Source organism: Photorhabdus khanii NC19, assembly GCF_000517265.1.
In the GTDB taxonomy this organism is placed as follows: Bacteria; Pseudomonadota; Gammaproteobacteria; order Enterobacterales; family Enterobacteriaceae; genus Photorhabdus; species Photorhabdus khanii.
The window spans coordinates 1-57,671 of the sequence record NZ_AYSJ01000011.1 but is presented as its reverse complement, the minus strand read 5'-3'; the positions used below and the strand labels follow the sequence as shown (position 1 = coordinate 57,671).

46 protein-coding genes and 1 riboswitch (1 of these 47 running past the window's edge) are annotated in these 57,671 nt (G+C 43.7%); of the genes, 26 read left to right on the top strand and 20 right to left on the bottom strand.

The genetic code is table 11. The features are described from left to right. Both rpoB and rpoC read left to right on the top strand, forming a co-directional pair. Positions 1-3,555, top strand: the 3' portion of a protein-coding gene (rpoB, locus tag PTE_RS10065) for a DNA-directed RNA polymerase subunit beta (protein ID WP_036845869.1). Its footprint begins 474 nt before the window's first position; the window shows 3,555 of its 4,029 coding nt (coding positions 475-4,029); the start codon falls outside the window, past its left edge; it ends in the stop codon at positions 3,553-3,555. A gap of 130 nt (positions 3,556-3,685) precedes the next feature. Then, positions 3,686-7,906 carry a DNA-directed RNA polymerase subunit beta' gene (gene rpoC, locus PTE_RS10060; RefSeq protein WP_036845866.1) on the top strand — a complete coding sequence of 1,407 codons (4,221 nt, stop codon included), beginning with the start codon at positions 3,686-3,688 and terminating at the stop codon, positions 7,904-7,906. Between the two features lie 271 nt (positions 7,907-8,177). Here the strand turns inward: rpoC and PTE_RS10055 are convergent, their stop codons facing one another. Together PTE_RS10055 and PTE_RS10050 are read right to left on the bottom strand one after the other, a co-directional pair. Beyond that, positions 8,178-8,480 carry a helix-turn-helix domain-containing protein gene (locus tag PTE_RS10055; RefSeq protein WP_036845864.1) on the bottom strand — a complete coding sequence of 101 codons (303 nt, stop codon included), beginning with the start codon at positions 8,478-8,480 and terminating at the stop codon, positions 8,178-8,180. 7 nt (positions 8,481-8,487) lie between these two features. After that, entirely contained in the window at positions 8,488-8,838 is a 351-nt protein-coding gene (locus PTE_RS10050; protein ID WP_036845861.1) for a type II toxin-antitoxin system RelE/ParE family toxin, read from the bottom strand. Between the two features lie 482 nt (positions 8,839-9,320). Between PTE_RS10050 and PTE_RS10045 the strand changes: the two genes are divergently transcribed. The 7 genes from PTE_RS10045 (at position 9,321) to waaB (ending at position 15,559) form a co-directional block, all read left to right on the top strand. Then, positions 9,321-10,217, top strand: a complete 897-nt coding sequence (locus PTE_RS10045) for a hypothetical protein (RefSeq protein WP_036845858.1) — start codon at positions 9,321-9,323, stop codon at positions 10,215-10,217. A gap of 11 nt (positions 10,218-10,228) precedes the next feature. Further along, complete coding sequence (locus PTE_RS10040; protein ID WP_036845855.1) at positions 10,229-10,885, top strand: hypothetical protein; 657 nt, start codon at positions 10,229-10,231, stop codon at positions 10,883-10,885. After that, positions 10,885-12,045 carry an aminotransferase class V-fold PLP-dependent enzyme gene (locus PTE_RS10035; protein WP_036845852.1) on the top strand — a complete coding sequence of 387 codons (1,161 nt, stop codon included), beginning with the start codon at positions 10,885-10,887 and terminating at the stop codon, positions 12,043-12,045. The genes PTE_RS10040 and PTE_RS10035 overlap by 1 nt, the downstream gene beginning before the upstream one ends. 265 nt (positions 12,046-12,310) lie before the next feature. Next, positions 12,311-12,934 carry a nucleotidyl transferase family protein gene (locus tag PTE_RS10030; protein ID WP_036845849.1) on the top strand — a complete coding sequence of 208 codons (624 nt, stop codon included), beginning with the start codon at positions 12,311-12,313 and terminating at the stop codon, positions 12,932-12,934. 13 nt (positions 12,935-12,947) lie between these two features. Continuing rightward, positions 12,948-13,694, top strand: a complete 747-nt coding sequence (locus PTE_RS10025; RefSeq protein ID WP_036845846.1) for a hypothetical protein — start codon at positions 12,948-12,950, stop codon at positions 13,692-13,694. A gap of 1 nt (position 13,695) precedes the next feature. Beyond that, positions 13,696-14,475 carry a PIG-L family deacetylase gene (locus PTE_RS10020; protein WP_036845843.1) on the top strand — a complete coding sequence of 260 codons (780 nt, stop codon included), beginning with the start codon at positions 13,696-13,698 and terminating at the stop codon, positions 14,473-14,475. 10 nt (positions 14,476-14,485) lie between these two features. Next, the gene (waaB, locus tag PTE_RS10015) at positions 14,486-15,559 is read left to right on the top strand and encodes a lipopolysaccharide 1,6-galactosyltransferase (RefSeq protein ID WP_036845840.1); all 1,074 of its coding nucleotides are present in this window, start codon (positions 14,486-14,488) and stop codon (positions 15,557-15,559) included. A gap of 121 nt (positions 15,560-15,680) precedes the next feature. Here the strand turns inward: waaB and malM are convergent, their stop codons facing one another. The 3 genes from malM to malK form a co-directional block, all read right to left on the bottom strand. Then, positions 15,681-16,598: a maltose operon protein MalM gene (malM, locus tag PTE_RS10010; protein ID WP_036845837.1), complete on the bottom strand. Its 918-nt coding sequence runs from the start codon at positions 16,596-16,598 to the stop codon at positions 15,681-15,683. 121 nt (positions 16,599-16,719) lie between these two features. Further along, the gene (locus PTE_RS10005) at positions 16,720-18,012 is read right to left on the bottom strand and encodes a maltoporin (protein ID WP_036845834.1); all 1,293 of its coding nucleotides are present in this window, start codon (positions 18,010-18,012) and stop codon (positions 16,720-16,722) included. 36 nt (positions 18,013-18,048) lie between these two features. Beyond that, on the bottom strand, positions 18,049-19,158 hold the full coding sequence (malK, locus tag PTE_RS10000) for a maltose/maltodextrin ABC transporter ATP-binding protein MalK (protein WP_036845832.1): 1,110 nt from the start codon (positions 19,156-19,158) through the stop codon (positions 18,049-18,051). A gap of 382 nt (positions 19,159-19,540) precedes the next feature. Here malK and malE point away from each other — a divergent pair, with 382 nt between their 5' ends. From malE to malG, 3 genes are all read left to right on the top strand, one after another. Then, the gene (gene malE / locus PTE_RS09995; protein ID WP_036845829.1) at positions 19,541-20,740 is read left to right on the top strand and encodes a maltose/maltodextrin ABC transporter substrate-binding protein MalE; all 1,200 of its coding nucleotides are present in this window, start codon (positions 19,541-19,543) and stop codon (positions 20,738-20,740) included. Between the two features lie 123 nt (positions 20,741-20,863). Continuing rightward, positions 20,864-22,420 carry a maltose ABC transporter permease MalF gene (malF, locus tag PTE_RS09990; RefSeq protein ID WP_036845826.1) on the top strand — a complete coding sequence of 519 codons (1,557 nt, stop codon included), beginning with the start codon at positions 20,864-20,866 and terminating at the stop codon, positions 22,418-22,420. A 12-nt stretch (positions 22,421-22,432) separates the two neighbouring features. After that, positions 22,433-23,323: a maltose ABC transporter permease MalG gene (gene malG, locus PTE_RS09985; RefSeq protein ID WP_036845823.1), complete on the top strand. Its 891-nt coding sequence runs from the start codon at positions 22,433-22,435 to the stop codon at positions 23,321-23,323. Positions 23,324-23,389: 66 nt separating this feature from the next. Here malG and PTE_RS09980 read toward each other — a convergent pair whose 3' ends face one another. Beyond that, entirely contained in the window at positions 23,390-25,405 is a 2,016-nt protein-coding gene (locus PTE_RS09980) for an LTA synthase family protein (RefSeq protein WP_036845821.1), read from the bottom strand. Between the two features lie 1,042 nt (positions 25,406-26,447). Between PTE_RS09980 and PTE_RS09975 the strand changes: the two genes are divergently transcribed. Together PTE_RS09975 and PTE_RS09970 are read left to right on the top strand one after the other, a co-directional pair. After that, positions 26,448-26,702, top strand: a complete 255-nt coding sequence (locus tag PTE_RS09975; protein WP_036845819.1) for a type II toxin-antitoxin system Phd/YefM family antitoxin — start codon at positions 26,448-26,450, stop codon at positions 26,700-26,702. After that, the gene (locus PTE_RS09970) at positions 26,699-26,953 is read left to right on the top strand and encodes a Txe/YoeB family addiction module toxin (RefSeq protein ID WP_036845816.1); all 255 of its coding nucleotides are present in this window, start codon (positions 26,699-26,701) and stop codon (positions 26,951-26,953) included. Before PTE_RS09975 ends, PTE_RS09970 begins: the two co-directional genes overlap by 4 nt. 198 nt (positions 26,954-27,151) lie before the next feature. Here PTE_RS09970 and malQ read toward each other — a convergent pair whose 3' ends face one another. Together malQ and malP are read right to left on the bottom strand one after the other, a co-directional pair. Further along, complete coding sequence (gene malQ, locus PTE_RS09965; protein WP_036845813.1) at positions 27,152-29,239, bottom strand: 4-alpha-glucanotransferase; 2,088 nt, start codon at positions 29,237-29,239, stop codon at positions 27,152-27,154. Positions 29,240-29,248: 9 nt separating this feature from the next. Beyond that, on the bottom strand, positions 29,249-31,657 hold the full coding sequence (gene malP, locus PTE_RS09960) for a maltodextrin phosphorylase (RefSeq protein ID WP_036845810.1): 2,409 nt from the start codon (positions 31,655-31,657) through the stop codon (positions 29,249-29,251). A gap of 423 nt (positions 31,658-32,080) precedes the next feature. Between malP and malT the strand changes: the two genes are divergently transcribed. Next, positions 32,081-34,795 carry an HTH-type transcriptional regulator MalT gene (malT, locus tag PTE_RS09955; protein ID WP_036845807.1) on the top strand — a complete coding sequence of 905 codons (2,715 nt, stop codon included), beginning with the start codon at positions 32,081-32,083 and terminating at the stop codon, positions 34,793-34,795. Positions 34,796-34,858: 63 nt separating this feature from the next. Here malT and PTE_RS09950 read toward each other — a convergent pair whose 3' ends face one another. Further along, the gene (locus tag PTE_RS09950; RefSeq protein WP_036845804.1) at positions 34,859-36,055 is read right to left on the bottom strand and encodes a multidrug effflux MFS transporter; all 1,197 of its coding nucleotides are present in this window, start codon (positions 36,053-36,055) and stop codon (positions 34,859-34,861) included. A 728-nt stretch (positions 36,056-36,783) separates the two neighbouring features. Between PTE_RS09950 and PTE_RS09945 the strand changes: the two genes are divergently transcribed. From PTE_RS09945 to PTE_RS09925, 5 genes are read left to right on the top strand one after another with little or no spacing between them, the layout of a single operon-like run. Then, entirely contained in the window at positions 36,784-38,034 is a 1,251-nt protein-coding gene (locus PTE_RS09945) for a class-III pyridoxal-phosphate-dependent aminotransferase (RefSeq protein ID WP_036845801.1), read from the top strand. Further along, a complete protein-coding gene (locus tag PTE_RS09940) occupies positions 38,034-39,095 on the top strand; it encodes a zinc-dependent alcohol dehydrogenase (RefSeq protein ID WP_036845798.1) in 1,062 nt (353 codons plus the stop codon). Before PTE_RS09945 ends, PTE_RS09940 begins: the two co-directional genes overlap by 1 nt. A gap of 13 nt (positions 39,096-39,108) precedes the next feature. Then, positions 39,109-39,741 (top strand): HAD family hydrolase, encoded by a 633-nt coding sequence (locus PTE_RS09935; protein WP_036845795.1) that lies wholly within the window; start codon positions 39,109-39,111, stop codon positions 39,739-39,741. Positions 39,742-39,801: 60 nt separating this feature from the next. Then, positions 39,802-40,953 (top strand): MFS transporter, encoded by a 1,152-nt coding sequence (locus PTE_RS09930; protein WP_036845792.1) that lies wholly within the window; start codon positions 39,802-39,804, stop codon positions 40,951-40,953. A 14-nt stretch (positions 40,954-40,967) separates the two neighbouring features. Beyond that, the gene (locus tag PTE_RS09925; protein WP_036845789.1) at positions 40,968-41,549 is read left to right on the top strand and encodes a DUF1349 domain-containing protein; all 582 of its coding nucleotides are present in this window, start codon (positions 40,968-40,970) and stop codon (positions 41,547-41,549) included. 104 nt (positions 41,550-41,653) lie between these two features. Here the strand turns inward: PTE_RS09925 and PTE_RS09920 are convergent, their stop codons facing one another. The 9 genes from PTE_RS09920 to PTE_RS09880 form a co-directional block, all read right to left on the bottom strand. After that, positions 41,654-42,139: a carbohydrate binding domain-containing protein gene (locus PTE_RS09920; protein WP_036845787.1), complete on the bottom strand. Its 486-nt coding sequence runs from the start codon at positions 42,137-42,139 to the stop codon at positions 41,654-41,656. A 315-nt stretch (positions 42,140-42,454) separates the two neighbouring features. Next, on the bottom strand, positions 42,455-42,931 hold the full coding sequence (locus tag PTE_RS09915; RefSeq protein ID WP_036845784.1) for a carbohydrate binding domain-containing protein: 477 nt from the start codon (positions 42,929-42,931) through the stop codon (positions 42,455-42,457). Positions 42,932-43,499: 568 nt separating this feature from the next. After that, on the bottom strand, positions 43,500-44,639 hold the full coding sequence (gene thiH, locus PTE_RS09910; protein WP_110742868.1) for a 2-iminoacetate synthase ThiH: 1,140 nt from the start codon (positions 44,637-44,639) through the stop codon (positions 43,500-43,502). Beyond that, the gene (locus tag PTE_RS09905) at positions 44,639-45,406 is read right to left on the bottom strand and encodes a thiazole synthase (protein WP_036845781.1); all 768 of its coding nucleotides are present in this window, start codon (positions 45,404-45,406) and stop codon (positions 44,639-44,641) included. The genes thiH and PTE_RS09905 overlap by 1 nt, the downstream gene beginning before the upstream one ends. 1 nt (position 45,407) lies before the next feature. Next, entirely contained in the window at positions 45,408-45,608 is a 201-nt protein-coding gene (thiS, locus tag PTE_RS09900) for a sulfur carrier protein ThiS (RefSeq protein ID WP_036845778.1), read from the bottom strand. Then, positions 45,605-46,354 (bottom strand): HesA/MoeB/ThiF family protein, encoded by a 750-nt coding sequence (locus PTE_RS09895; protein ID WP_036845775.1) that lies wholly within the window; start codon positions 46,352-46,354, stop codon positions 45,605-45,607. Before PTE_RS09895 ends, thiS begins: the two co-directional genes overlap by 4 nt. 22 nt (positions 46,355-46,376) lie before the next feature. Beyond that, the gene (thiE, locus tag PTE_RS09890) at positions 46,377-47,015 is read right to left on the bottom strand and encodes a thiamine phosphate synthase (protein WP_036845772.1); all 639 of its coding nucleotides are present in this window, start codon (positions 47,013-47,015) and stop codon (positions 46,377-46,379) included. Further along, positions 47,008-48,936: a phosphomethylpyrimidine synthase ThiC gene (gene thiC / locus PTE_RS09885; protein ID WP_036845769.1), complete on the bottom strand. Its 1,929-nt coding sequence runs from the start codon at positions 48,934-48,936 to the stop codon at positions 47,008-47,010. The genes thiE and thiC overlap by 8 nt, the downstream gene beginning before the upstream one ends. 108 nt (positions 48,937-49,044) lie before the next feature. Next, positions 49,045-49,171, bottom strand: a riboswitch (TPP riboswitch). A gap of 55 nt (positions 49,172-49,226) precedes the next feature. Next, positions 49,227-49,889, bottom strand: coding sequence for an HAD family hydrolase (locus PTE_RS09880; RefSeq protein WP_036845765.1), 663 nt, complete (start codon positions 49,887-49,889; stop codon positions 49,227-49,229). Between the two features lie 157 nt (positions 49,890-50,046). Between PTE_RS09880 and nudC the strand changes: the two genes are divergently transcribed. The 6 genes from nudC (at position 50,047) to PTE_RS09850 (ending at position 54,494) form a co-directional block, all read left to right on the top strand. Then, the gene (gene nudC, locus PTE_RS09875; protein WP_036846534.1) at positions 50,047-50,814 is read left to right on the top strand and encodes an NAD(+) diphosphatase; all 768 of its coding nucleotides are present in this window, start codon (positions 50,047-50,049) and stop codon (positions 50,812-50,814) included. 108 nt (positions 50,815-50,922) lie between these two features. Next, positions 50,923-51,987, top strand: coding sequence for a uroporphyrinogen decarboxylase (hemE, locus tag PTE_RS09870; RefSeq protein WP_036845762.1), 1,065 nt, complete (start codon positions 50,923-50,925; stop codon positions 51,985-51,987). A 4-nt stretch (positions 51,988-51,991) separates the two neighbouring features. Continuing rightward, positions 51,992-52,660, top strand: coding sequence for a deoxyribonuclease V (gene nfi, locus PTE_RS09865; protein WP_036845759.1), 669 nt, complete (start codon positions 51,992-51,994; stop codon positions 52,658-52,660). Between the two features lie 77 nt (positions 52,661-52,737). Then, positions 52,738-53,328, top strand: coding sequence for a YjaG family protein (locus PTE_RS09860; protein ID WP_036845756.1), 591 nt, complete (start codon positions 52,738-52,740; stop codon positions 53,326-53,328). 186 nt (positions 53,329-53,514) lie between these two features. Next, the gene (gene hupA, locus PTE_RS09855) at positions 53,515-53,787 is read left to right on the top strand and encodes a nucleoid-associated protein HU-alpha (RefSeq protein WP_036845753.1); all 273 of its coding nucleotides are present in this window, start codon (positions 53,515-53,517) and stop codon (positions 53,785-53,787) included. Positions 53,788-53,852: 65 nt separating this feature from the next. After that, complete coding sequence (locus PTE_RS09850; RefSeq protein ID WP_036845750.1) at positions 53,853-54,494, top strand: DUF1481 domain-containing protein; 642 nt, start codon at positions 53,853-53,855, stop codon at positions 54,492-54,494. An 18-nt stretch (positions 54,495-54,512) separates the two neighbouring features. On the opposite strand, the gene purD is transcribed toward PTE_RS09850, so the two are convergent. Both purD and purH read right to left on the bottom strand, forming a co-directional pair. Continuing rightward, positions 54,513-55,796: a phosphoribosylamine--glycine ligase gene (gene purD / locus PTE_RS09845; protein WP_036845747.1), complete on the bottom strand. Its 1,284-nt coding sequence runs from the start codon at positions 55,794-55,796 to the stop codon at positions 54,513-54,515. Between the two features lie 21 nt (positions 55,797-55,817). After that, the gene (gene purH, locus PTE_RS09840) at positions 55,818-57,407 is read right to left on the bottom strand and encodes a bifunctional phosphoribosylaminoimidazolecarboxamide formyltransferase/IMP cyclohydrolase (protein ID WP_036845745.1); all 1,590 of its coding nucleotides are present in this window, start codon (positions 57,405-57,407) and stop codon (positions 55,818-55,820) included. Between the last annotated feature and the right edge of the window lie 264 nt (positions 57,408-57,671).

Sequence of the window (57,671 nt, the reverse complement as noted above, 5' to 3'; positions counted from 1 at the left end):
AGCGATAAGGGTAAAACTCACTCATCCGGTAAAGTGCTGTATAACGCACGTATTATCCCTTACCGTGGTTCTTGGTTAGATTTCGAATTCGATCCAAAAGATAACCTGTTTGTGCGTATTGACCGTCGCCGTAAATTGCCGGCAACCATTATTCTGCGCGCAATGGATTACAGCACTGAAAACATTCTGAACCTGTTCTTCAGTAAGACTGTTTTCGAAATTCGTGACAACAAACTCCAGATGACACTGGTGCCAGAGCGTCTGCGTGGTGAAACGGCTTCTTTTGATATTGAAGCAAACGGCAAAGTTTATGTTGAAAAAGGCCGTCGTATTACCGCACGTCATATCCGTCAGTTAGAAAAAGACGAAGTGAACCGTATTGAGGTTCCGGTTGAATACATCGCGGGTAAAGTTGTTGCAAGAGATTACATTGATGTCAATACGGGTGAAATTATCTGTGCGGCTAACATGGAACTCTCTTTGGATCTGTTGGCACGTTTGAGCCAGGCTGGTCATAAATCTATCGAAACCCTGTTTACCAACGATTTGGATCACGGTGCATATATCTCCGAGACTCTTCGTGTTGATCCAACCAACGATCGTTTAGGTGCATTGGTTGAAATCTATCGCATGATGCGTCCTGGTGAGCCGCCAACGCGTGAAGCAGCAGAAAATCTGTTTGAAAATCTGTTCTTCTCAGAAGATCGTTACGATCTTTCTGCGGTTGGTCGTATGAAATTCAACCGTTCACTGAGCCGAGAAGAAGTTGAAGGCTCCGGTATTCTGAGTAAAAATGACATCACTGATGTCATGAAGAAGCTCATTGACATCCGTAACGGTAAAGGTGAAGTTGACGATATTGACCACTTAGGTAACCGTCGTATCCGTTCCGTGGGTGAAATGGCAGAAAACCAGTTCCGTGTTGGTCTGGTACGTGTTGAGCGTGCGGTTAAAGAGCGTCTGTCTCTGGGTGATCTGGATACTCTGATGCCTCAGGATATGATCAACGCTAAGCCAATTTCCGCCGCAGTGAAAGAATTCTTTGGTTCCAGCCAGCTGTCTCAGTTTATGGACCAAAACAACCCACTTTCTGAAATCACTCACAAACGCCGTATTTCTGCGTTAGGCCCAGGTGGTTTAACTCGTGAGCGCGCGGGCTTTGAAGTGCGTGACGTACATCCAACTCACTATGGTCGTGTATGTCCAATCGAAACCCCGGAAGGTCCGAACATCGGTCTGATTAACTCATTGTCTGTTTATGCGCAGACTAACGAGTATGGTTTCCTTGAAACCCCATACCGTCTGGTTCGTGATGGTGTTGTCACTGATGAAATTCATTACTTGTCTGCGATTGAAGAAGGTAACTTCGTTATCGCACAGGCAAACACCGTATTGGACGATGAAGGTCACTTCGTTGAAGATCTGATAACCTGCCGTAATTATGGCGAATCCAGCTTATTCAACCGTGAACAGGTTGAATATATGGACGTTTCCACTCAACAGGTGGTTTCCGTCGGTGCTTCCCTGATCCCATTCCTGGAACACGATGACGCAAACCGTGCATTGATGGGTGCAAACATGCAACGTCAGGCTGTTCCTACACTGCGTGCTGACAAGCCGCTGGTAGGTACAGGTATGGAACGTGCTGTTGCGGTTGACTCAGGTGTCACTTCCGTTGCTAAACGCGGTGGCGTGGTTCAGTACGTTGATGCATCCCGTATCGTTATCAAAGTAAACGAAGACGAAATGTATCCGGGTGAAGCAGGTATCGATATCTATAACCTGACTAAATACACCCGTTCTAACCAGAACACCTGTATTAACCAAATGCCATGTGTTTCTCTGGGTGAACCTGTAGAACGCGGTGACGTACTGGCCGATGGTCCATCCACTGACTTGGGTGAATTGGCTCTGGGTCAGAACATGCGCGTAGCGTTCATGCCGTGGAATGGTTATAACTTCGAGGACTCCATCTTAGTTTCTGAGCGTGTTGTCCAGGAAGATCGCTTTACAACTATTCACATCCAGGAACTGGCTTGTGTGTCTCGTGATACCAAATTAGGGCCTGAGGAGATCACTGCTGACATCCCTAACGTGGGTGAAGCGGCACTTTCCAAACTGGATGAATCCGGTATTGTTTATATTGGTGCGGAAGTGACTGGCGGTGACATTCTGGTTGGTAAAGTGACACCTAAAGGTGAAACTCAGCTGACGCCAGAAGAAAAACTGCTGCGTGCTATCTTCGGTGAGAAAGCGTCTGATGTTAAAGACTCTTCTCTGCGCGTACCAAATGGCGTATCCGGTACGGTTATCGACGTACAGGTATTTACCCGCGACGGCGTTGAAAAAGATAAACGTGCTCTGGAAATCGAAGAGATGCAACTGCGTCAGGCTAAGAAAGATCTGACAGAAGAGTTGCGGATCTTTGAAGCTGGCTTGTTTGCCCGTATCCGTTCTGTCCTGATTTCTGGCGGCATCGAAGCTGAGAAATTGGATAAGCTGCCTCGTGAGCGTTGGTTAGAACTGGGTCTGGCTGATGAAGAAAAACAGAATCAGTTGGAACAGTTGGCTGAACAGTATGACGAACTGAAAACTGAGTTCGAGAAAAAACTGGACGCTAAACGTCGTAAGATCACGCAGGGCGATGACTTAGCACCGGGCGTGCTGAAGATCGTTAAAGTTTATCTGGCGGTTAAGCGGCAGATTCAGCCGGGTGATAAGATGGCGGGCCGCCACGGTAACAAGGGTGTTATCTCCAAGATCAACCCGATCGAAGATATGCCTTACGATGAAAACGGCACTCCGGTAGATATCGTACTGAACCCACTGGGCGTACCATCACGTATGAACATTGGTCAGATCCTGGAAACTCACCTGGGGATGGCTGCGAAAGGTATTGGTGACAAGATTAACGCGATGCTGAAACAGCAGCAGGAAGTCGCCAAACTGCGTGAATTTATCCAGAAAGCTTATGACCTGGGTGATGAAACCCGTCAGAAAGTTGATCTGAACACTTTCTCTGATGAAGAAGTTATGCGTTTGGCGGAAAACTTGAAAAAAGGTATGCCAATTGCAACACCAGTATTTGATGGTGCGAAAGAGAAAGAAATTAAAGAACTGCTGAAACTGGGTGACTTGCCAACTTCTGGGCAAATTACCCTGTTTGATGGTCGTACTGGTGAGCAATTCGAACGTCAGGTTACAGTTGGCTACATGTATATGTTGAAACTGAACCACCTGGTGGATGACAAAATGCATGCTCGTTCAACAGGTTCGTACAGCCTGGTTACTCAGCAACCGCTGGGTGGTAAGGCGCAGTTCGGTGGTCAACGCTTCGGTGAGATGGAAGTGTGGGCATTGGAAGCATATGGTGCCGCGTACACCTTGCAGGAAATGCTCACCGTCAAGTCCGACGATGTTAACGGCCGTACCAAGATGTATAAAAACATCGTGGATGGCAACCACCAGATGGAGCCAGGGATGCCGGAATCCTTCAACGTATTGTTGAAAGAGATCCGCTCTCTGGGTATTAACATCGAGCTGGAAGACGAATAAACCGTATTCCCGCTGGTACTGCCCTGAATGGATATGACGGGCAGTTTACCAGCCAGTGGTTGCACTGGTCATAGGGGAGAGTGGCATGGGCCGTTCTCCTGACAGGTCTAACTCCGACAGGAGCCATTTCGTGAAAGACTTATTGAAGTTTCTGAAAGCGCAAACTAAGACCGAAGAGTTTGATGCGATCAAAATTGCTCTGGCCTCACCAGATATGATCCGCTCGTGGTCATTTGGTGAAGTGAAAAAGCCGGAAACTATTAACTACCGTACGTTCAAACCTGAGCGTGACGGCCTTTTCTGTGCCCGTATTTTCGGACCGGTAAAAGACTATGAGTGTTTGTGTGGTAAATACAAGCGCTTAAAACACCGTGGTGTGATTTGTGAGAAGTGTGGCGTAGAAGTTACCCAGACTAAAGTTCGTCGTGAGCGTATGGGTCACATCGAACTGGCTTCTCCAACTGCACACATTTGGTTCCTGAAATCATTGCCATCCCGCATCGGTTTATTGCTGGATATGCCTCTGCGTGATATTGAGCGCGTACTGTACTTCGAATCCTATGTGGTTGTAGAAGGCGGTATGACCAGCCTTGAACGCAGTCAAATCCTGACAGAAGAACAATACCTGGATGCACTGGAAGAGTTCGGCGATGAATTTGATGCGAAGATGGGTGCGGAAGCTATCCAGTCTTTGCTGAAAAATCTCGATCTGGAAAATGAGTGTGAAACTCTGCGTGAAGAGTTAAATGAAACTAACTCTGAAACTAAACGTAAGAAGTTGACCAAGCGTATTAAGCTGTTGGAAGCATTTATTCAGTCCGGTAACAAACCAGAATGGATGGTTCTGACCGTTCTGCCAGTTCTGCCGCCTGATTTACGTCCACTGGTTCCATTGGATGGCGGCCGTTTTGCAACGTCGGATCTGAACGATCTATATCGTCGTGTTATTAACCGTAACAACCGTTTGAAACGCCTGCTGGATCTGGCTGCACCGGATATCATCGTTCGCAACGAAAAACGTATGTTGCAGGAAGCGGTTGATGCCCTGTTGGATAACGGTCGTCGCGGTCGTGCCATTACCGGTTCTAACAAGCGTCCTCTGAAATCCCTGGCTGACATGATCAAGGGTAAACAGGGTCGTTTCCGTCAGAACCTGCTGGGTAAACGTGTTGACTACTCAGGCCGTTCTGTAATCACCGTAGGTCCTTACCTGCGTCTGCATCAGTGTGGTTTGCCTAAGAAGATGGCGCTGGAACTGTTCAAGCCATTCATCTATGGCAAGCTGGAACTGCGTGGTTTAGCGACGACGATTAAAGCAGCCAAAAAGATGGTTGAGCGTGAAGAGGCGGTGGTATGGGATATCCTGGATGAAGTGATTCGTGAACACCCGGTTCTGCTGAACCGTGCACCAACACTTCACCGTTTGGGTATTCAGGCATTCGAACCGGTTCTGATCGAAGGTAAAGCGATTCAGTTGCACCCATTGGTGTGTGCGGCATATAACGCCGACTTCGATGGTGACCAGATGGCTGTTCACGTACCGCTGACACTGGAAGCCCAGTTAGAAGCGCGTGCATTGATGATGTCTACTAACAACATCCTGTCTCCTGCGAGTGGTGAGCCAATCATCGTGCCATCTCAGGACGTTGTTCTGGGTCTGTATTACATGACCCGTGACTGTGTTAACGCTAAAGGCGAAGGTATGGTGCTGACCGGGCCTAAAGAAGCAGAACGCGTATACCGCGCAGGTCTGGCTTCTCTGCATGCTCGTGTTAAAGTTCGTATCTCAGAAGAAGTGAGAGATGGCGAGGGTAATATCACCACCAGTACTGGTCTGGTTGATACTACTATTGGTCGTGCAATTCTGTGGATGATCGTGCCAAAAGGTCTGCCTTACTCTCTGGTTAACCAACCACTGGGTAAAAAAGCTATCTCCAGAATGCTGAACACTTGCTACCGTGTTATGGGCCTGAAACCAACAGTTATCTTCGCTGACCAGATCATGTACACCGGTTTTGCCTACGCTGCGCGTTCAGGTGCATCTGTTGGTATTGATGACATGGTTATCCCAGAGAAAAAAGCTGGGATCATCACGGAAGCAGAAGCAGAAGTTGCTGAAATACAGGAACAGTTCCAGTCTGGTCTGGTAACTGCTGGCGAACGTTATAACAAAGTTATCGATATCTGGGCCGCAGCAAACGAGCGTGTAGCTAAGGCAATGATGGAAAACCTGTCCACTGAGACAGTCATTAACCGTAACGGTGAAGAAGAACAACAGGTCTCCTTCAACAGCATCTTTATGATGGCTGACTCTGGCGCGCGTGGTTCCGCCGCTCAGATCCGCCAGTTGGCAGGTATGCGTGGCCTGATGGCTAAACCAGACGGTTCCATTATCGAAACCCCAATCACCGCGAACTTCCGTGAAGGCTTGAACGTACTCCAGTACTTCATCTCAACCCACGGTGCCCGTAAAGGTTTGGCGGATACCGCACTGAAAACGGCGAACTCTGGTTATCTGACTCGTCGTCTGGTTGACGTTGCACAGGATCTGGTTGTTACAGAAGACGACTGTGGTACGCACGACGGTATTCTGATGACGCCGGTCATTGAAGGTGGTGATGTTAAAGAGCCACTGCGTGAGCGTGTATTGGGTCGTGTAACGGCAGAAGATGTTCTCAAGCCGGGTACTGCTGACATTCTGGTTCCACGTAACACCCTGCTGAACGAAAAATGGTGTGATCTGTTAGAAGAGAGCTCTGTTGACAGCATTAAAGTACGTTCTGTTGTAAGTTGTGAAACTGACTTTGGTGTTTGTGCGAACTGTTATGGTCGTGACCTTGCTCGCGGACACATCATCAATAAAGGCGAAGCTGTTGGTGTTATTGCGGCGCAGTCAATTGGTGAGCCGGGTACACAGCTGACGATGCGTACGTTCCACATCGGTGGTGCGGCATCCCGTGCAGCAGCGGAATCCAGCATTCAGGTTCGTAACAAAGGTAGCCTGAAACTGTTTAACGCGAAATCCGTTACCAACTCCGCAGGTAAACTGGTGATTACTTCCCGTAACACCGAATTGTGCTTGATCGACGAATTTGGCCGTACTAAAGAAAGTTATAAAGTGCCTTACGGTGCGGTATTGGGTAAAGGTGATGGCGAAGCAGTTAACGGCGGCGAAACTGTTGCTAACTGGGATCCACATACCATGCCAGTAGTCAGTGAAGTATCCGGTATCATCCGTTTCGCCGATATGGTAGATGGTCAGACCATTACCCGTCAGACGGATGAGCTGACGGGTCTGTCTTCACTGGTTGTTCTGGATAGTGCAGAGCGTACCGGTAGTGGTAAAGACTTGCGTCCGGCACTGAAAATCGTTGATGCCAAGGGTGACGATGTATTGATCCCAGGTACTGATATGCCTGCTCAATATTTCCTGCCAGGCAAAGCAATTGTTCAGTTAGACGATGGTGTCAGCATCTCTGCGGGTGATACCTTAGCGCGTATTCCTCAGGAATCCGGCGGTACGAAAGATATTACCGGTGGTCTGCCACGTGTTGCTGACCTGTTCGAAGCGCGTCGTCCGAAAGAACCTGCAATCCTGGCTGAAGTCAGTGGTATTGTCTCCTTCGGTAAAGAAACCAAAGGTAAACGCCGTCTGGTTATCTCCCCATTAGATGGTGGTGATGCTTACGAAGAGATGATCCCTAAATGGCGTCAGCTCAACGTATTCGAAGGTGAGGTTGTTGAGCGTGGTGATGTGATCTCCGATGGTCCAGAGTCTCCACATGACATCTTGCGTCTGCGTGGCGTTCATGCGGTTACCCGTTACATCACCAACGAAGTTCAGGAAGTTTACCGCCTGCAAGGGGTTAAGATTAACGATAAACACATTGAAGTTATCGTGCGTCAGATGCTGCGTAAAGCAACCATCGAAAGTGCAGGTAGTTCCGAATTCCTGGAAGGCGAACAGGTTGAATATGCCCGCGTTAAAGTGGCAAACCGTAAGCTGGAACAGGAAGGTAAAGTCCCTGCAATTTATGGACGTGATCTGTTAGGTATCACCAAAGCGTCTCTGGCGACTGAATCCTTCATCTCTGCGGCATCGTTCCAGGAAACGACCCGCGTGCTGACAGAAGCGGCGGTTGCGGGTAAACGTGATGAACTGCGTGGCTTGAAAGAGAACGTCATCGTAGGTCGTCTGATCCCAGCCGGTACGGGTTATGCTTACCATCAGGACCGTATGCGTCGTCGTCAGTTGAATGAGCCTTCTGAAGCACCACAAGTGAGTGTAGATGAAGCAACTGCAAACCTGGCAGAACTGCTGAATGCTGGTTTTGGTGGCGATAAGAAGTAATTCTGTAGAGTACCATAGCTAATTAAATGCCCTCCTTTTTGGAGGGCATTTCAACCTATTGATAACGTACCAATTTTTTACTTGGTGCTCTGTTTTAATCGAGTTCCGTTCACTAAATGGAGCTTGCCGCCACGAATCCTCTCGCCCAATTTTTCTTTCTGAAAAGAGTTCAATTTGAAGACCTTGTTCCTCACAATCATCTGGCGCGTAAAAAAGTCGATGCAGACATTGATTCTGAATATATCTGTGAGTGTTACCGGGGCGTTCGTAGTTAAACGGAAAATCCGTAGTGGGTGCCGTCGGGCAACTCGATATCGAGGCGCAGCTTGCTACCTGTTGCCTCAACGTAACGTTTGAGGGAAGACAGTTTCAAGTCGCGGCCAAGCTTCTCCATGTCAGAAACCGTGGGTTGCTTGATACCAAGAGCCAGAGCTATTTCGCTTTGGGTCTTCTGTACCCGCTCACGAAGTTCTGCCAGATGGATGTTTAATAACATTTCTGTTGCCGCAGCTTGTGCATTGGCAACAACTTCGGGCTTTTCATTTGCTAATATTTGATCAAGCGTTCTTGCCATAGTATGTTTACTCCTTTTTTAGCTTTTCCAGATGTGCCGTGAACTCACGATCAGCAATCGGAATCATTGTTTGATAAAACCGTTTCTCGTCTCCGGTTTTGTTACCAGCGCAAAGCAAAATTCCTCTCCGCTTGGGGTCGAACGCAAAGAATGCTCGGAGCGGGTCGCCTTTGCTTTGGACGCGCAATTCTTTCATGTTGCTGTAGCATGAACCGTTCACAGTGTCTGCGTATGGCCTGGGCAACATAGGGCCTCTTTCTCGAAGCGCTATTATTGAAGCTAGCATATTGGCCCTATCGGTATCATCCAAAGCATCGAACCATGCATCAAAGGTGTCCGTCGTTTCTATAGCCCATATAACTACTCCTTACTCAATATAGGTTAAATGCTATATAGGTGAAAATCTATAGTCAAGAAAAATCGGTATCTTGTACGAGGGTGTGAACTTTCATGTGTAAAAGTATTGAACTTGATTTGTCTATGAGCAGTTCCGACAAAATCACCTTAAACATACAATAGATATTATTTGGCATGCAGAAATAGTTCATCGTGTTTAATTCAGATGGCTGGTCAATATGATTATTTTATTTAAAGTCACACCATATAGAATTTATGAAATATTCTTCTTTAAAGAACCTATTTTTACCGGTGTTCTTATATCATTAAAGGCGACTTTAATTTAATCTTTCAGGATAACGAATTACGGTTTGTACTGCTGCTGAATCTTTAAATCATGATACAGGTCATAAAATACAATATTTCATGTTCATATACTCGAAAATAAATATAAACTGAAAATGAGAGGCAATTAGCGCCAATATAAAATAACGAGATAAGATAATGGAGAATATTGAAGACAGGAAAAATGGAGTAATCTTGGTCTGCGAGGACGTAACGGAGGATAATTATATCCTGTTAAATAATCTTTATAAGCGTAATATAGGAAGCTTAGACTACTTTATTTGGAAGAATATTAAAGAAAAAAAATATAATATCTCTAGTGAAATAAAAGCATTTTCGCTTAAAAGAAACGATACATACTTGTCAATTGTTATAGCAAGAAAGTGTGAATTTAGTCTTAAACATAGGCAAGTATCCATTAATATGCTTAGCGATTTTGGCATAGATGAATGTGTAAAATCGCGAACTTTGATAATAGAAAGTGCTAAACAGACACATCGTAATGATGTGGATGCGACGGTATGTTACTCAGATGAAAGAAAGATCAAATGTTATTCAAAGATTTTCGAAAAATACATATGTGACAGAGTGAACGTTTTTGATTTTACAGAAATAATAGTAGAAGGAGCTACCAAAATCGATGTAGACCTGAGTGATTTTAATGAAATAGATAATATTAGTAAAATCAATTTTTTCGGCAGAGAAGTAAATAGAGATTGGATCGCTTACTCAAAGCAGTGTCCTTGCTACAAGTATATTAAGTTGTTAACTGTTGGGAAAGAATTAGCGATATTGGGTTTTGATGATACCACGGTGGAAGTGATAGGTTTGTCAAATACATCTCCCCGTACAATTATATCTATAATTAACGCTTGTTTTGCTATTAGGACGAAATGCAGAATAATTTTACCAAATCCTATTTATTCTGAACTACAAAGTAGGCTAAGTAAACATAATATTATAAATAAGTTTAGCATGATGATTGCCTGGCATACCGAAGAAGATTTCAATTTATGTCATGAAGATATATTTATCAATAAAATCGACAAACGATAAAGGAGTTTAAAATGGGATGTATTTTTTGTCACCCAGAATCTTCCTTTGAAAAAGATAAAATACTTTTACAAGGAAAATATTTCTATGCTTTTGTACCTAAAGGCCAGATAATTGAAGGTTATATAATTATTGCCACTAACAAATGTAATACTGATTTAGGGGGATATCGGTGCTTTGCAGAAATATACGATGAAGAAGCAATAAAAGAATTGAAACAGTTTAAGAATATAATAAATGATTTTTATCGCGAATATTACAATATAAGTCATCCTATTTGTTATGAAAATGGGCGAGCTGGTGGTTGTATCGTCATGGATCCAAATCAAAAGTACTGTTATCATGCACATTTATGTTGTTTCCCTACTGAGATTGATCTTCATAATAAATTAAAGAATCAATTTAAAATGCATACAATAGACTCATTAGATGAACTGAAAATGTTCGGTGAGGCTGGCCCCTATATCTATGTTGAAGATAGTGGTAATAAATATATTTTTACGATAGGTGAATCAGATTTCATTGAGAGAGGAATGATAAGAACAGTATTGGCAAATAGTTTAAATATGCCAGAAAGATCCGATTGGAGAGCTAATGAAGGAATAAAGGAGATGAATGCGACTGCTAAAAAATTCAAATTATATATTAATAACCATATGGAGATTGGATAATGTTATATGCAGATGCAGCTTCTACCTCATGGCCAAAGTCACAAGAAGTGAAAGACATGATAAATATGTATTTAGACACTCTTGGAGTAACTCCAGGGCGATCTTTATCGCAACAATCTAAAAAGGTTACCGAACTCATTGAAGAGTGCCGACATGAATTAATCGAACAAACGAAATTAAATGGTCATGGGACAGTCATTTTTAACTCAGGAGCAACGTACTCACTCAATGAATGTATAAAAGGTACGCTTAAACCGGGTGATAATGTCATTACTACCCATTTAGAACATAATTCAGTACTTAGACCCATAAACCATTTAAAAGATATTGGAGTAAGTAGTCAATTGATCGATGTGACAGATGGTGAAATTGATATATCGCATTTGGAGATTTTATTAAGGAATAAGAAAACTAAGCTACTAGTAGTTCATAGTTGCTCGAATACTATTGGTACATTTTGTAATATAGATGAGGTAGGAAAACTGGCACATTTATACGGAGCAATGGTTTTAGTTGATGGTTCACAATCTTTTGGTTCACAATTAATTGATTTATCGAAAGGTAATATTGATTACTTTGTTTTTAGTGGGCACAAAAGTTTAGGAGGAGTATCAGGTATTGGGGGATATTTTATTCTTGATAATGGATTTTCTCATAATGAATTAATCCAGGGTGGGACAGGTGTATTATCAAGATTAACAACACAACCAACTGGAATACCATACAAGTATGAATCGGGAACACAAAACACTATTGGCATACTTTCATTGTTGGCGTCTATAAGGCGTTTAAAAAAAATTGGGATAGAGAACATTCAAAATCAATTACAAACTCTGCGTACCACTCTTATAGATGAGTTATCACAATTAAATAAAATCAAGCTAATCTGTAAACATAATGTTGGCTTACCAACAATTCTTCTTACAGTGGAAGGTTATCATCCCGGAGAAGTTTCTTATATACTCGAGAACAAATACAATATTATTACACGTCCTGGGTTGCAATGTGCACCATTAGCCCATAAAAAATTTGGCACTTACCCTGATGGTACTGTTCGAGTTAGCCTTGATACGTCGCATACAGCGGAAGATATTTTAAAAATAAAATCTGCCTTGATTGAAATCACTGAAGGAAGTTGTGAAGGAAATACTGATAATTAATGAGAGGAGCTCAGATAACTTACGCAATTTAATAATAAGTGGAACTGTGAATAAAACATTTAAATTTCATAACCTTAATGTTAAAACAAAAGGATTCGCTGCTGATGAATAGTCAAGTAAATTAATTTGATATTTATTTCAAGAAAATAAAGATGTGTCATTAATCACCATTAGTAAATAATACAAGGATAGAATTTTATAAATATATGGAATTATAAGAAATTAATATATATTTTATTAACAATAATAACATATAGGAACATATATGAATATACCTAACAACAATGAGCGTTATATAAACAATTTAATTGATGGCAGGTTGAATTATATACATATTGATAGAAAAGGGGACTTTAGCAATACAAACATAGACTGGAAAAATGCGTTAATTTTATCGGGTTCTTTCAATCCACTTCATAAAGGTCATGAAGAATTAAAAGAAATCGCTACAATGATGACTAAAAGAAAACCCTATTATGAACTGTCAATTAAGAATGCGGTAAAACTTACCATTCCAACCGATGAAGTTTTCAAAAGGATAGAGCAATTCAAGGATAAAGGTAATATAATTTTAAGCGATGCTACGTTTTTTACTGATAAATCGCATATTTATCAAGGAGCAATTTTCGTAATTGGTGCTGATTTATGTCAAGAAATTAATAACCCTATTTATTATGGCGGTGAAGAGGGATTAAAAAAATCTCTTATGACAATTAAGAATAATGATTGTAGATTTCTTGTGGCTGGCCGTTTTTTTAATAATAAATATCATGCAGTTGATGATTTGGTAAATATTAGAAAGGAGCATCGTTTTTTATTTGAATCTATTCCAGAAAGTCTATTCCGATTAGATATATCATCAACAGAAATAAGGTTAATGAATAAATAAAAGGAGATAAATCATGAATAAAGAAAATCACAAAAATCTGCTGGATAACGAAGTTAATTTAAATTCAACATATTTAACCAAAGAGATTCAGAGAAGATTAAAACAAGCTTCATTTATATTTAATCCTGGTGATATAACTTTAAATTCCCAGCTAGATGGTTCACAAATTAAATTATTTTCTGAGATATGTGCGTTCTTGGAGCAGGACGGTAATTTAGATATTCTTGCCTCTTGCATACACGATTTATGGTGTGCAAAATATTTAATCGATAATAGAACTGCTACGCAAGATTCAATAACAAAACTTGAAATTGAATACAATTTGCAAGTCAATTTTTTAAAACCTTATCAAGCATTCACAGAAAAAGAGAAGAAGTTTGAGAAAAGGTTAATCAAGAGCGACTTGAGTATTATATCAGAGATAATGAAAAGTATTTATTTATACGATGACAATATTGCATCTGGTAATTTTAATTATGAGATGTTACTTTCTACAAACGATGCTATTTTTTCAGATTTAATGACAATATTAGGCCACAGTGACAGTATAATAGAAATTGCAGCAGAAAAAATCCATGCCAGTTGGTTTGATATAATGAAAGAATTTTATGCCGATGATGAAAGAGTCCAATCAAAAGAAAAGCTAAATATTAACAACTCAGATTTTATAAAAAACAGGGATGGGATACGCATTGATTTAGCCGCTATTTATATTGTACTCATGGAAATAAAATATAACCGCCTTTACATGGAGGTTTGAAATGATACATTTATTTCTATCACCCCATTTAGATGATGTAGCTTTAAGCGCTGGCGGTTTAATACATAAATTAGTTTCAGAAAATCAAAAGGTAGTTATTTTAACATTTTTTACTGAGTATGACAAAAATATTGCATCTCATTACTTATACTCTGCGAATAATGATAATATGAATTCATTTATAAAACTTTATTCAAAGCGAGCTAATGAGGATATCGCCTTTTGTAATAAATTATCAGCGATTCCAATACATGGTAGAATTTTAGATTGCATTTACAGAACTGATCAATGCGGTGAACTTATGTATAAAAATTCTGCCATGATTTATAGTGGTCTGGTACATAAATCAGATTATGCATCCGATATGGCTCAAGATCTCATCGACAAAACATTGTTAAATTATCAGCCTGATTATATATATGCCCCTTTGGGAATAGGTCGACATGTGGACCATATTATAATAAATAATCTTGTACATAATATAACAGGTTCACGTAAGTTAAAAATATTACTTTATGAAGATTTCCCTTATGTTTTAGGTGAATATCCTATTATTAATCCCGATAGTGTGGAAAATTCTTTATTAAGAAATAACAAATTTGATAAGCGAGCTATATTGTTAGATATTGATTTAAAAGAAAAAATGCAAAATATTTTATTTTATGAGTCTCAATTAGAACCTCTGTTTGGTAACAAATCAAATCTTTTAGTCTCATTGAGAAAATATCATCAATCTATTAACAAAATCAAAATACAAGAACGTTTTTGGTTAATTAAATGAAAGATTAACAATGAAAAAAATATTTATAATATACCATGATCTTTTCTTAAATGGATATGGTGGGGTAGAAATGGTATGTTCGAGTTTAATAAGTTTAATTAACCGTGCCAACATTGAAATTGATTTCATTTTCATATCCTTAAATGAGATAAACAGAATTGAAAATCATGCTTGGTTATCTAATGCTCAACATATATCCTTAGCATCAAGCAATTACAAATCTCGCCAGGATATTGCATGCGAATTATCCTTGATATTAGCAAGATTTTACCCTGAGATTCTAATAAGTTTAGACACAACATCCTGTAATATTGCTCGACTTTCCTGTGAAAAAATTAATTTCCCAGTAAAAACTTACTCTTGGCTGCATACTTCCATTAGAAATCCTACCCCACAGAAAATTAAAGATTTATGCTGTGCCGACGAGCACCTTGTAATCAGTTCTGGTTTACGAGATCAAATGTTATCCTTTGGGATAAAAACAGAGAAACTTCATCTTATTTTCAATCCTATCAAAATGAATCCCTTTATAATTCCTCAACCAAAACACATAGCTAGATTATTATATGTTGGAAGAATTCTTGCCTATAAGTCAAAAAATCTAACTGAACTATTTTTAGCGCTTTCTCAATTACATGGTCATTGGGAATTACATATGGTAGGTTCTGGTGATGATGAGAGTTACTTAAAAAAATTATCTTCACAACTCAATATAAATAACAATATTATTTGGCACGGTTGGCAAGATCAGCCTTGGGAATTTGTAATGAGTAGCATAAAAGAAGTATCCGCTTTTATTTTAACATCAAAATATGAAGGTTTTGGCATGGTATTAGCGGAAGCAATATCCTATGGTATCTATTGTATAAGTTCAGATTGTAAGTGTGGTCCGAATGATATTATCAACGATTTAAATGGCGAGCTTTATAAATCAGGTAGTATTCTTGAGTTGTCTAAAAAATTACAACTCATTATTGATGGATATAAAATAAGAGATCATTATGCAATAAAAAATTCTATTGCCTTTCTTTATGAAGACAATTTCCTGTTAAGAATTACTAACGCTTTATCTCTCCATCGGTAAGTATCTCCTGTCGTAACATATTATGAGAGTTAAACTTAATGCTCTCCTCTTCGGAGAGCATTTGTTTTGCATTGAACAAACTAATGGTGCACTTACTATATAGCCAACATAGGTAAATGATTTATCTCTTGTTTTTGATACTGTTAATAAACGTTTCTCGTGCAGTTGAAGATCCCAGGCGTTCTGCTTCATCCAGCAGATTCAGCGCCTTATCAATATTGCCGTTATTAATTTCGTTTTTAATTGCATCACTGAAATAACGTTCTGTGTCGTTCAGGACAGGTTTGGTTTTCAGTGGAGTGCGCTGTGTTGCGGTAGCTTGTGTTGGCCCAACAACGACAGGCTCCAGTGCCGGGCCTGATAAGACCTGACCAATAGTGATGTTACCGGTGTTTTGTTCCGATTTCACTTTCAGCTTCAATGTACCGGTTTCTGTATGGCGGGCAACGGGATCAGGAATGGCGGGAACGGCGTTGCCGACTCCTTGAGCATAAGCTTTGGCGGGATCAATCATTTGTGTTGATTTTTGCAAATCGGTACGAGTGGTATAGACCAGCACATAAATTTGCTGTTGTCCTAATGCTGGCGTCAGCTTTAATGTGCCTTCCAACCGATCTGTAGACATAACCCCCGGACGTTCATACGGAAAGTAGTCACTTGGATAAAATGCTGCGGGGCGTAATCCCTGATCAAGTACCAAAACATTTGGCGCATAAACTTGTTTATCTTGTACTAAACTGCTCAGCATAATGTCCAGTGAGCCCCGATTTGCCGGAATGGCGAATGCAGCGATTGGCCCCTGAATATTTCCTTCATTAAGGTGCTGGGATGTGGCATTGAGGATAATGGTCTGCGTATCGTTTGGGTTAACTGGCTGCCAGTTCAGTTTTTGCAGTGCTGCTGTTGAGAGGGAAGGTGCAACAGCATCCTGTGTCGTGGTTGCCTTAGCTGTTGTAGTGATAGGTGTTGCATAGCTTATCAAAGGAGCTGCGCTACAGAGTAAGGCACTAAGACAGAATGAGAGCAGTTTAATTTTCATTTTTTACCCTTGTCCGGTTGAAAAAAGAGACTGATACCCACGGGCAAAAGGCATATCAGTCCAAGGCGCTAAAAGTAGCTAAATAATCTTGCTGGCCTAAAACCAGCCGTTTTTAATGGCATTACCACCAGGCTTCGAATTGTGCACCAAAGGTGAATTCATCATCGTTGCCACGGCTGAATTTATGTGTTGCTGTATCACGGTAGGCCATGCCAGTGGTGTAGTTATCGCCGTCGTCTTTCCTTGCATTACCCCATTTTTCATCCCATTTGGCATAGGTGACGAACAGGCGGATAGCCGGACGGGACCAGATGCTATCACCAGCTTGCCATTGCTGGGCAAGGGTGATTTTGTATTGATCGTTAGTGTCATTGGTACGCTGAGATTTGACATTATCATAGCCAATATCCATCAAGGTACTCATCGTTGGTGTCCATTTGTACATTGGACGTACACCAACCGTATACCACGTGTTGCCGTTGTTGTTATCACGGTCGGTATCCTGATACATCGCCACGTACATGAGATCCCATTTTTCTGCGAGATTAATGGCACCGTGATTCAGGATGCGTAGCATATGACCGTCATTGTTTACACTGGCGCCTTCAGAGCGACCACTGTTGGAGGAGGTCATGGAATCTGTCGCGTACTGTACGACAAATTTGTTGAAGCCTCCGGACACACTTTGTGTATGCTCGGCAGTAAACATGAAACCATCTTTGGACGCGTTGCGGTCAAGGTGATAGTTGTCCCGCGCATTAGCACGCCCATAGTCAAAACCAAGTTCCAGACTACCGCCGGGGTTCACTTCCAAGCCGGACAGACGTATGTCGTAGACATCGTTAGACGTGGGAATTTCATGGTTCCTACCGGCAATCCAGCCATGAGAACCGCCAGACTCGGTGTTACGGGTGACGGCCAGAGAGAGTTTGCTAAAGCCTAGATCGATATCTTGCAGGCCGGCACCGGGACCTGAGATATCCCAGTAGTAAAAGTCGATCATATGTACGTCATGACGCTGGTAGAAGCGTTTACCTGCCCACAGTGTTGAGCCTGGCAGCCAGTCGATGACGTTTTTCGCTTGGACATTCACTTCACGGAAAGCGGGATTGGTGGATTCCCAGTCACTTTGTTGCGCTACGGAATAGGCTACGTTGGTATCGAAGTAGAAGCTCTTATCGCCATCTTTCCATAGCTCCTGACCCAACTTAAGTTCAGCATAGGTTTCACATTCATTACCTAAACGGTATTTGCTCTGTGCACCGGTACTTTGGAAACACTGTTGCTCGCCACCGCTGCCGGCCCAGCCAATACCGGAACGGGCGTAACCGTGAAATTCTACGGCTGACGCCTGCATGGACAGTAATCCAGTTATAACTGTCAGTGATATAGGTAATATACGCATTGATTTCATCAATTATTCTCCTGTCGTTTTGTAATTAGCTCAGGCTCAAACACCGGGTTCTTTATGCAAACGCTGGCATGCGGTTCCGTCTTCCCGGAACAAATGGCAGCGGTGGGGAGGTAATCCGATAGTGAAGGAGGCCCCTTCTTCCACGAGCACAACATCAGGCTGGCGATAAACCAGATTTTGATGAATAGCCGGGATTTCAATGTGAACCTGGGTTTCATTTCCCAGCTGTTCAACAACCTGAACTATGCCTTCCAGCGTGACATCTGCGATATCACTAGGAAGGAGGTGTTCTGGGCGTATACCCAGAGATACATTGCTGCCTACTTTTACCCCTTGGCTTTCTACGGGAAGCCAGATTTGCTGGCGATTAGGCAGAGTAATTTGCACCTGATCGACGGCGGTGGCCGTGACTTTAACTGGCAGGAAATTCATTTTGGGTGAGCCAATAAAGCTGGCAACAAAACGATTAACGGGATAGTGGTAAAGCTCAAGTGGTTTGCCGATCTGGGCAACATCCCCGCCATCCAGTACCACGATTCTGTCGGCCAGCGTCATTGCTTCAACCTGATCGTGGGTGACATAAATCATCGTACGTTGCAGGCGTTTGTGTAGGCGTGAAATTTCAATGCGCATTTGGACGCGCAGTGCGGCGTCCAGATTGGAAAGTGGTTCATCCAATAGGAAAACATTCGGTTCAGCGACCAGAGTACGGCCAATGGCGACCCGCTGGCGTTGGCCGCCTGATAGTGCTTTAGGGCGGCGATCAAGCAGATGAGCGAGTTGAAGCATCTCCGCAACTTGCTTTACGCGCTGCTGAATGTCACTTTTTTTGGCGCCGGCCAGCTTCATACCAAACGACATATTGTCTGCAACAGACAGGTGGGGGTACAGTGCATAGGATTGAAAAACCATTCCAACGCCACGCTTGGCTGGTGGTACATCATTTATACGTATATTGTTGATCAGCAAATCACCAGAAGTAATATCTTCCAGACCTGCAATCATCCTTAATAGTGTCGATTTTCCACATCCTGATGGACCGACAAAAACCACGAATTCTCCTTCCTGTATCTCAAGGTTGATGTTCTTAGAAATAATAGTTTCACCATAAGCCTTAGATACATTACGTAGTGTGACGCTCGACATGTGTTCCCCCGGACTATCACCGCAATCCACGGTGAAAAATAATAAATCAGAGTGTGTTTAAGATAGTGGTTGAGTAAATCCTCCATGCCCAAGTTTTTTATGGGGGAGGAGTCAGGAGGATGAGATAGGAGTTGTTGAGGCGGTTAGGTATGAGCTGCTGGATAAAGTGTGATCTTTACTACAAAAAGAGGTGTCTCTTTTTGTGGTCAACAACACGGTTCCTCTGTTTTTGTAATGTAGATCACACCCATCTCAGTTGGGGCGTAGAGCGGGGGAGGATGAGTATTTCTATTGTCGGTTGCACACTAGCTTCGTACCCTCCGCCAATGTAACAAAACAGTTCACCCTGAACCTATTCACACTATAAGTAAAGGACGGAATGATGACAAAAACAAACTTGAAAGTGGGCGCCCGTACCCTGGCGCTTTCTGTTTTAGCTACTCTTGTGCTTTCTGCCTCTGCTTTGGCAAAAATTGAGGAAGGTAAGCTGGTTATCTGGATCAACGGCGATAAAGGCTACAATGGCCTGGCGCAAGTTGGTGAGAAATTTGAAAAAGATACGGGTGTCAATGTTACTGTTGAACATCCGGACAAGCTTGCAGAGAAATATTCGCAGGTTGCGGCAACCGGTGATGGGCCGGATATTATTTTCTGGGCTCATGACCGTTTTGGTGGTTATGCACAGTCGGGTCTGGTGGCGGAAATTACGCCGGATCAAAACCTTAAGGACAAACTGTTTCCATTCACTTGGGATGCTGTGCGTTACGACGGTAAATTAGTTGGTTATCCTATTGCAGTTGAAGCCCTCTCCCTTATTTACAATAAAGACCTTGTAAAGACACCACCCAAAACTTGGGAAGAGATCCCTGCTCTGGATAAGGAATTGAAGGGTAAGGGCAAAAGCGCTCTTATGTTTAATCTGCAAGAGCCTTATTTCTCCTGGCCGCTGATTGCTGCTGATGGAGGATATGCTTTCAAAATGGAAAATGGTGCATATGATGCTAAGAACGTCGGGGTTAATAATGCCGGTTCCAAAGCAGGGCTGAATTTTATTGTCGATTTGGTAAAAAATAAGCATCTGAATGCGGATACCGACTATTCCATTGCCGAAGCAGCGTTCAACAAAGGTGAAACGGCTATGACTATCAATGGTCCGTGGGCGTGGGCCAACATCGACAAGAGCAAGATAAATTACGGCGTGACGTTATTGCCGACGTTTAAAGGTCATCCATCCAAGCCGTTTGTTGGCGTATTGACGGCAGGTATTAATGCCGCCAGCCCGAATAAAGAGTTGGCGAAGGAGTTCCTGGAAAACTATTTGCTGACCAATGAGGGGCTGGCAATGGTGAATAAGGATAAACCGCTGGGGGCCGTGGCGCTGAAATCCTATCACGATATTCTGGCTAAGGACCCGCGCATTTCTGCCACGATGGAAAATGCTCAAAAAGGCGAAATCATGCCGAACATCTCGCAAATGAGCAGTTTTTGGTATGCCATGCGTAACGCTGTTGTTAATGCGTTGACCGGCCGTCAGACTATTGATGCCGCACTGAGTGACGCAGAAGCCCGTATGACCAAGTAGCCTGTAGACACCCTTTTCTGAAAGGGTGTCTCTTTCCCGTAACGACTAAGGATGTTACTTGCGGAAGATTGATCCAATTATCAGCAAAGCTGTTACAGTCGTAGTAAAAGGAATAAGAGCATTATGTCAGCGACGCTCAAAAAAATATCATGGTGGCAGTATTCTGCTCTGAAATGGCTTGCAGTGAGCCTGTGTATACTCTTTACCGGTTATCTGGTGGTCTTGATGTACTCACAGGGAGAGTATCTGTTCGCAATGCTGACGTTGGTATTGTTGGGAACGGGGATTTACGTTTTCGCTAACCGCAATACTTATGCCTGGCGTTATGCTTATCCGGGCATCGCGGGAATGGGGCTGTTTGTGTTGTTTCCGCTCATTTGCACTATTGCCATTGCCTTTACCAACTATAGCAGTACGAATCAACTGACTTTTGAACGTGCACAATCTGTCCTGATGAGCCGTCAGTATCAGTCAGGGCAAACATTCACTTTCAGGCTCTATCCAAAATCCGATCTATGGATTCTGGCATTGGATGCACCGGGCCAGACTAAGCAACTGGTATCGGAGCCGTTTTCTCTGTCAGTAGCGGAAGAAACGACTTTACATTTGCATGAACAGGACAACGCCCAGAGTGGTGAAGCGGCGACATTGCGTATTATCACCCAGAATCGACAGGCGCTGAACCAGTTGGTTGCCGTTTTACCAGATGGTAAGCAACTGAGAATGAGTTCGCTTCGTCAATTCTCTGGTGTACATCCTCAATACTCTCTTGGGGAAGATGGCAAGACTCTTACTAACAATCAAACAGGCACGCTTTATCGCCCTAATACCGATACCGGTTTCTATCAGTCTGTTAATGCTGAGGAGCAATGGGGAAATGAGACGTTAACGCCGGGATTTACTGTTTCCATTGGCTGGAAAAATTTCCTGCGTGTGATACAGGATGAAGGTATTCAGAAGCCGTTTCTCTCTATTTTCGTTTGGACGGTTGTGTTTGCTCTGTTCACTGTGGTACTGACTGTTGCTGTCGGCATGGTCTTGGCCTGTGTTGTGCAATGGGAAGCATTGAAAGGCCGTGCTGTTTATCGCGTGCTGTTAATCTTGCCGTATGCCGTGCCATCGTTTATTTCTATTTTGATTTTTAAGGGGTTATTTAACCAGAGTTTTGGTGAAATCAACCTGTTGCTTAACGGCCTGTTTGGTATTAAGCCCGCTTGGTTTACTGATCCGACACTGGCGCGAACCATGCTGATTGTGGTGAATACCTGGTTGGGGTATCCCTACATGATGATCCTCTGTATGGGTTTGTTGAAGGCAATACCAGATGATCTGTATGAAGCATCGGCGATGGATGGTGCTGGCCCGTTTCAGAACTTTTTTAAGATTACCTTCCCGCTGCTGATTAAGCCGTTGATGCCGCTGATGATTGCCAGTTTTGCCTTTAATTTCAACAATTTTGTTCTGATTCAATTGTTGACTTATGGCAGGCCGGATCACATTGGCACTACGACGCCGGCGGGCTATACCGATTTACTGGTGAGCTATACCTATCGTATTGCTTTCGAAGGGGGTGGTGGCCAGGACTTTGGATTGGCTGCGGCGATTGCCACCGTTATCTTTTTGCTAGTTGGTGCACTGGCCATTATCAATCTAAAAACCACCCGTATTAAATTTGACTAAGGAGGGAATGCAATGGCGATGGTTCAACCCAAATCACAGAAATGGCGTTTGTGGGCGACGCATTTGCTGATGTTAACCTTTATTGCCATGATTTTATTCCCGATGTTGATGGTTATTACCATCTCCCTGCGGCCGGGGAATTTTGCCACGGGTAGTTTGATCCCAGAAAATATTTCTTGGGAGCACTGGAAATTGGCGCTTGGCTACAGCGTGGTCTCATCGGATGGTCGTGTTACTCCACCACCTTTCCCGGTTATGCTATGGCTTTGGAACTCTGTGAAGGTTGCCTTTATTACCGCTGTAGGTATCGTTACGTTATCAACCACCTGTGCTTATGCTTTTGCCCGTATGCGTTTTCGCGGTAAAACCACCTTGCTGAAAGGTATGTTGATTTTTCAGATGTTCCCGGCAGTTCTTTCCTTAGTGGCGTTATATGCCTTGTTTGACCGATTGGGGGAGTATATACCGTTTATCGGCCTCAATACTCACGGCGGCGTTATCTTTGCCTATCTGGGGGGCATTGCGTTGCATGTCTGGACGATTAAAGGTTATTTTGAAACCATTGACGGCTCTCTGGAAGAGGCTGCTGCGCTTGATGGCGCGACACCGTGGCAGGCTTTTCGTATGGTCTTGTTACCGCTCTCTGTACCGATTTTGGCCGTGGTGTTCATTCTTTCCTTTATTGGCGTGATTACGGAAGTGCCTGTTGCTTCACTGCTGCTGCGGGATGTGAATAATTACACTCTGGCTGTGGGCATGCAGCAGTACCTTAATCCACAAAACTATCTTTGGGGAGATTTTGCCGCCGCCGCTGTGCTCTCGGCACTCCCGATTACCATTGTTTTCTTGGTTGCTCAGCGCTGGTTGGTTAGTGGTTTGACCGCTGGGGGAGTAAAAGGCTGATTGTGACACTTATCAGTGTGAATCCCTTTAATAGATTGAGATTAAAGGGATTCACGGAAGTATCAATTATTGCTGGTGGTGAACTTGACGGTTTAACTGCCATGACAGTAAATCAGTAAATACCTGCCAGCGATGAAACTGTTTAGTCTGCTCTGCTGTCATTGGCTGTGGTTCACCTAATAATAATCCCGTTTGATTTGCCCACGGTCGAAATTCACCTTTGCCTATCATGATATAGGCCCCTTGCGGTGTAATAGTCACTTCCGGGTTATATCCCTGACACCAGATAGGGTCCAGATGTTCAGTCAGCAAATTACAGCCGGTACGGTAATAAGTCGTATTTGATAGGCTTAAATGATAGAGAGTTGGCCAGATATCTTTATGGCTGCCGACTCTGGTCGCATCAAAAGTCGTGTTATAGCGATAATCAGGCGGCACGTAGAGATAAAGTGGTACGCCGTGACCAATTGCCAGTTCATGGGCATCTGGATAACTGATACCCCGCATATTATGGTCACCGGTTGCTGCAATAATAGTATGGGAAGCCAGTGACTGAGATTTTACCCAACTGATAAACTGCCCCAACTGATCGTTGGTATAACGCAGAGTATGGAAGACCTCTTGTAACTCATCACCGCTAGCCAGATGGCTTAGGCGTTGTTTCTCTGCATCGTTTAGCTTAATGTCGGTTTTCTGATAGCCTTTTGGTGACTTATACGGTGGGTGATGGGTAGTAGACAATGACAGAATCAGAACATGTTCTCCGTTCTTCTCTGCCTGAGTCAGGCGTTCTTCAATATAACGGAACATAAACTCGTCAGGTACACCCCAAGTACCGAATTTGGCTTCCGGGTAGCGTTTTTTCAGCCCATTCTGATCGATAAATTCACTGACGCCCAGATTTGGCAGGAACTGATTCAAATTACGCCATGCTCCGTTACCGGATGTAACGAAGATAATCTTGTAACCATTCGCCAGATAGGGTTTAAACATATTGCTGGTGAAATCGAGATTTTGGGCAGTGGATTGGCTGATTGCACTGTTCGGGCTACGGACCAGGAAGCGGCTCAAACTGTCAATAGTGCCGTCCCCTTCAGAAACAAAACGTTCAAAACGCCAATCGTTTTGCCAGTGCTGACGCAGGGCGCCAAAAACATCAAGGTTTGGACGATCCAGGCTTTGCAGGTGATAGCCCATGCTTTCCATCACGTTAAATATTACATGGGGTGGTTTTTTCTGAGCGACAGGATTGTCGGCGGTTTTAGCCATAAACGGCGACAGACTAGCCGGCGTTGGATTATCCAGAAATTGGCTTAATAGCTTGCTACCTTGCTCATCCGTTGCTTCTGGGAAATAGCTGTTTTTGTCATGATCATTAAAGGCCCAGTTCAATGCCATTGGACCATTAGGTGTCAGCATATTAAGTATCTTAACTTCTGAAACTTGTGTATTGGACTGACGCAGTGGAAAGGTCCCTATGGAGCCGCGCATTCCAACGAAGCAGATAGCCAAAATAGCCAGTGTCGCTATAGCAGAAATTGGCAAACTGGTTTTGCGTGCTGTACGTAAGGTAAGGTGGCGTTGCCAGCGGAGACAAAGCCAGAAGACGAAAGCGGTAAACAGAACTAAGCACAGTAAGCCACGGATAATGGGATAGTCATTCCACAGAGTATGTAACACGGCTTTCGTATCATCTTCCACCAAACCGAAGATGAAAATATCAATCGACCGTTCATAAGTGGCATAGTAATAAACATTGCTTACAGTTAAAGCCCCGACCAGTGTATTGAGTATTGCAGCCAGCCACGGATAGCAACGCTGCCATAGGCTGAAACTGTTTTTGTGAATGGCAAATAAGCCGGCAATCAGCAGACAGGGAACAAATAGCAGACTGGCAATACGGATATCAAACAGCCCGCCAATCCAGAACATTCGTTCTACATCTTGAATAGAGTCAGCAAGGAGCTGATGGCTGCCATAAGTGAGGAGAAGATAGATTCTTCCCGCCATTTGTATTGATACAGCCAGCAGCCAGGGAAGTAAAAGAGCGATAAAAGCCTGTTTAAATCTGGGAAACCACATAATGCCTTCTTAATTAGAATGGATTAGTAAGATTAATTTGGTATTTTATGGGTAAAGATCCTAGCTTATTTAGTAAATGATTGCCTATCCTAATGTTAGGTTATTTTATTAGACATTTTTTGCAGTAAACAGCAGGTCTGACCAAGGTCCAGACAAAATCGATTGAGAAAGGATGGTTTAGATTATAAGCCATCTTTTAGATTGCTGACAAAACCATTTTTAAAAATAGGTGTTTTCGTTTCACTGAGAATTTCAGATAGCGTGTTGTCGGCTGATTAGTTTTCTCTTATCTAATAACAGTTTATTGCATCAACGATGATAAAAGGTTTGGCAGATTAATCAGCCAGAAAGGTGATAACAGTTGGGCAGATATTTAAGCGTTAACAGAGCGCGAAAATATTTTGGAAAGTAACGGTATGAATTGATTTTAGCGTTAAATCACATTAAAGGCATAAAAAGAGGTATGGTTTAAATCAAATCGCAGACCAGATTGATTAAAGCAGTGTAAAGCAAGTTTAATCTGGCGTATTTAAGGCATTGCAGTTTTACATAATAAATTGCAAAATAATAGTACTGTAAGTAATCCGATTTATATTCTGTTAAATCATTTGCTTAGAGACTGTAATTTATTTATGACAAAGTTTATTGTCAGTTGAAAACATTATTAAAGTCGGTTTCTTTGGTAAAATAGATTTTATGATTAAGTTATTCATATTCTTATTTATCTTTTTTCCAGAGAGATGAGCATTAATAAAGTTTTCATTTTTCACTGATAGTTTTATGATGGGTAGGTTTTGAACTGTTATTAAACGTCATTTTTTTAACTTTTGGTTTTAATCGGTATAAGGTTTTAGCAATTGTTTTTACCCTTTTTAGCGCCCAAGGTGGGATTCCACTTTATTTATAATTTATCCAGATATGATTTCGTCTCTAAAATGAGGAAGCCAGCCCTGATGGTATACAGAAATATTGTTAGCGCAACACTTGCGTACTCATATTTGCACAAGTGCAGTTATGGGTACAACATTGTGAGGTAATGACTATGAATACGATGAGTTATTCAGCATTCCGGGCTAACTTGGCCAGAACCTTGGATAAAGTGAATGATGACCACAAGCCCGTTATCATCACTCGCCAGAACGGTAAACCAGCAGTCGTTATTAGCCTGGAAGATTTCCAGTCTTACGAAGAGACGGCCTACTTGATGGCCAGCCCCAAAAATGCTGTTCGTTTGAACCAAGCTATCGTGGAAGTGGAGGCCGGTAAAACCGTTGAGAAAGGGTTATTGGAAGAATGATTTTATCTTGGGCGGAAATGGCATGGGAGGATTATCTGCATTGGCAACAAACCGATAAAAAAACCCTAAAGCGCGTAAATACGCTAATTAAAGATGTTAAACGGCAGCCCTTTGGTGGTCTTGGTGGTCCAGAACCAGTAAAGCATAATTGGTCGGGATATTGGTCCAGGCGGATTGATCGAAAACATCGCCTAGTTTACAAGGTGACAGACGAAACAATCATTATTGTGCAATGCCGCTATCACTATTAATAAAACCTTATTGATGCTCCTTGCTGTGCGATATCAGAAAATGTTTTGGTGAAAACTCAGCAGTGATAGTCGAGGAGCCAAAAGTCAGCAATCTTAAGGATGGTTTAGATTATAAACCATCCTTGAAAATCATAATTTCATTAAGTTATTAAATGGGAAAAGATCGCACTTTCAGAGGAGAACCTGATGTTACGGTGTTCAGTTCTCGGCTGCCCCTGCTTTTTTACGACATGTATTCAAATCATTCAGTAATTGGTTTACATGATCATCACTGAACATCGTTTCCAGTGTGGTATTTAATTTACGTCGCCAGTTGGGATATTCCATTGTAGTACCTGGAATATTGACGGGTTTATCCATATCCAGCCAGTCTTCGGGTTGCAGTCCCAGCAGTGCGCAGGTGCTGTGGGCAATATAGCGATGTAATCCCTGGTTTATCTCGGGTGACATTGCCACCTCTTTCGCAGTGTGGCCGATATGTTCCGGAATACAGCCGTAGCGATGCAATCCCTCTAATAACTCTTGTTTGCTTGCCTGACGTTCGGTATATAGCCTTTGAAGAAGATCTTTATCAGGATATAGCTTGAGTGATTCCCCAAGTGTCAAATCGGCACTTTGCCAGAATCCGCGCAAAGTAGGCAGATCATGGGTGGTTATCGTTGCCATTGCTTGTACTGGGTAATCATTCGGTGCACGGACTTCTCCCTGTCCATTACGCTCAAAGTAGAGCACTTTATAAGAATAGACACCGCTGTCGCGCAGTTTGCTCACAATTTCTTCCGGCACGATACCCAAGTCTTCACCAATGACCAGGCATCGATGACGTTGACTTTCCAGTGCCAGAATTGCCAGCAGATCATCAACTGGGTAGTGTACATATGCCCCTTTGTCGGCGGTTTCGCCATAGGGGATCCACCAGAGCCTGAGCATCGACATAACGTGGTCAATGCGTAGGGCGCCGCAATAGGTCATATTTGTGCGCAGCAGCTCAATGAATGGTTGGTAAGCCTGGGTTTGTAAAACATGAGGATTCATTGGTGGCAGGCCCCAGTTTTGACCCAATGGCCCCAGGGCATCCGGTGGCGCTCCCACTGATGCTTTGGTGCAGTAGACAGCCCGGTTGCACCAGGTTTCCGATCCTCCTTCGGCTACGCCAACGGCTAAATCTCGGTAAAGCCCAATCGGCATTTCACTGGCTTGACTTTGTGCAAAGCAGTCTGCAAGTTGAGTATGGGCCAGCCACTGTAGCCAGAGGAAGAATTCCACTTCTTGCGGGTGAGACTGGCAAAATGTTTGTACGGCTTCGCCGTGTGGATCGCTATATTCTTCCGGCCATACAGGCCAGCCCCAACAGCTGTTATTTTTAGCGTATAGCAAACAGTGCAGGGCGTCATAGACGGCTTGATAGTAGAGGCCTTCACCACCTTGAATGACGAATTGGCGAAAAGAGACCTGTTGGGAGTCAGCTTCTGAACGGGTATTGAACTGTTGATATGCCAGACGCAGTGCTGCCATTTTCAACGCCATGACTGTGGTGTAATCCACCCATTTTGTGCTGCGGGCATGTTGTAACATGCGCTGAGTCGTCTGAGTTTGCCACCACTTCTGCGCTTCTTCACTGTGTTTGAAATCTTCAATCTGATTAACATCAATGTAAATCACATTAAGCCAGTTGCGTGAAGAGGGGCTATAGGGACTGGCGCTTTCTGGCATAGCTGGATGCAGCGCATGCAATGGATTCAATCCGATAAAGGAACCCCCGCGTGCCGCCATCTCTTTCAGCATGTATTTCAGATCGCCAAAATCTCCGATTCCCCAATTGTTTTCTGAACGCAGTGTATAGAGCTGTACACAGGCACCCCAAAGTTTTTCCCCCTTTAACAGCGCATTTGGCTCATAGCAGCGTTTGGGCGCGACTATAATTTGTATAGACCAGCATTGGCTGCCTTGCGTCAGAGTAAGGTGATGGTATCCCTGAGCAAGGGTATCAGGAAAAGTCAGTTGATGGCTGCCATGTCCCTGAAATTCTTCTCCTTGTTCTGTCCGTATCTGCCATTGGTAGTTCCTGTCGTCTTTCAGGGTGATAGTGAAGTGCTGCCCTTGAGTAAAAACTTTTACTATCGGTACGGGGGAAACCGGCTCGTTGGCCGGTTTGTTTACATTTATGGCATCTAACAGGCGGTGCCTGGTGTCTGCGGGAATCGCCTGTGGTTTTCCATAAGCATTGATATAGCTGGCAACAATGCCAGCCTCGGTCGCTAAATGATCGAGGCTCTTATCCTCCATGATTTTTCCTTATCTCTTTGCTTGCCAGATACGTTGTTGATAATCCCGGATTGTCCGGTCAGAGCTGAACATGCCCATTCGGGCGGTATTCAGAATGGCGCTGCGTGTCCAGCCTTGAGTATCACGGTACAAGGCATCGATCCGCTTATGGGCATTGCAATAGGAGGCAAAATCAGCCAGTACCAGATAAGGGTCTCCACCTTCAATCAAGCTGTGCAGCAGCATGTCAAATGCCCGCTTATCACTGTAGCTGAATTCGCCGCTGGCCAGTGCCTTGAGTATGTTGTCCAGATGTTTATCTTCCTTGAGTAACGTCAATGGATCATAACCGGCAGCTTTCAAAGCTTTCACTTCTTCGACGGTGTGTCCGAAGATGAAAATGTTGTCGTCTCCCACTTGCTCGGCAATTTCGACATTCGCTCCGTCTAATGTTCCGATAGTCAGTGCGCCATTTAGTGCGAGTTTCATGTTTCCTGTACCGGAAGCTTCCTTACCGGCAGTGGAGATTTGTTCTGAAACATCGGCAGCCGGGATCATAAGCTCTGCGACAGAAACTTTGTAATCGGGGATAAACGCGATCTTGATGCGATCACGAACAATAGGATCATTATTGATCTTTTCAGCGGCTTGATTGATCGCAGAGATAATGTTTTTTGCCAGATAGTAACCTGGTGCTGCTTTCGCACCAAACAGGAATACGCGTGGAACGATATCCAGCGCCGGATTTTCCTGAATTTGCTTATAGAGCGACAGGATGTGTAGCAGGTCCAGATGCTGACGCTTATATTCGTGCAGGCGCTTAATGTGTACATCGAAAATGGCGTTTGGATCCAGCTTAAGCCCCATTACTTTATTCACATAATTGGACAGGAGGATTTTGTTGCCCTGTTTGACCGCCCGATACTCCTCGCAGAAAGCAGCGTCATCTGCATAGGGTTCAAGCTCTTTAAGTGCATTAAGATCGTTAATCCATTCACGGTTAAGCGTCCGGTCGATCAACCCTGACAAGGCTGGGTTACACTGTTTGATCCAACGACGCGGGGTAACACCGTTCGTCACGTTATGGAATTTGTTCGGCCACAGTTGATGATATTCTGGGAAAAGATCCTTAACGATCAGTTCTGAGTGCAGCGCCGCTACCCCGTTCACGGCAAAGCCGGCGACGACGCAAAGGTTCGCCATCCGCACCTGATGGTTATAATGTACCGCCAATTTTTCCCATACGGCTTGATCGCCCGGCCAGGTTTTCTCCACCAGATTTTTGAAACGGCGGTTAATTTCTTGAATGATGTTGTAATGGCGTGGCAACAGGTGGCTAACCAGATGTTCATCCCAGCATTCCAGCCCTTCCGGCATCAGCGTGTGGTTAGTATAGGCGAAAGTATGGCTGGTTATCTCCCATGCTGCTTCCCAGCTCATTTGGTGTTTATCCAGCAGAATGCGCATCATTTCAGGAATGGCAATCGTTGGGTGGGTATCGTTAAGCTGGATAACTTCATACTTTGGCAGATCTTCTATTTTGCGTCCCGCCAGATGATGGTGACGCAGGATATCCGCCACAGAACAGGCGCATTGGAAATATTGTTGCATCAGGCGCAGGCGTTTGCCTTCCTGATGGTTATCATTCGGATAGAGAACTTTCGTCAGCTTATCTGCTTCAACACCTTGCTGTTCTGCTGCCAGGAATTGACCGTTGTTGAATTTGTCGAGATCAAATGGATCAGCATGTGTTGCTTGCCACAGGCGCAGTGGTTGGGTAACACCGTTGTGATAACCAATAACCGGTAGATCCCAGGCTTCCCCAATCAATGTAAATTCAGGTGCCCAGGTTTCGCGCCCATCGTCTGTCATTAAGACTTCGCCACCAAAATTAACTTCAACATCCAACTGAGCATTGTGGCGGAACCAAGGGTAGGATTCACGCCCCCAATTGTCCGGCTTTTCAATTTGCTGCCCCTGCTGAAAAGACTGGCGGAACAAGCCATATTGATAATTCAGACCGTAGCCGATTGCTGATTGGCCAACGGTTGCCATAGAGTCGAGAAAACAGGCGGCAAGCCGTCCGAGTCCACCGTTGCCTAATGCGGGATCCGTTTCTTGTTCCAGCAGATCGCTCAGAATGATATTTTCTTCTGCCAGGTAAGTCTGAACGTCTTCATACCAGCCAAGGTTAAGCAGATTGTTTGCAGTCAAACGGCCAATCAGAAACTCCATAGAGATATAGTTCACATGGCGTTGTTGTTGGTCGGAAGGAGCAGTGATCTCAGGGCTTGAGGGCAGTAGTTCTGACAGGGCCGCACTGACGGCTTGCCACCACTGATGCTGAGTCATTTCCTGGGCTGATCCGAGGCCAAAGCGCTGCCATTGACGCGTCAGCGCAGCTTGAAACTGGGCTTTATCTAATCTGGTCTGTTGCATGGAGTCTTCATCCTGTAGCTGAAAAAGGAAAATTTAGACACTATGCTGAATGCTCTCAGAGTCTAAAACATCATCCTGGAGAGGTATTAGTCAGGGTGGAGTAAAAGGGCGTAGTCGATAATCATATTCAGCTTGATTTTTAATCTATGTGAATTCATTTTTTCCTGGAGATTGATGGAATGGTTTGCGGTCGTCTTCCATAATTTATCGATGGAAAATGGAATTTGCTGTTCAAGAATGTGATAGGGCGCGCAACTTAATACAATGAGGTTCGCAAACAGGTTTGCAAAGGCTGTGTATTTCACTAAATTTGGTTGGGCTTATTAATGACATTATTACGGGCCGTGATATAAATTATCTAATAACATCACATAGGGTTCCGGCGCAGGTTTTATTTATCGCTTCTTATGGGCACGGAAATCAATGCTTATCCCATCAAAACTGAGTCGTCCTGTTCGTCTGAATAATACGGTTTGGCGTAAACGCCTGTTGATCAGACTGAATGAGTCGTCTAACTATCGTCTTGTTCTGATAACCAGCCCTGCTGGTTATGGTAAAACCACATTGGTATCTCAGTGGGCGGCCGGGCAAGATAATCTGGGATGGTATTCTTTGGATGAAAGCGACAATCAGCCGGAGCGTTTTGCCAGCTATCTTATCGCGGCGTTGCAGCAGGCCACGCAAGGGCATTGCGCCAAAAGTGAAGTGTTGGCCCAAAAACACCAATATGCCAATTTACCCGCGCTCTTTGCTCAACTGTTTATTGAACTCAATGAATGGCGACGACCGATTTTCCTGGTGATTGATGATTATCACCTGATTATGAATAACATTATTCATGAGGCTATGCGATTTTTCCTGCGTCACCAGCCTGAGAATCTGACTTTAACCATCTTATCACGCAATCTGCCTTCTCTTGGGGTCGCCAATCTGCGTGTGCGTGAGCAATTGCTGGAAATCGATAGCCAGCAACTGGCTTTTGATCATCAGGAAACCCAGCAATTTTTTGACAAGCGTTTGACCCCATCGCTTGACGCCGACGATTGTAAACGCCTGTGCAACGAAGTGGCTGGCTGGGCAACGGCGCTTCAGCTGATTGCGCTTTCAGCGCGGCAGTCGTGTGATGCCGCTGAACTGTCGGCTAAACGCTTATCGGGCATTAACGCCAGCCATCTTTCCGACTATTTGGTGGATGAAGTATTGAATCAGGTGGACAAATCGACCCGTGAGTTTTTGTTGCGCAGCTCTATTTTGCGCTCTATGAATGATGGTTTGATCGTTTGTCTTACCGGTGAAGAGAATGGTCAACAGCGTCTTGAAGAAACCGAGCGCCAGGGGCTGTTTATCCAGCGTATGGACGATTCTGGCGAATGGTTCCGCTTTCATCCACTTTTTGCCTCATTTTTACGCCAACGCTGTCAGTGGGAAATGGCATTGCAATTGCCTGAATTGCATCGTGCCGCCGCAGAAGGCTGGTTGGTTCAAGGGTATCCGGGCGAGGCTATTCATCATGCTTTAGCGGCGGGCGATACGGCCATGTTACGCGATATTCTGTTGCAGTATGCCTGGTCGTTGTTTAACCACAGTGAGCTATCTCTGCTGGAAGAATGTATGAATGCGCTGCCTTATGAACAACTGTTGGAGAGTCCGCGTCTGGTGCTGCTTCAGGCTTGGTTGGCTCAGAGCCAGCATCGCTACTCAGAGGTAAATACACTGTTGAGCCAGGCGGAACAAGCACTGCATCAGAAACAGATTGCTATTGAGCCGGATTTACTGGCTGAGTTCGACGCTTTACGGGCTCAAGTCGCTATGAACAGCGGCAAGCCGGAGATGGCTGATAAGCTGGCGAAGAAGGCCTTGGCGGCTCTGTTGCCACAGAATGAATACAGTCGTATTGTCGCAACGTCAGTGGAAGGTGAAGTCTTACATTGTAAAGGCGAGCTGGCTGACGCATTGATGCGGATGCAACAAACTGAGCAGCTTGCGCGCCGTTTCCACGTTCATCACTATGCGTTATGGGCATTGTTGCAGCAAAGCGAGATTTTGCTGGCACAAGGGTATTTGCAGACCGCCTATGAAACGCAGAACAAGGCATTTGAATTGATCCGTGAACAGCATCTAGAGCAGCTTCCGATGCATGAGTTCCTTTTGCGCATCCGCTCACAGCTTTTGTGGTGCTGGTCCCGTCTTGATGAAGCAGAAGAGGCTGCGCGTCGTGGCTTGGAGGTGTTGTCGAACTTCCAACCTCAGCAGCAGTTGCAGTGCCTGACACAGTTAGCCAAATGTTCTTTGACCAAGGGAGATATTGATAATGCCCGCCGTTATTTGGCCCGTTGTGAAAACCTATTGAATAATGGGCAATATCACAGAGACTGGCGAACCAATACTGACAAACTGAGAGTCATCATTTGGCAGAATATGGAAGAGAAAAGCGCGGCTGTTCGATGGTTGGCACAGACCGAGCGACCGGATAGTGTCGATAATCATTTTAATCAGGGCCAGTGGCGTAATATCGCCCGCGCTCAGATCCTTCTCGGCCTGTATGATGAGGCGGAATCTATTTTGGATATGCTGAATCAACATGCAAGAGAATTGCAATTAATAAGCGATCTGAACCGTAATCTACTGTTATGTAACTTGCTTTACTGGCATATAGGACGTAAAAGTGAAGCGCAGAATGCGCTTATCGAGGCGTTGGCTCTGGCTAACCGCACAGGATTTATCAGCCATTTTGTGATTGAAGGTGAGTTGATGGCCCAGCAGCTGCGTCAGCTTATCCAGCTGAATACTTTGTCTGAACTGGAGTTGCACAGGGCACAGCGCATTTTACGTGATATCAACCGTCAGCATCGTCATAAATTCGCTCATTTTGATGAAAGTTTCGTCACACAGTTGCTGACACATCCCGATGTCCCAGAACTTATTCGCAATAGTCCACTGACGCAGCGTGAGTGGCAGGTGCTGGGACTGATTTATTCAGGCTACAGCAATGATCAGATTGCCGCAGAGCTGGATGTAGCAACTACAACCATTAAGACTCATATCCGGAATTTGTATCAGAAACTGGGGATTGCGAATCGTCAGGAGGCGATTCAGCAGGCACAGCAACTGATGCAGATGATGGGGTTAGGTGTGTGACTTCCGGTGAGCAAGCCATTGTTCTGATCAGTGATACTGAACAATGGCTTTGCGTGACAGATTTTAAGATTTTAGCGAGACAATCCGTCCTTTCAGGCTGCGACTAAGTAAGTGTGCTGACAAGGTTAGCGCGGTACCTAGTAGCATCACCAGCATCAATGATTGTTTGGGCGGAAATGGTAATGCCATAGCGCCCAGTGAGATAATGGAGCCAACCGCCATCTGGATGAACCCTATCAATGCGGAAGCGACACCTGCTTCTTCAGAATAAGGTTCCAGAGCGTAACTGGTCGCGGGCCCCATCACAAACGCTAAACCAGCACAAGCGAAAGCAACCGGTAACATATAACTTAGCCAGTGTTGGCTGGCTACGTTTGGCAGCAGATGCATTCCTGAGAACAGAGATAGGCAGCCCAGTGCCATCAGAATTGCCCCAAACAGCAAGCAGAAAGGGCGACCCGTTCGATGAAGGACTTTATTAGCGATCAGGAAGGCGATCATAGTCCAGAGTCCGTTGCCACCAAAAATCAATGAAAATACGAGTGGTGAGATATGGCCTTCGGTCATTAACACTGTTGGTGCAAATGAAACATAAGTAATCATTATTGCCATGATACCAGCGTTAACCAGTGCAAAATGCATAAACCGGGCATTACTGAGAATTTGATAATACTGTTTCAGCGGGAGTCCATGAATTGGTTTAGTGTTTGCGGGGCGCGTTTCTGGCAGCCAAATGGCAATGATAAGCAGCACAATAACGGAGTAGCAGACCAAAAACCAGAATGGTGCCCGCCAGTCAAACAGTTCAGCTAAAAGACCACCGAGCAATGGAGCGAGAGCAGGAACAATATTCAGTGTACTGTTAAGAAAACCGTAGGCTTTAGCTGCCTCGTCACCATTCAGGCGGTCGCGTACACCGCTGATGCAGACGACACTGGTACAGCAAACAGCACATCCTTGAATGATCCGTGCCGCGACAAAAATTTCGGAATTGGTTGAAAGTGCTGCGATCATAGAGCCAATGATATACAAAATGATCCCCATTAAGGCAACCGGTCGACGGCCAAATTTGTCCACCAATGGTCCGGCGATTAATTGCCCCAGTCCCATGATTAGCAGAAATAAAGAGATAGTCGACTGAATGACCTCATTATTAACCTGAAAATCTTCAGCAATGGCGGGAATAGTAGGTAAAAATAGATCGATACCTAGTGGCCCGAAAAGCACCAAACTAAGTAATAGAAAAATGTAATTTCGCATATTTATTCTTTTAGTATTTCAACAAATTGTGATGGTTTTGTGCGTAAATCGGCACAGTGGCATTGATTTTCCAGCATAATTAAAGATTTTGTGTATGCCAGAGATCCTATTAGCGGGTTATTTCAAACTAGCGATAGGTTTATTTAAATATCGTGCACAACCGAACTCTTTACTGCTTTTTCAAACCTGAACTTTATACGAGCTGCTTAACTGTGTAAACCAACCAGGCTGCTTCAGCACTTTTTTAAGGTATGTCAGATTATTAGCAGCCTCTATTCTAAGGTGTTCTATTTGAAATTATTTCATAAATAAATAGTTACTTTATTTTTTCATTTCTTTGGTAACTCATTCTCAATAAAAAAGCATATCATTTCTGACAAATCAGAAATAATCAAGATGGTCACCTATCATATAAGGAATAGTTATAGGCTATACAAATATTCTCATGGTTATCGTTTGAGGCAGAATTCAAGATTTTCGGACTGTTCTACAGGATTTTAAACAGAATTACCTATACTAGCCATATTTACTAGCAGTTCAGTATGTAATTAGCAATGCATTCAAAATAATAATGTTTTTTATACAAAATACTTTAATTTTTTAAATGTTTTTGTGGTTTTTATCGGTTTTTTATTGATATAAATTAGTTTTTAGTAAATATTCTCTTACCTGTTCGCGATTGTTGTGCTTTCTTGTAGTTAGAAATGGTTAATTAAGGTGATAAGATTATGGAAAATGGAAAACGGTTTGAAGATATGCTTTCTCGTTTTGTTGGGAACGGTCCTTATCTGGAAATAGATGGTGAAAAGTATATTGATGCGGCTTCGGGAACATTTAACCTTCCACTTGGGTACACTAATCGCAGAATAGCAGAAAAATTAAAACAGCAAATCGACAGATGTACACATTTGAGTTCAGCTTATACTCATGAAATGTCGCAATATATTCTGAATAAATTAGTTAAACATACCCCTGAAGGAATTAATAGAATATGGTTGCGGGATGTTTCCGGCTCCGGGGCGGTTGAATGTGCCATTCGTATTGCTCAAAAAGCAACAGGGCGGTCAGGGGTTATCTCTTTCTTTCTGGCTCATCATGGTCAGTCTTTAGCTACAGCGCAAATTTCTGGTAATGCTTTTAGAATTAAAGATTTTCATGTCAATATTGATGGTTCTTTAAAAGTGCCAACTCCTGCCAGCGTCATGTCTGAATTGGAACCGAGTACAGAACCAAATCAGTATTTTGACCTGGAACAATTTATTCAATTGGGCTCAAATGACAATATTGCTTGCCTAATTATTGAACCTATTCAAGGAAATGGTGGAAATATCGTTTTCCCTGTTGATTTTTACCGTAAGATTAGAGATATCTGCCATAAACATGACATTATCATTATCGCAGATGAGGTGCAGACAGGGTTTGGACGCACAGGAACATTCTTCGCATCAACTGGTTACGCCAAAGAATTAGAACCAGATATTATTGTTTTCGCTAAAGGCGCTGGTGGCATAGGTATTCCTACCGGTGGTGTATTGATGCGTAGTTCATTGGATGTATTAGAGTCTTTCGAACATTCCAGCACATCAGGCGCTAACCCTCTTTCACTCACAGCTCTCAACGAAATTATCGATATTATCGAAGATGAACATGTTCTGGAGAATGTGCAGAGTCACGAAGCTTATTTGCGTAATGGCTTATTAGCATTACAGCGTAAATATCCAGAAATTACCGGTGTCAGAGGCGTTGGTTACATGTTTGGTTTTGATACACCATCACCGGAATTTGCTGCAAAAGCGATTGCAACTGCGAACAATCATAATTTGATCATCCGGGGTTCTCGTTATGGGAAGGGCCGTGCACTCAAAGTTCGTCCTCCATTAATTTGTACTCAGGAACATTTAAACGAAATTTTGCATAAATTGGATCTGACTTTTGCTGAGCTGACTTTAGATATGCTGGACAACAAGGAGGTAGCGTAATGAAAGCACTTAAATTTAATCAGGTATGGGATGTTCAAATCCGGGATGTTGAGCCGTTACACTGTGTTGAGCCTGATGATGTGGTGGTTGATATTGCGGTTTGTGGCGTTTGTGGTACGGATGTTGGGATTATCACGGGCTCTTACCCTGTTGCGATTCCAGGGACGACTCTCGGTCATGAAACGACGGGGGTTGTCACTCAAATAGGAAGAAGTGTCACGCGTTTTAACGTGGGTGACCGCGTGGTGGTCAACCCAACTTATTCCTGTGGGCATTGTCGGATGTGCCAGACAGGAAGCCCAAATCATTGTGAAAAAAAATTGGGAACCGAAGCTGGGGTTTCCTATGACGGAGCATTTGCTGAACAGTATCTGGCTAAAGAGAGTTCACTGATAAAACTGGATGATCATGTCAGCATGGAAGAGGCATCACTTACCGAACCGCTTAGTTGTACATTAACCGGTGTCGATAAGCTGGGTATCACTCATACTAATATTCGTGCAGCAGTGGCTGGCGCAGGTCCAATGGGGATGCTCTACATTTGGGCTTTACATGCCAGGGGCGTCAAGGCTTTCATGGTCGAGAAAAATGAAAGTCGTGTTCAGTTTGCCAGAGAAAACCTGCCCCCAGAGTGTGAGTTGTATACTGATTTTGATGAGGCTTTGGTTCAGAAATATGGCGATAAATCGGCATTGATCGATCTATGTGTAGATACTACCGGACAGTTAACCGAATACATTTTCGAACATCTAGCGCCTGGCGGAAAATTGCTGAATGTTGCGCTTAAAGATAAACATGCCAGCCTTGATATTCTTAAAATTGCGGATAAGAGCCTTTCAGTCATTGGTTCTATTGATTCTCTGAATAACAGCTTTGAACGTGCTTATACCATGATCCGTGATGGTATTATTCCGGCGGGTCGTCTGGTCAGTCAGATCTTTGATTTTAATGATTACTTGCAGGCTTTTCTCACTGTGGGTTGCGATATTGCGAGCAAAACCCAAAAACCGCTCTATACTCCAAACTGTAAAGTGCTGATCCGCATTTCCGATCTCAATTAATGGAGTTTTTCACATGGATAAATTTAATGTGATTTTTGATATTGATGGGGTCATTGTCGATAGTGAGCAATTGCACTTTGATGTTCTTTGTGCGTTGGCTCCTGATTACACACATCATGTACAACCGCAGCAACTTATCGGTCTGAGTTTGAAAGAAACGCTGGATTATATTGGGGTTCCAGCTCAGCAGCAGCAAGAGATCACTGACAAAATTGTTTCTGTTTACAAAGATAAGCTGTCCCAAAGTTACCTTCGCCCAGGGATTGCCAGGCTGATAGAGGCTTTACAACAGCACAGCATTCCTTTTGGTTTTGTCTCTACTGCGCCGCGTGAAGTGTGTTTGGCTAATATTGGATTATTGGGATTGAGCGAAAGCCCAGCGTTGATCTCCGGCGACGATGTTGTAAGAACGAAACCGAATCCCGATCCCTATCTTGCCATGTTGGAATTGAAGTCGATGGATGTTCATCAAACATTGGTAATTGAAGATACAGATTTGGGGATTACAGCAGCAGTACAGGCAGGTATTCCCTATGTGTATGCCTGGCCTCATGCGTTATCCGTTGCAGAACAGTATCAACAGGCAACCCGTATTATCGGAGTGCTGACAGATATTCCGCAATTTTCCAGGATTAGTTTTGCATAATTTAATGCCCTCCGTGAGTCACATCGGAGGGCGTTTTTATTTATATAGAAGGAGTATGAGTTGTCTGATCTGAATATGGTCTCTTTGGTAAAACAACCCATCATGGCGACGCGCGTCGCTTTTTTTATTGCCGGCTTTAGTCTTGCAAGTTGGGCTCCCCTCATTCCTTTAGCTAAAGAACGGCTGCAACTTGATAATGGCGCTATGGGGCTTCTGATGCTGGCATTCGGTATTGGCTCTTTCATCATGATGCCGATGGCAGGAATGTTGGCTGCACGTTTTGGATGTCGGCAAGTTTTCACTTTATGTGCCCTGTTGGTGTTAGTGATGTTGCCAGGTCTTAGTGTATTACCTACACCGTTGACACTGGCCTGCGCTTTATTTGTTTTTGGTGCAGGTATTGGTGCGATGGATGTTGTAGTAAATATCCACGCTGTTATGGTTGAAAAAATGGCTCAGCGGCCAATTATGTCCGGCTTTCACGCGTTATTTAGTCTGGGGGGAATAGCTGGTGCAGGCTCGGTCAGTGCATTATTGTCTCTGGGAATATCACCCCTTCAGGTGATGTCAATGGCGGTATTACTGATTGTTTTATTGCTACTGCCGGCATGGAGTGGGTTGTTGAACGAAGCAGAATCGGGCAATACACCATTCTTTGCTGTGCCCCATGGCATCGTTATTTTGCTGGGCTTTCTCTGTTTTGTTGCCTATATCATGGAAGGATCAATGCTGGACTGGAGTGGTATATTATTAACCAGTGTACATAATATCAGCAGCCATCAGGCTGGAATCGGTTATACCCTTTTTGCTATTGCCATGACATCTGGTCGCTTTTTGGGGGATAAGATCATTGCCCTTTATGGACACCGGCGGGTTTTTATCAGTAGTGCCTTATTAGCGACTTCTGGATTTATCCTTATTTACTCAGCATCAACAGCAATAATATTAGGACTTTCCTTCCTGATGGTGGGGGCTGGATTATCTAATATAGCCCCAATGCTTTTCACTGCTTCCGGTCAACAGAAAATTATGCCTGACTCGCTGGCAGTTGCGGCGGTTTCTACAATGGGATATTCAGGTATCTTACTGGGGCCTGCAATTATCGGGGGAATAGCACATATTGTGACATTACATGGTGCTTTTGCTTGTGTTGCTTTACTCTCTGTTTCCTTACTTGCAGGATATAAATTTATTAATCCAAGCGGAAGATGATAGAGGGAGTTCCTATGAGTTTGTCACAATATCATTGGCTTAATGAACCATCTGATTGGCAAGCTGGAAACGACTGGCTTAATGTTGCTACAGATCACAAAACCGATTTTTGGCAACAAACATGGTATGGTTTTCAACGTCATAGTGGTCATGTTTTTGGACGTTATATTGAGGATAATTTTACCTTTCAACTCTGTATTGAAGGATGCTTTGAACATTTATACGATCAAGCAGGAATCATGCTATTAGTGGATGAAAAACATTGGTTGAAAGGGGGAGTTGAATATTCTGACGGGCAGGCCACCATTGGTAGTGTACTTACACGCCACCATTCTGATTGGTCTATGGGAATATTTCCGGGTAATGCGAGTAAATTCTGGTTACGTCTGACCTGTGAAGAAGGGTATTTAAGGCTTCAATATTCTATTGATGGTTTACGGTGGCCATTATTAAGGTTATCTCCTTTTCTTGAGGATAAACAACGTGTCTTTGTTGGCGCAATGTGTTGTTCTCCAGAACGTCAAGGGTTACAGGTGAAATTTTCTGATTTCAGACTTACACCACCAATAAAGAAACCATTGCATGATTTAAGTTAGGTAGGATTCTTTTAGAAGAATTACATTTGCTGAGACAGACGTTAAAACACCCGAAGCAATGAGCTTCGGGTGTTGAAATGTCAAACGATATCAAAGTTAAATGTTCAGGCTTTTTCTAAAATAAAACCGGTAAAGTCAGCGGTTGCTTCTTCTGGGAGGGCGACAAATTGGTCTTTTAGCATGTAAACGCGTAATAATCCCTCTTCATCTGTATTTAATTCAACAGAACCGGTCGTAAAATTGAAGCTATCTACAACAAAATATTCGGGGCCAGATGTACGATTCTGTAAACCAAAATAAGCTGGCAAGGCTCTTTGTGGTATTTTTTTTGTTGATAAGCGTGCTGTACTAGTCAGTCTATATTTAACATTAGGCTCCAATCCTTTTATAATTTGATCAATGATGCCAGAATCAGAATAACTTGGGATTCTCAGAAAGTTAACACCATTCTCGGATAAGATTTCTACAGTTTCAGGGGTTGGGATTCTCCAGCCACGATATCCTTCGTTAAATGAACCATTAACCAGCTCTTTATTCGCGTTTTTTGTATTAGAATAATCTGCGCTATTTAGCATTTTCTTCATATCCATATATTAGTCCTTTTAAATAAATAACAATTAAATTTAGTCTTGCTTAATAGACTCTTTTCGGTAAACATTTTATCAACAATGAAAAAATATTAAATCGTGTTTTTTGATTGAAAATGATATTTGTGATAACTAATGTGAAAATAAATGATAGGGCTAAATTATTTCGATGGGAATTTGTTTTAAAATAATTTAACTATATTCCAGTTAAAATATTAATTTATAATTTTTGGGTTTATTTTCTCAACCAATATTAAAACACCCGGAGCTTCCTGTTCCGGGTGTGTTTTAATGTCAAACTACTTCGAAGTTAAATAGTTAGGCTTTTTCTAAAACAAAACCGGTAAAGTCAGCGGTTTCTCCGTCTGGTCGATGGCCAACTTGGTCTTTCAGCAAATAAACGCGTAAAAGCCCCTCTTGATCTGTGCTTAATTCTACCGAGCCCGTTGTAAAATCGGTGCTGTTTACAGCAAAAGATTCGGGGCCATCGGTACGGCTCTGTAAACCAAAATAAGCTGATGAGGCCCATTCTGCTGATACGCGCGCTGTAGCTGTTAGTTTATATTTAGTGTTAGGTTCTAATCCTTCTATAATTTGATCAATGACGCCAGAACCGGTAACGCTTTGGATTCTGAGAAAGTGAATGTCATCTTCAGATAAGATTTCTACTGATTCAGGGGCCGGGATTCTCCAGCCGTTATATCCTTCTTCGAATGAGCCGTTAACCAGTTCTTTATGAGAGTTTTTCTTGTTGTCAGAATAATCTTCGTTATTCAGGATTTCTTGTACGTTCATATATTAGTCCTTTTTAAATAAATAGAAATGAATTTAATTTCTTTCCGCGCTTTGTTTTTCGGGGGGCACTTTATCAATAATGGGATAATACTCAATTGTATTTTTTGTTGGTGGTGAATTGTAATTTGAGAAAATTGGTATAAAAATAAAACAAATGAGGGAAATTTTCGATATATTTAGTATACATGGGCCATTATTCTCATTATTTGTTGGTATTAATTGGAATTTTATTTTGATTTTTATTTTATGTAGATGATTTGTATATCGACGAGTAATGTATTTGTATGTTAAAAGTTAAATTTTAATTGTGCATAAAACGGTTATGTAGAAATAAAATATTCATAAAAAATATATTTTCTAATGTTGGTTAGAGCTATATGGATGAGTTTTTATTTAAAATTAAAAATAGATATTTCAAATGGAAATTATTTTTTATCGTATTTTTCTGTATTTTACTGCCTGGTATTATCACCAGACAGTTTGTTATATTAAATCCTATTTCTTGTCGTTATTGCCTGTTAAGCGATTTTATTTAAAATCGAATTATTTGAGAAGAAAGAAAATTAAATTATCGGCCTAAATAACTATCCCAATCTTTCCAGACAGGTTGTAACCCTGCTTTAATCAATACATCCGCGACCTGATAAACGGAGCGATTATCATGCGGAGTAAATTGTTCTAATTCTTCGTGGCTATTGTCTGCGTAACCACCGGGTTGGGTTTTCGAACCTGCGCTGACATTATTGATTGCCAGTGGTATTACGTGATCGCGAAAGAAGGGGGATTCCCGGGTAGAAATAGAAAGTTCCACATCTGGAGCAAACAGACGAAAAGCACAAATCAGTTGTACCAGTTCTGCTTCACTCATTAATGATGCAGGTTCAATACCTCCGGCACAAGGCCGCAAACGTGGGAATGAAATTGAATAACGACTTTGCCAGTATGTGCGTTGTAAAAAGAGTAAATGTTCAGCCACCATATAACAATCTGTCCGCCAGTGGTTAGATAGGCCAATTAATGCCCCTAAACCAATTTTATCAATTTTTGCCCGGCCAAGACGATCCGGTGTTTCTAGTCGCCAATGAAAATCTTGTTTCTTACCCCGTAGATGATGCAGCCGATAAGTTGGTTCATGATAGGTTTCTTGATAAACCATTACACCATCCAGCCCCAACGTTTTGAGTTCTGAATATTCTTCCTGAGTCATTGGCTGGACTTCCATCATTATGGAACTGAAATGTTCACGGATAAGTGGCAGATAACGGCGGAAATAGTCCATACCTACTTTACTTTGATGTTCTCCCGTGACTAATAGCAGATTGTCAAAGCCCAGAGCTTTAATCGCCTGACATTCTGCAATAATTTCATCTTCATTTAGTATCTTGCGCTTGATGTGGTTACTCATTGAGAATCCACAATAGGTGCAATCATTGGCGCACAAATTCGAGAGATAAAGCGGCACATAAAAATCAACGGTATTACCGAAGCGTTGACGAGTCAATTTCTGTGCCTGTTGTGCCAGCGGTTCTATATAGGATTTCGCCGCTGGTGAGAGCAGTGCCATAAAGTCATCCAGATTTAATTTGTGGCTGCCCAATGCCCGTTCGACATCCTGCGAAGTTTTGCTGTTAATGCGAAGGGTAATGTCATCCCAACCCAGTTGCTGCCAGCGATAACCAAAACTGTTGTTCAAAAGATGATTAGCCATTAGAACGTTCCCAGAAAATCAGTCAATGGGCTGGATGCAACAGCGTGTTGTTTTCGACTTGCTAAACCAGCCTGATAGGATAATTCGCCTGCTGCAATTGCCATGCTAAATGCCTGTGCCATTTTTACTGGGTTATGCGCGACGGCAATAGCGGTATTGACCAATACGGCATCAGCACCCAGTTCAATCGCTTCCAGTGCATGGCTTGGTGCGCCGATGCCCGCATCGACAACCACTGGCACCTGTGCTTGCTCAATAATAATTTGCAGGAAATCCCGGGTTAGCAGTCCCTGATTAGAGCCAATCGGCGCGCCCAAAGGCATGACTGCCGCGCAGCCCACTTCTTCCAGACGTTTACACAAAACAGGATCCGCACTGCAATAAGGTAGAACGACAAATCCGTCTTTGACCAGCATTTCAGCGCCTTTGAGCGTTTCGACCGGATCGGGCAGCAAGTATTTCACATCAGGATGGATCTCCAGTTTGATCCAGTTTGTTGCCAACGCTTCACGGGCCAGACGGGCCGCGAACAGAGCCTCTTCTGCGGTTTTGGCTCCAGAAGTATTTGGCAGCAATTTGACGCCAAGTTTTTGTAATGGTGCCAGAATAGCGTCATTACCTCCCTGCAAATCAATGCGTTTCATCGCCATCGTGACAAGCTGACTGCCAGAGGCAGCTATAGCCTGAATCATTAAATCTGCATTAGCGAATTTGCCTGTACCAGTAAACAGACGGGAATCAAAAGTAGTATCAGCGATTTTTAACATATCAACCTCCGGCAATAGCCTGAAATAAAAGGATATTGTCCCCGTCATTAACTTGGTGCGTACTCCAGTTCGAACGCGGAATAATGGTTTGATTAATGGCCAATGCCGTTCCCGGTTGTGACCATTCAAGTTGTTCCAGTAATTGTTGTAGAGCCAGAGGAGCGGTAAGCTCCATCAGCTGGTCATTTATAGTAATTTTCATGCCATATTTCCGCAGATTGGGCATTGCTGCGATTGACTGAGCTGTAGCGTGCTCCAGCTTTGCTGCTTACCATCAAACAGCCGGAGTTTGCCACTTAGCGGAGAGGGAATTCCGGTTAACATTTTGATGGCTTCCAATGCCTGCAAGGTGCCGATGACGCCGACTACCGGACCTAATACACCCGCAGTTCGGCAATTCCTCTGTGGTTCTTCCTGATCAGGGTAGAGACAGGTATAGCAGCCATGAGGATAAGGGGGTTCAAACACCATAAGCTGACCGCTGAACCCAACGGCACTGCCGCTGATTAAGGGTTTTCGCGTGGCCACACAAGCCGCATTGATAGCATGGCGGGTTGCCATGTTGTCACAGCAATCAAGAACCAGATCGACCTGTTTTACGCTTTTTTTCAAGGATTCCACATCTTGACGTTGATTAAGAACAGTTACTTTTACCAGTGGATTCAGTGCATTGAGCTGATTAGCTGCAAGTTCAGCTTTTGATGAAGTGATATCCTCAGTGCGGTAAAGGATTTGTCGTTGTAAATTGGAGATGTGCAGTTGGTCATCATCTGCGAGATAAATTGTTCCCACACCTGCTGCGGCGAGGTAAAGAGACGCAGGGGCACCCAGCCCTCCCAGACCGACAATCAGTACACGGCTGGTTTTCAGTTTTTCCTGCCCTTCAGGGCCGATATCTTCCAGCAACAGTTGTCGGCTGTAACGCATAAATTCTTGATCATTCAGCATAAGAACCTCTCAATACCTTCAACTAAATGCCTTCAACCAGATGAAGCAATTGCGCGGTTGTCTGACGCCAATCCTTTGCTTTGGTAATCGCACTGACCAGTGCCACACTACCAACTCCTGTAGCAATAACATCCGGTACACGTTCAAGAGAGATGCCTCCGATAGCGACAGTAGGATAATCCGGTGTGTTTTCTACCTGTTGTTTTAGTGCTGCTAGCCCTTGTGGGGAAGAGGGCATTGTTTTGGTAGTCGTCGGGAAAATATGGCCGAGGGCGATATAAGATGGACGTAAAGATTTTGCCCGTGCCAATTCTTGTTCATTGTGAGTGGAAATGCCTAACCGCAATCCGACTTCCTGGATTGCATTCAGATCGGCGTTATCCAAATCTTCCTGCCCCAGATGAACACCGTAAGCGCCATGCTTGATCGCCAGTTGCCAGTAATCGTTAATAAACAAACGGGCGTTATATTGGTGGCCGAGCGTGATGGCCTGCTTAATATCTTCTTCTACCTGATCTTCTGGCAAGTCTTTGATTCGTAACTGGATGGTGGTAATTCCTGCCTTTAACAGGCGGGAAATCCACTCCAGTGAATCCACGACCGGATACAGCCCCAATCTGTGTTCCGTCGGGGCAAATGGGGCGTTAGGCAGATTACTCATGAGAGATTCCCTCCGCACTGTGATACAGCTCGCTACCGCGGGCGCGGAATTCTTCTGACATCTGTTCCATACCGGCGGCATAATCGCGTACTTCCTGAGAGATCTTCATCGAGCAGAATTTAGGCCCGCACATAGAACAGAAATGAGCAATTTTACCGGAGGCTTGTGGCAGAGTTTCATCGTGATAGGCACGTGCGGTATCTGGATCGAGCGCCAGATTAAATTGATCTTCCCAACGGAATTCAAATCTTGCTTTTGACATAGCGTTATCACGGATTTGTGCGCCTGGATGGCCTTTGGCGAGATCGGCAGCATGAGCAGCAATTTTGTAAGTGATCAGTCCTTGCTTAACATCATCTTTGTTTGGCAGACCAAGATGTTCTTTCGGCGTCACATAACAGAGCATGGCGCAGCCAAACCAGCCAATCATCGCTGCACCAATGCCCGAAGTGAAATGGTCATAACCTGGCGCAATATCTGTCGTCAGTGGGCCAAGGGTATAGAAAGGGGCTTCGTGACAGTGCTCCAATTCTTCTGTCATATTGCGGCGAATCATCTGCATTGGCACATGTCCGGGGCCTTCGATCATCACCTGAACATCATATTCCCAGGCAATTTTGGTTAGTTCGCCTAATGTGTGTAGTTCTGCAAACTGGGCTTCATCATTGGCATCTTGAATAGAACCGGGGCGCAAGCCATCTCCTAAGGATAGCGAAACATCATAAGCAGCACAGATTTCACAAATCTCGCGGAAATGTTGGTAGAGGAAGTTTTCCTGATGATGAGATAAGCACCATTTCGCCATAATTGAGCCACCGCGGGAAACGATCCCGGTGAGGCGTTTGGCTGTTATCGGGACATAGCGCAGCAGAACGCCTGCGTGAATAGTGAAGTAGTCCACCCCTTGTTCTGCCTGTTCCAGCAAGGTATCACGGAACATTTCCCAGGTGAGGTTTTCCGCTACGCCATTAACTTTTTCCAGAGCCTGATAAATGGGGACTGTACCGATAGGAACCGGGCTATTACGTAAGATCCATTCGCGGGTTTCGTGGATATAACGGCCAGTGGAGAGATCCATTACCGTATCCGCTCCCCAACGGGTAGACCAGATTAGCTTTTCCACTTCCTCCTCAATAGAAGAGGTTACCGAAGAGTTACCGATATTGGCGTTAACCTTCACCAGAAAATTACGACCAATAATCATTGGTTCTGATTCAGGATGATTGATATTGGCAGGAATAATCGCCCGGCCAGCCGCGACCTCCTGACGGACAAATTCAGGTGTGATATTTTCTGGCAACTGAGCGCCGAAGCCTTGCCCGGCATGTTGTTGGCGTAGTACATCGCCGTGGATACGTTCACGTCCCATATTTTCCCGCAGTGCGATAAATTCCATTTCCGGTGTGATGATGCCTTTACGGGCATAGTGCAATTGCGTAACGCGTTTGCCTTTACCTGCTTTTAATGGATGAGGGCGGTTATTGAAACGTAAATGATCGAGACCGGCATCCGCCAGGCGTTGCTGAGTAAAATCAGAGCTGAGGGCAGTAACGGGTTCTGTATCTTGGCGTTCGCCGATCCATTGCTGGCGCAATTTAGTTAACCCAACATGCACATCCAGCATGGAATCAGGATCGCCATAAGCACCAGAAGTATCGTAAACAGGGATAGCTTCGTTTTCCTCATATCGCGGTTCTTCTTTAGTTCCACCAATTAAAGTGGGCGATAACTGAATTTCCCGCATTGGGACTTGGATATCGTCACGTGAACCTTGGAGATAAATTCGTCGAGAATTAGGGAATGCGACTCCCTGAATAGAATTAATAAATTCCTGAGCGGCATCGCGTTGAGCTTGACGTGGACGTGCCGTGCTGGGTTTTGGTGAAATATCAGTTGCAGGGATAACAATATTATTAGACATAGCAAATTCCTAACCGTGTTATTGGGAAAGTTGCTTGTCTGGAGCTCGCAGGGAGTAATAATTGATGGCTGGATGGACTCTTGGTAAGAAAACCGGGTGAGCCGACAGCGGTTGATTACTCTTGTTCCACTTCGCGGGTATTAACCCGATCAGGTTCTGCGGATCCCGAATTAACGGTCTCAGCCTGTGTATGCTGCGATAAAACAGCTTACGCTAGGCACTCCGACAAGAAAGTAGGCATAAGTATAGAAGGGATTATGAAAACTACAACCCTTGATAAATGAAAGTATTTATAATGACCAAGTTAATTGTTTCCAGCTATGTTGTTTTGCCTCAGCTTGCAAACGAGTATCGGCATTGACAGTAATCACCTCATTGGCAAACTGACACATCGGCAGATCATTAATCGAATCACTGTAAAAACGGATAGTTTCAGGATAACTGTTTTGTTGCTCCAACCACTGTTTCATTCGTTTTACTTTACCTTCACGAAAAGTGGCAATACCGTCTATTTTGCCGGTATAACAGCCATTTTCTATTACCATATCAATGCCCAGCGCAGTGTGAATACCCAATTCGGCAGCTATCTTTTTCACAATAAAAGAGACGGTGGCTGAAATAATCATGACTGGAACCTGCTGCTGTTGATACTCTTCAAGCAGAGCTTTGGCTTGTGGGTAAAACCGTGGTCTGATTTTCTCTTTAACAAATTCGGTGAGCCAGACATCAACCCGCTCTAGCGGAACCTGATGTAATGTTTCCAAGCTGAATGCCAGATAGTCATTCATATTCAGCATACCTGCGCTGTAATCAGCCATCATTTTTTTGTCTGCTTCGATAAAGCTGGGATCAGTAATTATGCCTTTTTCCCATAAGAATTCTGTCCATATAGCGCTGGAATCACCGGAGATTAAGGTGTCATCCAGATCGAACACTGCAAGCGGTTGTGGCATGATGTTGTGTTCCTCAGGTCAAAGCACATTAATAGCTGAGAATCATGCCTGTCACTGCCTGGTCAGGCAATACAATATATAATAAGACACTCTTTTTCTGATGAAAAAGCGTATGATTTATACACATATTAGAATAATTTAAGATGTCATAGTGATGATGCAACAACAAATTACAGGTACAGAACGTGGCTGGTGGATTATTAGCTATGAAAATCGTATTTGGCTCCCTAAAGGTGAATTACCCTTTGGAATAGCGGCTCAATGGTCACTGCAAGGAAAAATAGCATTGCCTATTGGTGAATGGCAGGGAGAGAAAGTTTGGCTTATTCGTCAAAAAATGTCTTCCGATATGGTTTCGCTACGGGAAATTGTTTCAAGTGAGTGCGGATTGTTTCAGTTAGCTGGTCGGGGAGTACAGCTAGCAGAGTTTTATCGTGCTCATCAATATTGTGGTTATTGTGGCAATGAAATGTACCACAGTGTCAGTGAATGGGCTTGTTTGTGTAACCACTGCCATGAGCGTTATTATCCGCAGATTGCGCCTTGCATTATTGTCGGTATTCGCCGTAATGATCAGATTTTGCTGGCGCAGCATCAACGTCATCGCGGGAATATGTACACAGTACTAGCGGGATTTGTCGAAGTAGGTGAAACACTCGAAGAAGCGGTATCCCGCGAAGTAATGGAAGAAAGTAATATTAAAGTCCGTAACTTACGTTATGTGGCTTCTCAGCCGTGGCCTTTTCCTCATTCATTGATGATGGCATTTCTGGCTGATTATGACAGCGGTGAAATCCGTCATGATCCGAAAGAGCTGATTAGCGCAGACTGGTATCGCTATGATCAACTGCCATTGATCCCGCCAGCCAATACGATTGCCCGCCGGTTGATTGAAGATACGGTTGCTTTATGCCGAAATGCGTAATGTACTGTTTGGTGCGATTCAACGGGAGAGATTTGCCTGTCATGTTACAATGGCAGCAAATCATTGCAGCCAGATAATATTGCGGCCAATAAATAAATGGAGCCTGTTATGAATGAGTTGAAAAACGACCGCTATTTGCAAGCCTTACTACGCCAACCCGTTGATGTTACACCTGTATGGATGATGCGTCAGGCTGGTCGCTATTTGCCGGAATATAAGGCTACCCGTACCGAGGCAGGTGATTTTATCTCTCTATGTAAGAATACTGAACTTGCCTGCGAAGTCACTTTACAGCCTTTACGGCGTTATCCGTTGGATGCGGCGATTCTCTTCTCTGATATTCTCACTATTCCTGATGCAATGGGGTTGGGACTCTATTTCGAGGCAGGTGAAGGCCCGCGTTTTAAGTCCCCTATTTTAAGTCGTGCTGATGTTGAAAAACTGCCGGTTCCTGATCCTGAAATGGAGCTGGGTTATGTGATGGATGCAGTGCGTACCATCCGTAAGGCACTGGCGGGTCAGGTTCCTTTGATTGGCTTTTCCGGTAGCCCGTGGACACTGGCGACTTATATGGTGGAAGGCGGTAGTAGTAAGGCATTCACTAAAATCAAAAAAATGATGTATGCCGAACCCGCTGTCATGCACCTATTGCTGGGTAAACTGGCAGACAGTGTTATTCTTTATCTTAATGCCCAGATTAAAGCGGGCGCTCAGTCCGTGATGATTTTCGATACTTGGGGAGGCGTGCTGACGGGGCGGGATTATCGCGAGTTTTCCCTGCGTTATATGCACAAAATTGTTGATGGCCTGATCCGTGAAAATGAAGGTCGCCGTGTGCCGGTAACATTGTTTACCAAAGGCGGTGGGCAATGGCTGGAAGCAATGGCTGAAACGGGTTGTGATGCCCTTGGTTTGGACTGGACGACAGATATTGCTGATGCACGTCGTCGTGTAGGGAGTAAAGTGGCTTTGCAGGGCAACATGGATCCATCTATGTTATATGCCTCTCCAGAGCGGATTGAGCAGGAAGTTTCGACAATTTTGCAAGGTTTTGGTGCGGGTTCTGGTCATGTTTTTAACCTTGGTCATGGTATCCATCAAGATGTATCGCCGGAACATGCTGGTGTATTTGTTGAAGCGGTACATAAACTTTCAGCTAAATATCATCAGTAAGAATATGATTAACACGAAAGCATTACGTCAGGAACAAATAGAAAAGGCTCAGCAAGTCATCCATTATGATGATTTTTCCTCACCAAAATTGATTGCTGGTGCTGATGTGGGCTTTGAACAGCAGGGAACGGTTACCCGCGCAGCTATCGCTGTTCTCTCTTATCCTGCCCTTGAACTGGTGGAGTATCAGATAGCCCGAATTGAAACTACACTTCCTTATATCCCTGGTTTACTCTCTTTTCGTGAATATCCTGCATTGATGGCTGCCTGGCAGTCGCTGAAACATACACCTGATCTGGTCATGGTGGATGGCCATGGTATTGCTCATCCACGTCGTTTAGGCGTTGCCAGCCATTTTGGTTTATTGGCGAATGTACCTACGATTGGCGTGGCAAAACGTCGTTTATGTGGTGAAAGTGAACCATTGGGTGAGCAACCCGGCAGTTGCCAGCCTTTGATTGATAAAGAGGAGCAGATTGGTTGGGTATGGCGAAGTAAAAAACGTTGTAATCCATTGTATATTTCTACAGGACACAGAATCAGTCTTGATAGTGCATTGCTATGGGTAGAGCGTTGTGTGAGAGGTTATCGCCTACCTGAAACTACCCGTTGGGCGGATGGTATCGCCTCAAATAGGGCGTTTTTTGAACAAATGATGCAGAAAAATCCTTAAATTCGGTGTAAGCGTGTGGATCTTCTTGAATTTCAGGTAAACTGCGAAGCAAATTATGCATTAATGAGTAAGAACTAATGTTACGAAACCCGATACATTTACGGCTGGAAAAACTTGAAAGCTGGCAGCATCTGACTTTCATGGCGAGTTTATGCGAACGGATGTATCCAAATTACCAGATGTTCTGTCGTCAGACAGCGTTTGCAGAACCTGCTCTTTACCGCCGTATCTTGGATTTGGTGTGGGAAATATTAGTTGTAAAAGATGCCAAGGTTAATTTTGATAATCAGCTGGAAAAGTTGGAACAAATTATTCCGTCAGCCGATGATTACGATATTTACGGTGTGTACCCGGCAATTGATGCGTGTATTGCGTTAGGGGAAGTTATCCATTCCCGTCTGAGTGGTGAAACATTGGAGCATACAATTGCAGTGAGTGAAATTTCAATTCGCACCGTTGCTATGCTTGAAATGACTCATGCCGGGAAAGAAATGACCGATGAAGAATTAAGAGTATTACCTGCCATTGAACAAGAGTGGGACATTCAATGGGAAATTTATCGCTTATTGGCCGGCTGTGAAGAGCGGGATATTGAGTTGATTAAAGGATTGAAAGCTGACCTCCGGGAGTCAGGAATTAGCAACATAGGCATAAATTTAACGCAGTAAAGTGAAAAAACGTGATTTAATGCTTTAAATGCCATGTTCAAAGGCTTCACTTTTGCCCCCACTCTGTTCTACATTTGGGGGGTGAAAAGAAGTGGCTATCGGTGCGTGTATGCAGGGGTGCTGTCATTCGGCATATCCGTCGCACTCGATGCTTTGCAAACGATAAACACACTGTAAGGATAATCTATGAATAAGACTGAATTAGTTGATGCAATCGCAGAAAGCGCAGACCTGACCAAAGCTCAGGCGAAGGCTGCTCTGGAATCAACTTTGAATGCAATTACTGAATCCCTGAAAGAAGGTGATTCAGTACAACTGGTGGGCTTTGGTACTTTCAAAGTTAACCATCGCGCAGAGCGTACTGGCCGTAACCCTCAAACCGGTAAAGAAATTACAATCGCTGCTGCGAACGTACCTGCTTTCTCTGCTGGCAAGGGCCTGAATGTCGCAGTTACATAATTTCATTGCAAAAAAGAAAAGATAGAAGGGGTATTTATCCCCTTTTGTTGGTTCGTCAGGGGCTGATGACACTAGGATTCGTCTTCGCGCTCAGCGCCTGTACCAATCAACCAAAAGAACCTTCTTTTAGTGCAAGTGGATTCATCGCAGATGATGGCGTTGTCCGCTTGTGGCGCCTCAACGATCAAAATAGTAAGCCTCTGGTTCTAATGAGTGTTTACAGCCCTTACCGTAATGGCAATACCATCGTGACTTTTTATGAATATAAACAGGGCGATTTACGCCAAATTCGTCGTGAAATTCTGCATAATGAAAATCCATTGGCTGAACAACTTCGTTTAGATAAATCCGGTGATGTGATTTTTATGCAAAAGCAGTCAAAAACCCGGCGTGAACCACTTTCCAGTGATGATATTGTTCGCATGCAGTTTGATGCTAAACGGGTTCTTGAGTTAAGTGATGCGTTGATCGTGGGAAATGTGCGTTTGATGCAAGGGCACTGGCATAACGGCAAGGTCACTACCTGTGCAGGTGACACGATTGCCGTCGAGTTTGAACCTTACGCGAGGTCATGGCTTGAACAGCGCGAAAAAAGCAGTTACGGTCAATTAACAATTGCCTGGTTGGAAGCTTCGGCTGGCCGTGAATTACTGTTGGTAGCCAATAACGACTTCTGCCGTTGGGAACCGACGAAGGACAGCCTCTGACCTCCGTCAGTTTTGTGATTATTTCAGCCGGTTAATTGCCCGGTATCCAATATCCTTGCGATAAAAACAGCTACTCCATTCAATCTCTTCTGCTTGCTGGTAAGCATTTTTCTGTGCATCGGCAATGGTTTCTCCCAAGGCGGTAACACACAGAACACGTCCACCTGCGGTAATAACATCACCATCTTTCAGTACCGTACCTGCATGAAAAACTTTGCTACTTTCATTTTCTTGTTGGGGCAAGCCATGAATAATATCCCCTTTGTGATAATCAGCAGGATATCCGCCGGCAGCCAGCACTACACCCAGAGCAGGGTGTTCGTCCCAATCAGAAGTTTTACCCGCAAGCTTGCCTTTTGCACCGGCCAAACAAAGTTCAACTAAATCGGAACGCATTCGCATCATGATTGGTTGGGTTTCCGGATCACCAAAGCGACAGTTAAATTCAATCACTTTCGGTTCGCCATTCTGGTTGATCATCAACCCGGCATAAAGAAAACCCATATAGATATGACCTTCAGCAGCCATACCATTAACAGTAGGATAAATAATTTCTTCCATAATACGTTGGTGGATTGCATCGGTGACGACCGGAGCGGGTGAATAGGCCCCCATTCCCCCAGTGTTCGGACCCGTGTCACCGTCACCTAGGCGCTTATGATCCTGGCTGGTTGCCATAGGAACAACATTCTTGCCATCGACCATAACAATAAAACTCGCTTCTTCGCCAGTTAAAAATTCTTCAATAACAATCCGATGGCCTGCATCACCAAATGCATTTCCAGCCAGCATATCTTTTATGGCGGACTGAGCTTCTCCCAGAGTCATTGCAACAATCACACCTTTACCCGCAGCCAACCCATCAGCTTTTATGACAATAGGTGCGCCGACTTTATCCAGATAGGCGAGAGCCGGTTCGATTTCTGTAAAATTCTGATAAGCCGCCGTTGGGATCTGATGGCGTGCCAGGAAATCTTTGGTGAATGCTTTTGAGCCTTCTAATTGAGCAGCTGCTTGAGTTGGGCCAAAGATAGTCAACCCTGCTTTTTGGAATGCATCGACAATACCAATGACCAATGGCGCTTCAGGACCAACGATAGTCAGCCCGATATTATGGCTTTGTGCAAATGCTAACAGGTTATTGATATCTGTCGCGGAGATATCAATATTTTCCAGATTGCTTTCCAGTGCAGTTCCTGCATTTCCTGGAGCGACATAGACTTTATCAGCCAAAGGAGACTGAGCTGCTTTCCATGCCAGAGCGTGCTCGCGTCCACCGCTACCAATAATTAAAATATTCATTTAGTTCACTCCTGCTATTGATTAGTGGCGGAAATGGCGCATGCCAGTAAAAATCATGGCGAGACCGTGTTCATCAGCCGCTGCAATGATTTCGTCATCACGGATAGAACCGCCTGGTTGGATAACACAGCTCACACCGACAGCCGCTGCTGCATCAATGCCGTCACGGAATGGGAAAAATGCGTCAGAAGCCATTGCACACCCCTGAACCTCCAAACCTTCGTCGGCGGCTTTAATTCCAGCAATTTTTGCAGAATAGACGCGGCTCATTTGACCTGCACCGATACCGATGGTCATATCATTTTTTGCATAAACAATTGCATTTGATTTGACAAATTTAGCGATTTTCCAACAGAACAGGGCATCTTTCATTTCTTGTTCAGTGGGTTGACGTTTGGAAACTACACGTAAGCTATTTGTAGTTACCATACCAAGATCGCGATCTTGTACCAGTAGGCCGCCATTAACACGTTTGAAATCAAGACCAGCAACGCGGGTTTCCCATTCTCCACTGACCAGAACACGGACATTTTGCTTGGTAGCCAATACGGGTAATGCATCTTCATTTATTGAAGGAGCGATAATTACCTCAACGAATTGGCGATCGATAATGGCTTGTGCAGTTTTAGTATCAAGTTCGCGGTTGAACGCGATAATACCGCCGAAAGCTGAGGTAGGGTCTGTTTTGAATGCGCGATTATAGGCTTCGTGAATATCTTTACCTATTGCTACACCGCATGGGTTAGCGTGCTTAACGATAACACAGGTAGGCTCTGCAAATTCTTTAACACATTCCAAAGCTGCATCTGTATCTGCAATGTTATTATAGGAAAGCGCTTTACCTTGTAATTGAGTTGCCGTTGCGATAGACGCTTCAGAGATATTCTCTTCTATATAGAAAGCGGCGTCCTGATGACTGTTCTCGCCATAACGCATATCCTGCTTTTTAGTGAGATTCAGATTCAGGGTACGAGGGAAGCGTCCTGATGGTTGAGTGATGTCACCGTAATAAGGCGGAACCAGTTTGCCAAAATAGTTAGCAATCATGCTGTCATAAGCAGCGGTGTGTTCAAATGCCTTAATGGCTAAATCGAAACGGGTCGATTGTGTCAGTGAACCTTGATTGTTATCCATCTCTTCAATGATTTTTTCATAATCATTACTATTAACTACGATCGCGACATCTTTGTGGTTCTTAGCCGCAGAGCGAACCATCGTTGGTCCGCCGATATCAATGTTTTCAACAGCGTCTTCCAAAGTGCAATCTGGTCTGGCAACGGTTTGAGCGAATGGATATAGATTCACAACTACCATATCAATTGGTGAGATTTGGTGTTGTTCCATGATCTCATCATCTTGCCTGCGGCGACCAAGGATTCCGCCATGTACTTTAGGATGCAGGGTCTTAACGCGTCCATCCATCATTTCAGGAAAGCCGGTGTAATCTGAAACTTCAGTAACCTTCAGACCAGAGTCAGCCAGTAAACGGGCTGTTCCGCCAGTAGAAAGTAATTCAACACCGCGTTGAGATAAGGCTTTTGCAAATTCAACAATCCCTGATTTATCGGAAACACTAAGTAGGGCACGACGGATTGGACGAAGCTGTTGCATTGGTTTGATCCCTTGGATTTTATAAGGCAATAACATGTTATTGGGAAGAACCCACTATTATCAGGACATAAAAAATGGGCACTGCAATAATATTTCAGAACAGTCAGCTAAAACCACGCAATGATTTTAGCCATCGAATTGTAACGAAAACGTTTGCGTGATGCTCGATAAATTTTAACCCAACTAACCATTTGTGGATAAGTCTGTTGATATATGAGTATAAAGTGGGGTTTTGCTGTGGGATTAATCAAACGATCAATTTTC

Coding starts and splice junctions, on each gene's coding strand:
- PTE_RS10055 (WP_036845864.1), bottom strand. CDS start 8,480: ATGGCAAGAACGCTTGATCAAATATTAGCAAATGAAAAGCCCGAAGTT.
- PTE_RS10045 (WP_036845858.1), top strand. CDS start 9,321: ATGGAGAATATTGAAGACAGGAAAAATGGAGTAATCTTGGTCTGCGAG.
- PTE_RS10040 (WP_036845855.1), top strand. CDS start 10,229: ATGGGATGTATTTTTTGTCACCCAGAATCTTCCTTTGAAAAAGATAAA.
- PTE_RS10035 (WP_036845852.1), top strand. CDS start 10,885: ATGTTATATGCAGATGCAGCTTCTACCTCATGGCCAAAGTCACAAGAA.
- PTE_RS10030 (WP_036845849.1), top strand. CDS start 12,311: ATGAATATACCTAACAACAATGAGCGTTATATAAACAATTTAATTGAT.
- PTE_RS10025 (WP_036845846.1), top strand. CDS start 12,948: ATGAATAAAGAAAATCACAAAAATCTGCTGGATAACGAAGTTAATTTA.
- PTE_RS10020 (WP_036845843.1), top strand. CDS start 13,696: ATGATACATTTATTTCTATCACCCCATTTAGATGATGTAGCTTTAAGC.
- waaB (WP_036845840.1), top strand. CDS start 14,486: ATGAAAAAAATATTTATAATATACCATGATCTTTTCTTAAATGGATAT.
- malM (WP_036845837.1), bottom strand. CDS start 16,598: ATGAAAATTAAACTGCTCTCATTCTGTCTTAGTGCCTTACTCTGTAGC.
- PTE_RS10005 (WP_036845834.1), bottom strand. CDS start 18,012: ATGAAATCAATGCGTATATTACCTATATCACTGACAGTTATAACTGGA.
- malK (WP_036845832.1), bottom strand. CDS start 19,158: ATGTCGAGCGTCACACTACGTAATGTATCTAAGGCTTATGGTGAAACT.
- malE (WP_036845829.1), top strand. CDS start 19,541: ATGACAAAAACAAACTTGAAAGTGGGCGCCCGTACCCTGGCGCTTTCT.
- malF (WP_036845826.1), top strand. CDS start 20,864: ATGTCAGCGACGCTCAAAAAAATATCATGGTGGCAGTATTCTGCTCTG.
- malG (WP_036845823.1), top strand. CDS start 22,433: ATGGCGATGGTTCAACCCAAATCACAGAAATGGCGTTTGTGGGCGACG.
- PTE_RS09980 (WP_036845821.1), bottom strand. CDS start 25,405: ATGTGGTTTCCCAGATTTAAACAGGCTTTTATCGCTCTTTTACTTCCC.
- PTE_RS09975 (WP_036845819.1), top strand. CDS start 26,448: ATGAATACGATGAGTTATTCAGCATTCCGGGCTAACTTGGCCAGAACC.
- PTE_RS09970 (WP_036845816.1), top strand. CDS start 26,699: ATGATTTTATCTTGGGCGGAAATGGCATGGGAGGATTATCTGCATTGG.
- malQ (WP_036845813.1), bottom strand. CDS start 29,239: ATGGAGGATAAGAGCCTCGATCATTTAGCGACCGAGGCTGGCATTGTT.
- malP (WP_036845810.1), bottom strand. CDS start 31,657: ATGCAACAGACCAGATTAGATAAAGCCCAGTTTCAAGCTGCGCTGACG.
- malT (WP_036845807.1), top strand. CDS start 32,081: ATGCTTATCCCATCAAAACTGAGTCGTCCTGTTCGTCTGAATAATACG.
- PTE_RS09950 (WP_036845804.1), bottom strand. CDS start 36,055: ATGCGAAATTACATTTTTCTATTACTTAGTTTGGTGCTTTTCGGGCCA.
- PTE_RS09945 (WP_036845801.1), top strand. CDS start 36,784: ATGGAAAATGGAAAACGGTTTGAAGATATGCTTTCTCGTTTTGTTGGG.
- PTE_RS09940 (WP_036845798.1), top strand. CDS start 38,034: ATGAAAGCACTTAAATTTAATCAGGTATGGGATGTTCAAATCCGGGAT.
- PTE_RS09935 (WP_036845795.1), top strand. CDS start 39,109: ATGGATAAATTTAATGTGATTTTTGATATTGATGGGGTCATTGTCGAT.
- PTE_RS09925 (WP_036845789.1), top strand. CDS start 40,968: ATGAGTTTGTCACAATATCATTGGCTTAATGAACCATCTGATTGGCAA.
- PTE_RS09920 (WP_036845787.1), bottom strand. CDS start 42,139: ATGGATATGAAGAAAATGCTAAATAGCGCAGATTATTCTAATACAAAA.
- PTE_RS09915 (WP_036845784.1), bottom strand. CDS start 42,931: ATGAACGTACAAGAAATCCTGAATAACGAAGATTATTCTGACAACAAG.
- thiH (WP_110742868.1), bottom strand. CDS start 44,639: ATGGCTAATCATCTTTTGAACAACAGTTTTGGTTATCGCTGGCAGCAA.
- PTE_RS09905 (WP_036845781.1), bottom strand. CDS start 45,406: ATGTTAAAAATCGCTGATACTACTTTTGATTCCCGTCTGTTTACTGGT.
- thiS (WP_036845778.1), bottom strand. CDS start 45,608: ATGAAAATTACTATAAATGACCAGCTGATGGAGCTTACCGCTCCTCTG.
- PTE_RS09895 (WP_036845775.1), bottom strand. CDS start 46,354: ATGCTGAATGATCAAGAATTTATGCGTTACAGCCGACAACTGTTGCTG.
- thiE (WP_036845772.1), bottom strand. CDS start 47,015: ATGAGTAATCTGCCTAACGCCCCATTTGCCCCGACGGAACACAGATTG.
- thiC (WP_036845769.1), bottom strand. CDS start 48,936: ATGTCTAATAATATTGTTATCCCTGCAACTGATATTTCACCAAAACCC.
- PTE_RS09880 (WP_036845765.1), bottom strand. CDS start 49,889: ATGCCACAACCGCTTGCAGTGTTCGATCTGGATGACACCTTAATCTCC.
- nudC (WP_036846534.1), top strand. CDS start 50,047: ATGCAACAACAAATTACAGGTACAGAACGTGGCTGGTGGATTATTAGC.
- hemE (WP_036845762.1), top strand. CDS start 50,923: ATGAATGAGTTGAAAAACGACCGCTATTTGCAAGCCTTACTACGCCAA.
- nfi (WP_036845759.1), top strand. CDS start 51,992: ATGATTAACACGAAAGCATTACGTCAGGAACAAATAGAAAAGGCTCAG.
- PTE_RS09860 (WP_036845756.1), top strand. CDS start 52,738: ATGTTACGAAACCCGATACATTTACGGCTGGAAAAACTTGAAAGCTGG.
- hupA (WP_036845753.1), top strand. CDS start 53,515: ATGAATAAGACTGAATTAGTTGATGCAATCGCAGAAAGCGCAGACCTG.
- PTE_RS09850 (WP_036845750.1), top strand. CDS start 53,853: ATGACACTAGGATTCGTCTTCGCGCTCAGCGCCTGTACCAATCAACCA.
- purD (WP_036845747.1), bottom strand. CDS start 55,796: ATGAATATTTTAATTATTGGTAGCGGTGGACGCGAGCACGCTCTGGCA.
- purH (WP_036845745.1), bottom strand. CDS start 57,407: ATGCAACAGCTTCGTCCAATCCGTCGTGCCCTACTTAGTGTTTCCGAT.